This is a genomic window from Streptomyces calvus, assembly GCF_006782915.1.
Lineage (GTDB): Bacteria > Actinomycetota > Actinomycetes > Streptomycetales > Streptomycetaceae > Streptomyces > Streptomyces calvus.
Genome location: NZ_VCNP01000011.1, coordinates 1 through 56,478, shown reverse-complemented (window position 1 = coordinate 56,478; position 56,478 = coordinate 1). Strand labels below are relative to the sequence as shown.

General features: G+C 73.1%; 50 protein-coding genes, 1 tRNA gene and 1 pseudogene (1 of these 52 only partly in view). 24 read left to right on the top strand and 28 right to left on the bottom strand.

Annotated features, from left to right (window positions below):
• The 3 genes in view from FGW31_RS06675 to FGW31_RS06665 are tightly spaced (each overlapping or abutting the next) and all read left to right on the top strand, a layout consistent with a single transcriptional unit that may run on beyond the window.
• Positions 1–371 carry the end of an ABC transporter substrate-binding protein gene (locus FGW31_RS06675; protein WP_142192426.1) on the top strand. It extends 946 nt beyond the left edge of the window, so the window shows 371 of its 1,317 coding nt (coding positions 947–1,317); its start codon lies off the left edge, out of view; its stop codon occupies positions 369–371.
• Positions 371–1,324, top strand: coding sequence for a carbohydrate ABC transporter permease (locus FGW31_RS06670; RefSeq protein WP_142192425.1), 954 nt, complete (start codon positions 371–373; stop codon positions 1,322–1,324). The genes FGW31_RS06675 and FGW31_RS06670 overlap by 1 nt, the downstream gene beginning before the upstream one ends.
• Complete coding sequence (locus FGW31_RS06665; RefSeq protein WP_142192424.1) at positions 1,321–2,151, top strand: carbohydrate ABC transporter permease; 831 nt, start codon at positions 1,321–1,323, stop codon at positions 2,149–2,151. The genes FGW31_RS06670 and FGW31_RS06665 overlap by 4 nt, the downstream gene beginning before the upstream one ends.
• Before the next feature lie 14 nt (positions 2,152–2,165).
• Here the strand turns inward: FGW31_RS06665 and FGW31_RS06660 are convergent, their stop codons facing one another.
• From FGW31_RS06660 to FGW31_RS06650, 3 genes are all read right to left on the bottom strand, one after another.
• Positions 2,166–3,458 (bottom strand): HRDC domain-containing protein, encoded by a 1,293-nt coding sequence (locus FGW31_RS06660; RefSeq protein ID WP_142192423.1) that lies wholly within the window; start codon positions 3,456–3,458, stop codon positions 2,166–2,168.
• 164 nt (positions 3,459–3,622) lie between these two features.
• Positions 3,623–4,285 (bottom strand): helix-turn-helix transcriptional regulator, encoded by a 663-nt coding sequence (locus FGW31_RS06655; RefSeq protein WP_004923664.1) that lies wholly within the window; start codon positions 4,283–4,285, stop codon positions 3,623–3,625.
• Positions 4,286–4,578: 293 nt separating this feature from the next.
• Positions 4,579–5,253 (bottom strand): DUF3000 domain-containing protein, encoded by a 675-nt coding sequence (locus FGW31_RS06650; protein WP_142192422.1) that lies wholly within the window; start codon positions 5,251–5,253, stop codon positions 4,579–4,581.
• Between the two features lie 145 nt (positions 5,254–5,398).
• On the opposite strand from FGW31_RS06650, the gene hemE reads away from it, so the two are divergent.
• Together hemE and FGW31_RS06640 are read left to right on the top strand one after the other, a co-directional pair.
• Positions 5,399–6,493: a uroporphyrinogen decarboxylase gene (hemE, locus tag FGW31_RS06645; RefSeq protein WP_142192421.1), complete on the top strand. Its 1,095-nt coding sequence runs from the start codon at positions 5,399–5,401 to the stop codon at positions 6,491–6,493.
• Positions 6,494–6,595: 102 nt separating this feature from the next.
• Positions 6,596–8,647: a SpoIIE family protein phosphatase gene (locus FGW31_RS06640; protein ID WP_142192420.1), complete on the top strand. Its 2,052-nt coding sequence runs from the start codon at positions 6,596–6,598 to the stop codon at positions 8,645–8,647.
• 68 nt (positions 8,648–8,715) lie between these two features.
• Here FGW31_RS06640 and FGW31_RS06635 read toward each other — a convergent pair whose 3' ends face one another.
• Positions 8,716–9,537, bottom strand: coding sequence for a rhomboid family intramembrane serine protease (locus FGW31_RS06635; protein WP_142192419.1), 822 nt, complete (start codon positions 9,535–9,537; stop codon positions 8,716–8,718).
• 132 nt (positions 9,538–9,669) lie between these two features.
• Here FGW31_RS06635 and FGW31_RS06630 point away from each other — a divergent pair, with 132 nt between their 5' ends.
• A complete protein-coding gene (locus FGW31_RS06630; protein WP_142192418.1) occupies positions 9,670–10,068 on the top strand; it encodes a hypothetical protein in 399 nt (132 codons plus the stop codon).
• Between the two features lie 21 nt (positions 10,069–10,089).
• Here FGW31_RS06630 and FGW31_RS06625 read toward each other — a convergent pair whose 3' ends face one another.
• Entirely contained in the window at positions 10,090–11,502 is a 1,413-nt protein-coding gene (locus tag FGW31_RS06625) for an FAD-dependent oxidoreductase (RefSeq protein WP_233452417.1), read from the bottom strand.
• A 37-nt stretch (positions 11,503–11,539) separates the two neighbouring features.
• A complete protein-coding gene (locus tag FGW31_RS06620; RefSeq protein ID WP_142192417.1) occupies positions 11,540–12,553 on the bottom strand; it encodes a DUF4349 domain-containing protein in 1,014 nt (337 codons plus the stop codon).
• 291 nt (positions 12,554–12,844) lie between these two features.
• On the opposite strand from FGW31_RS06620, the gene hemG reads away from it, so the two are divergent.
• The gene (gene hemG / locus FGW31_RS06615; RefSeq protein WP_142192416.1) at positions 12,845–14,302 is read left to right on the top strand and encodes a protoporphyrinogen oxidase; all 1,458 of its coding nucleotides are present in this window, start codon (positions 12,845–12,847) and stop codon (positions 14,300–14,302) included.
• 5 nt (positions 14,303–14,307) lie between these two features.
• Complete coding sequence (gene hemQ, locus FGW31_RS06610; protein WP_142192415.1) at positions 14,308–15,039, top strand: hydrogen peroxide-dependent heme synthase; 732 nt, start codon at positions 14,308–14,310, stop codon at positions 15,037–15,039.
• On the opposite strand, the gene FGW31_RS06605 is transcribed toward hemQ, so the two are convergent.
• The 4 genes from FGW31_RS06605 to FGW31_RS06590 form a co-directional block, all read right to left on the bottom strand.
• A complete protein-coding gene (locus FGW31_RS06605) occupies positions 15,040–16,665 on the bottom strand; it encodes an alpha/beta hydrolase (RefSeq protein ID WP_142192414.1) in 1,626 nt (541 codons plus the stop codon).
• 88 nt (positions 16,666–16,753) lie between these two features.
• On the bottom strand, positions 16,754–17,533 hold the full coding sequence (locus tag FGW31_RS06600) for a TIGR04222 domain-containing membrane protein (protein ID WP_142192413.1): 780 nt from the start codon (positions 17,531–17,533) through the stop codon (positions 16,754–16,756).
• 109 nt (positions 17,534–17,642) lie between these two features.
• Positions 17,643–19,076 (bottom strand): MbnB/TglH/ChrH family RiPP precursor modification enzyme, encoded by a 1,434-nt coding sequence (locus FGW31_RS06595; protein WP_182674493.1) that lies wholly within the window; start codon positions 19,074–19,076, stop codon positions 17,643–17,645.
• Positions 19,077–19,387: 311 nt separating this feature from the next.
• A complete protein-coding gene (locus FGW31_RS06590; protein ID WP_142192412.1) occupies positions 19,388–21,460 on the bottom strand; it encodes a neutral/alkaline ceramidase in 2,073 nt (690 codons plus the stop codon).
• Positions 21,461–21,777: 317 nt separating this feature from the next.
• Here FGW31_RS06590 and FGW31_RS06585 point away from each other — a divergent pair, with 317 nt between their 5' ends.
• Both FGW31_RS06585 and FGW31_RS06580 read left to right on the top strand, forming a co-directional pair.
• A complete protein-coding gene (locus FGW31_RS06585) occupies positions 21,778–23,274 on the top strand; it encodes a glycoside hydrolase family 76 protein (protein WP_142192411.1) in 1,497 nt (498 codons plus the stop codon).
• 226 nt (positions 23,275–23,500) lie between these two features.
• Positions 23,501–23,611 (top strand): annotated as a pseudogene (locus FGW31_RS06580) (IS5/IS1182 family transposase); the annotation flags it as partial.
• Between the two features lie 37 nt (positions 23,612–23,648).
• On the opposite strand, the gene FGW31_RS06575 reads toward FGW31_RS06580, so the two are convergent.
• Positions 23,649–24,848, bottom strand: a complete 1,200-nt coding sequence (locus FGW31_RS06575; protein ID WP_142192410.1) for an erythromycin esterase family protein — start codon at positions 24,846–24,848, stop codon at positions 23,649–23,651.
• A 69-nt stretch (positions 24,849–24,917) separates the two neighbouring features.
• Between FGW31_RS06575 and FGW31_RS35925 the strand changes: the two genes are divergently transcribed.
• Entirely contained in the window at positions 24,918–25,703 is a 786-nt protein-coding gene (locus tag FGW31_RS35925; protein ID WP_142192409.1) for a MerR family transcriptional regulator, read from the top strand.
• Positions 25,704–26,098: 395 nt separating this feature from the next.
• Positions 26,099–26,159: transfer RNA gene (locus FGW31_RS34935), tRNA-Ser, on the top strand.
• A 141-nt stretch (positions 26,160–26,300) separates the two neighbouring features.
• Here the strand turns inward: FGW31_RS34935 and FGW31_RS06565 are convergent.
• From FGW31_RS06565 to FGW31_RS06550, 4 genes are all read right to left on the bottom strand, one after another.
• The gene (locus tag FGW31_RS06565; RefSeq protein WP_142192408.1) at positions 26,301–27,020 is read right to left on the bottom strand and encodes an aminoacyl-tRNA hydrolase; all 720 of its coding nucleotides are present in this window, start codon (positions 27,018–27,020) and stop codon (positions 26,301–26,303) included.
• Between the two features lie 33 nt (positions 27,021–27,053).
• Positions 27,054–27,239 carry a hypothetical protein gene (locus tag FGW31_RS06560; RefSeq protein WP_142192407.1) on the bottom strand — a complete coding sequence of 62 codons (186 nt, stop codon included), beginning with the start codon at positions 27,237–27,239 and terminating at the stop codon, positions 27,054–27,056.
• 18 nt (positions 27,240–27,257) lie between these two features.
• Positions 27,258–28,103, bottom strand: coding sequence for a polysaccharide deacetylase family protein (locus FGW31_RS06555; protein WP_142192406.1), 846 nt, complete (start codon positions 28,101–28,103; stop codon positions 27,258–27,260).
• Positions 28,104–28,234: 131 nt separating this feature from the next.
• A complete protein-coding gene (locus tag FGW31_RS06550) occupies positions 28,235–29,758 on the bottom strand; it encodes an FAD-dependent oxidoreductase (RefSeq protein WP_142192405.1) in 1,524 nt (507 codons plus the stop codon).
• Positions 29,759–29,857: 99 nt separating this feature from the next.
• On the opposite strand from FGW31_RS06550, the gene FGW31_RS06545 reads away from it, so the two are divergent.
• Positions 29,858–30,289: an ArsR/SmtB family transcription factor gene (locus FGW31_RS06545; protein WP_142192404.1), complete on the top strand. Its 432-nt coding sequence runs from the start codon at positions 29,858–29,860 to the stop codon at positions 30,287–30,289.
• Entirely contained in the window at positions 30,286–30,771 is a 486-nt protein-coding gene (locus FGW31_RS06540) for an SRPBCC family protein (protein ID WP_142192403.1), read from the top strand. Before FGW31_RS06545 ends, FGW31_RS06540 begins: the two co-directional genes overlap by 4 nt.
• Before the next feature lie 137 nt (positions 30,772–30,908).
• Here the strand turns inward: FGW31_RS06540 and FGW31_RS06535 are convergent, their stop codons facing one another.
• The 5 genes from FGW31_RS06535 to zapE form a co-directional block, all read right to left on the bottom strand.
• Positions 30,909–32,309, bottom strand: coding sequence for a PhoX family protein (locus FGW31_RS06535; RefSeq protein WP_142192402.1), 1,401 nt, complete (start codon positions 32,307–32,309; stop codon positions 30,909–30,911).
• Positions 32,310–32,496: 187 nt separating this feature from the next.
• Positions 32,497–33,321 (bottom strand): slipin family protein, encoded by an 825-nt coding sequence (locus FGW31_RS06530; RefSeq protein ID WP_142192401.1) that lies wholly within the window; start codon positions 33,319–33,321, stop codon positions 32,497–32,499.
• Positions 33,322–33,495: 174 nt separating this feature from the next.
• Positions 33,496–34,995, bottom strand: a complete 1,500-nt coding sequence (locus FGW31_RS06525; RefSeq protein WP_233452414.1) for a SulP family inorganic anion transporter — start codon at positions 34,993–34,995, stop codon at positions 33,496–33,498.
• A gap of 8 nt (positions 34,996–35,003) precedes the next feature.
• Positions 35,004–35,585 carry a carbonic anhydrase gene (locus tag FGW31_RS06520; protein WP_142192399.1) on the bottom strand — a complete coding sequence of 194 codons (582 nt, stop codon included), beginning with the start codon at positions 35,583–35,585 and terminating at the stop codon, positions 35,004–35,006.
• Positions 35,586–36,280: 695 nt separating this feature from the next.
• A complete protein-coding gene (gene zapE / locus FGW31_RS06515; RefSeq protein WP_233452413.1) occupies positions 36,281–37,411 on the bottom strand; it encodes a cell division protein ZapE in 1,131 nt (376 codons plus the stop codon).
• Between the two features lie 37 nt (positions 37,412–37,448).
• On the opposite strand from zapE, the gene FGW31_RS06510 reads away from it, so the two are divergent.
• The 4 genes from FGW31_RS06510 (at position 37,449) to msrB (ending at position 40,878) form a co-directional block, all read left to right on the top strand.
• The gene (locus FGW31_RS06510) at positions 37,449–38,246 is read left to right on the top strand and encodes a pyrimidine reductase family protein (protein ID WP_142192398.1); all 798 of its coding nucleotides are present in this window, start codon (positions 37,449–37,451) and stop codon (positions 38,244–38,246) included.
• A 268-nt stretch (positions 38,247–38,514) separates the two neighbouring features.
• Positions 38,515–38,988 (top strand): indole-3-glycerol phosphate synthase, encoded by a 474-nt coding sequence (locus FGW31_RS06505; RefSeq protein ID WP_182674491.1) that lies wholly within the window; start codon positions 38,515–38,517, stop codon positions 38,986–38,988.
• Between the two features lie 79 nt (positions 38,989–39,067).
• Positions 39,068–40,456, top strand: coding sequence for a UDP-N-acetylmuramate--L-alanine ligase (gene murC / locus FGW31_RS06500; protein WP_142192397.1), 1,389 nt, complete (start codon positions 39,068–39,070; stop codon positions 40,454–40,456).
• 14 nt (positions 40,457–40,470) lie between these two features.
• Positions 40,471–40,878, top strand: coding sequence for a peptide-methionine (R)-S-oxide reductase MsrB (gene msrB, locus FGW31_RS06495; RefSeq protein ID WP_142192396.1), 408 nt, complete (start codon positions 40,471–40,473; stop codon positions 40,876–40,878).
• A 50-nt stretch (positions 40,879–40,928) separates the two neighbouring features.
• Here the strand turns inward: msrB and FGW31_RS06490 are convergent, their stop codons facing one another.
• The gene (locus tag FGW31_RS06490; RefSeq protein WP_142192395.1) at positions 40,929–42,332 is read right to left on the bottom strand and encodes a sensor histidine kinase; all 1,404 of its coding nucleotides are present in this window, start codon (positions 42,330–42,332) and stop codon (positions 40,929–40,931) included.
• A gap of 38 nt (positions 42,333–42,370) precedes the next feature.
• Positions 42,371–43,060, bottom strand: a complete 690-nt coding sequence (locus FGW31_RS06485) for a response regulator transcription factor (protein ID WP_142192394.1) — start codon at positions 43,058–43,060, stop codon at positions 42,371–42,373.
• A 118-nt stretch (positions 43,061–43,178) separates the two neighbouring features.
• Here FGW31_RS06485 and FGW31_RS36060 point away from each other — a divergent pair, with 118 nt between their 5' ends.
• On the top strand, positions 43,179–43,445 hold the full coding sequence (locus tag FGW31_RS36060; RefSeq protein WP_325053525.1) for a hypothetical protein: 267 nt from the start codon (positions 43,179–43,181) through the stop codon (positions 43,443–43,445).
• Between the two features lie 466 nt (positions 43,446–43,911).
• On the opposite strand, the gene FGW31_RS35525 is transcribed toward FGW31_RS36060, so the two are convergent.
• Positions 43,912–45,201 (bottom strand): hypothetical protein, encoded by a 1,290-nt coding sequence (locus tag FGW31_RS35525; RefSeq protein WP_202432656.1) that lies wholly within the window; start codon positions 45,199–45,201, stop codon positions 43,912–43,914.
• Positions 45,202–45,562: 361 nt separating this feature from the next.
• On the opposite strand from FGW31_RS35525, the gene FGW31_RS06465 reads away from it, so the two are divergent.
• From FGW31_RS06465 to FGW31_RS06450, 4 genes are all read left to right on the top strand, one after another.
• Complete coding sequence (locus tag FGW31_RS06465) at positions 45,563–46,735, top strand: ABC transporter ATP-binding protein (protein ID WP_182674489.1); 1,173 nt, start codon at positions 45,563–45,565, stop codon at positions 46,733–46,735.
• Positions 46,732–47,430: an ABC transporter permease gene (locus tag FGW31_RS06460; protein ID WP_142192392.1), complete on the top strand. Its 699-nt coding sequence runs from the start codon at positions 46,732–46,734 to the stop codon at positions 47,428–47,430. Before FGW31_RS06465 ends, FGW31_RS06460 begins: the two co-directional genes overlap by 4 nt.
• Positions 47,427–48,092: an ABC transporter permease gene (locus FGW31_RS06455; RefSeq protein WP_142192391.1), complete on the top strand. Its 666-nt coding sequence runs from the start codon at positions 47,427–47,429 to the stop codon at positions 48,090–48,092. The genes FGW31_RS06460 and FGW31_RS06455 overlap by 4 nt, the downstream gene beginning before the upstream one ends.
• Before the next feature lie 76 nt (positions 48,093–48,168).
• On the top strand, positions 48,169–49,125 hold the full coding sequence (locus tag FGW31_RS06450; protein ID WP_142192390.1) for an ABC transporter substrate-binding protein: 957 nt from the start codon (positions 48,169–48,171) through the stop codon (positions 49,123–49,125).
• 42 nt (positions 49,126–49,167) lie between these two features.
• Here FGW31_RS06450 and FGW31_RS06445 read toward each other — a convergent pair whose 3' ends face one another.
• From FGW31_RS06445 to FGW31_RS06425, 5 genes are read right to left on the bottom strand one after another with little or no spacing between them, the layout of a single operon-like run.
• Positions 49,168–49,764: a GTP-binding protein gene (locus FGW31_RS06445; RefSeq protein WP_142192389.1), complete on the bottom strand. Its 597-nt coding sequence runs from the start codon at positions 49,762–49,764 to the stop codon at positions 49,168–49,170.
• Positions 49,751–50,110, bottom strand: coding sequence for a DUF742 domain-containing protein (locus tag FGW31_RS06440; RefSeq protein WP_142192388.1), 360 nt, complete (start codon positions 50,108–50,110; stop codon positions 49,751–49,753). The genes FGW31_RS06445 and FGW31_RS06440 overlap by 14 nt, the downstream gene beginning before the upstream one ends.
• 1 nt (position 50,111) lies before the next feature.
• The gene (locus FGW31_RS06435; protein WP_142192387.1) at positions 50,112–50,543 is read right to left on the bottom strand and encodes a roadblock/LC7 domain-containing protein; all 432 of its coding nucleotides are present in this window, start codon (positions 50,541–50,543) and stop codon (positions 50,112–50,114) included.
• A complete protein-coding gene (locus FGW31_RS06430) occupies positions 50,540–52,945 on the bottom strand; it encodes a sensor histidine kinase (RefSeq protein ID WP_142192386.1) in 2,406 nt (801 codons plus the stop codon). Before FGW31_RS06430 ends, FGW31_RS06435 begins: the two co-directional genes overlap by 4 nt.
• A gap of 51 nt (positions 52,946–52,996) precedes the next feature.
• Positions 52,997–54,013, bottom strand: coding sequence for a substrate-binding domain-containing protein (locus FGW31_RS06425; RefSeq protein WP_142192385.1), 1,017 nt, complete (start codon positions 54,011–54,013; stop codon positions 52,997–52,999).
• A 595-nt stretch (positions 54,014–54,608) separates the two neighbouring features.
• On the opposite strand from FGW31_RS06425, the gene FGW31_RS06420 reads away from it, so the two are divergent.
• Complete coding sequence (locus tag FGW31_RS06420) at positions 54,609–56,426, top strand: S8 family peptidase (protein ID WP_142192384.1); 1,818 nt, start codon at positions 54,609–54,611, stop codon at positions 56,424–56,426.
• The last annotated feature ends 52 nt before the right edge of the window (positions 56,427–56,478 follow it).

The window sequence follows — 56,478 nt, the reverse complement described above, 5'->3', positions numbered from 1 at the left end:
CCCCGGACTACCAGCAGGCCGTCAACGTCCACTCCGACAACAAGGCCGCCGCGCGCGCCTGGATCGACTGGTTCACCGACACGTCCGGCTACGCGGCCGCCAACCTGGCCCTGTCCCCGCTGAAGGACGCCCCGCTGCCCGACGTGCTGAAGCCCTACGAGGAGCGGGGCGTCGAACTCATCGACCTCGACGACACCAAGGGCGGCGAGGTGAAGACCATCGACAACCGATCAGAGGTCGGCATCTACAAGCCCGACTACCGCCAGGAACTCGTCGACCTGGCCCGCGGCGCACGCGAGGGCAGCCTGGACGGCTTCTTCGACGACCTCGGCGAGCGGTGGGCCGAGGCACGCGACTCCCTGGGGTCCTGATGGCGGACACCACCCGCGAGGCGGCGCGGCCGGGCACACCGGCCGCGCCCGCCCGGCCCGGACGCACCGCCCGCGCGCCGCGCCGCGCCCCGCTGCCGCGCCGCCTGACCCCCTGGCTGTTCCTGCTGGCCCCGCTGGCCCTGCTGCTGACGTTCACCTACGCGCCGATCGCCAACATGATCGCGTACAGCTTCACCGACTGGGACGGCGTCAGCCCCGAACTGAACTACACCGGAACCGGGAACTACACCGAACTCCTCACCCGCTCCGAGCTGTTCGAGGTCTTCTTCGTCAGCGGCTACTACCTCGTCGCCTCCGTGGTGCAGATCGTCCTCGCCCTGTACTTCGCCACGGTCCTCAGCTTCGACGTGCGCTTCCGGAACTTCTTCAAGGGCGTGCTGTTCTTCCCGTACCTGATCAACGGGGTGGCGATCGGTTTCGTCTTCCTCTACTTCTTCCAGGACGGCGGCACACTCGACTCCGTGCTGCGCCTCCTCGGCGTCGAGACCGACCACGCCTGGCTGGGCACGCCGTCCTCCGCGAACACCTCGCTCGCCGGCGTCTCCGTCTGGCGCTACCTGGGCCTGAACTTCGTGCTGTTCCTCGGCGCCATCCAGTCCATCCCGGGCGAGCTGTACGAGGCGGCCGAGATCGACGGCGCGAGCCGCTGGCACCAGTTCCGGCACATCATCGCGCCCGGCATCAGGCCCGTACTGAGCCTGAGCGTCATCCTGTCCGTCTCCGGCTCGCTGTCGGTCTTCGAGATCCCGTACATCATGACCGGCGGCGCCACCGGCACCGAGACCTTTGTGATCCAGACGGTGAAGCTGGCCTTCCAGTTCAACAAGACCGGGCTCGCCTCGGCCGCCGCCGTCGTGCTGCTGCTGATCGTGCTGGCGGTCACCTGGGTGCAGCGGCGCATCGTCCCCGACGAGAAGGTGGACCTCGTATGACCCGCCGTACCGTGGCCCGGGCCCTGGTGTACCTGTCGCTGGTGCTGGCGACGCTGGTGGTGCTGCTGCCGCTCGCCGTGGTTCTGCTGACCTCGCTGAAGTCCTCGAAGGAGATGGCCAACGGCAGCGGCGCCCTCGCCCTGCCCGACGACCCGCTGAACCTCGACAACTACGTGACGGCGTTCCGCGACGGCCAGATGCTGTCCGCCTTCGGCAACACGGCGATCGTCCTCGTCGTCGCCGTCGGCGGCACGATCCTCATCGGCTCGATGACCGCGTACGCCGTCGACCGCTTCCACTTCCGGTTCCGGAAGCTGGTCGTGGCGCTGTTCCTGCTGGCCGCGCTGGTTCCCGGCGTGACCACGCAGGTGGCGACGTTCCAGATCGTCAACAGCTTCGGGATGTTCGACAGCCTGTGGGCGCCGATCGCGCTCTACATGGGCACCGACATCGTGTCGATCTACATCTTCCTGCAGTTCATCCGCTCCATCCCCGTCTCGCTGGACGAGGCGGCCCGCCTGGACGGAGCCAACGCCTTCACGGTCTACCGCAAGGTGATCTTCCCGCTGCTCAAGCCGGCGATCGCGACGGTGGTCATCGTGAAGGGGATCACCGTCTACAACGACTTCTACATCCCCTTCCTCTACATGCCCTCCGAAGATCTTGGCGTGATCTCGACGTCGCTGTTCCGCTTCAAGGGCCCGTTCGGAGCGCACTGGGAGACGATCTCGGCGGGCGCGATCCTGGTCATCCTGCCCACCCTGATCGTCTTCCTCTTCCTCCAGCGCTTCATCTACAACGGCTTCATGCGGGGCGCCACGAAGTAGGGCCGGCCGCGGCCCTACGCGGACGGCCGGGCGGTGAGCGCCTCCACCAGGACCGGCGTGACCTGCTCGATCTGCCAGGCCCTGGCCCCGAGGCCGGCCAGCGCCCGCGCGACGGACTCCGCGTCGACGGTCTGCGGCGGCTCCCAGCAGACCCGGCGCACCGTGTCCGGCGTGATCAGGTTCTCCTGCGGCATGTTCAGCCGTTCCGCCAGCGCGCTCACGCCCGCGCGGGCCGCGGACAGCCGGGCCGCGGCCTCCGGGTCCTTGTCGGCCCAGGCGCGCGGGGGCGGGGGACCGGTCACGGGCTGGCCGGGCTGCGGCAGCTGCGACTCGCTCAGCGCCCTGGCCCGGTCGACGGCCGCCTGCCACTGCTCCAGCTGGCGCCGGCCCACCCGCTGCCCGAAGCCGTTCAGCGCGGCCAGCGCGTGCACGTTGGCCGGCAGCGCGAGCGCGGCCTCGACGATCGCGGCGTCCGGGAGCACCTTGCCGGGGGAGACGTCCCGGCGCTGCGCGATCCTGTCGCGGGTCTGCCACAGCTCCCGTACGACCGCCATCTGCCGGCGCCGGCGCACCTTGTGCATGCCGGAGGTGCGCCGCCAGGGGTCCTTGCGGGGCTCCGGCGGCGGTGCCGAGGCGATCGCGTCGAACTCCTGCCGGGCCCACTCCAGCTTGCCCTGCCGGTCCAGCTCCTTCTCCAGCGCGTCCCGCAGGTCGACCAGCAGCTCGACGTCGAGGGCGGCGTAGCGCAGCCAGGGCTCGGGCAGCGGACGGGTGGACCAGTCCACGGCGGAGTGGCCCTTCTCCAGGACGAAGCCGAGCACGTTCTCGACCATCGCGCCGAGGCCGACGCGGGGGAACCCGGCCAGGCGTCCGGCGAGCTCGGTGTCGAACAGGCGGGTGGGCACCATGCCTATCTCGCGCAGGCACGGCAGGTCCTGGGTGGCGGCGTGCAGCACCCACTCGGTGCCGGACAGCGCCTCGCCCAGAGCGGACAGGTCCGGGCAGGCGACGGGGTCGATCAGCGCCGTGCCGGAGCCCTGGCGGCGCAGCTGGACGAGGTAGGCGCGCTGGCCGTAGCGGTAGCCGGAGGCACGCTCGGCGTCCACGGCGACGGGGCCGGTGCCGGCGGCGAAGGCGGCGACCGCCTCGGCGAGGCCGGCCTCGTCCGCGATCACCGGCGGAATGCCCTCGCGGGGCTCGAGCAAGGGGATCGGCGCCTCTGCAGCAGAAGATCCGTCGTCGTCCGGAGGGGCGCCTCCGGTGGTTCGCAGGGGACTGTCTGCTGCGGTGTCGTGGGCGTCGGTCACCTGTCAAGGGTATCCGTGCCGCGAAGGCGCCCGTCGACGGAACGTTCCGTTGACGGGCGCCTGAAGGTCGTATTCCGGTCAGGAGGGTGAAAGAAGCGGTTCGCGTGTCCGTGGCCGGGGCGGAACCGGAGGGGAGGGGGTGGGGGGATCGGTGTCGGGGGAGGTCAGTGGATGATGCCGGTGCGCAGGGCCACCGCCACCATGCCGGCGCGGTCGCCCGTGCCGAGCTTGCGGGCGATGCGGGCGAGGTGGCTCTTGACGGTCAGCGCGGACAGGCCCATGGAGACGCCGATCGCCTTGTTCGACTGGCCCTCCGCCACCAGCCGCAGCACCTCGACCTCACGGCCGGACAGTTCGCGGTAGCCGCCCGGGTGGCTCGGGGCGCCCGGGGGGCGGCGGTGCAGGCGCGCGGCGGCGGCGCCGATGGGAGCCGCACCGGGCCGGGTGGGGAGCCCGAGGTTGGTGCGGGTGCCGGTGACGACGTAGCCCTTCACTCCGCCGGCCAGCGCGTTGCGCACGGCGCCGATGTCGTCGGCGGCGGACAGGGCGAGGCCGTTGGGCCAGCCCGCGGCGCGGGTCTCCGACAGGAGGGTGAGGCCGGAACCGTCCGGCAGGTGGACTTCGGCGACGCAGATGTCGCGGGGGTTGCCGATGCGGGGACGAGCCTCCGCGACGGACGAGGCCTCGATCACGTCACGGACACCGAGCGCCCACAGGTGGCGGGTGACGGTGGAACGGACGCGGGGGTCGGCCACGACCACCATGGCGGTCGGCTTGTTCGGGCGGTAGGCGACCAGGCTTGCGGGCTGCTCGAGGAGAACGGACACCAGGCCTCCTGGGGTGCGGGACGGGGCCGGCTCGTGGGGGGTGAAGCCGGGACGAACCGTGCTTTCAAGGTCACAGTCGTCTTCGGCATCAAACCTGGCGTCCTTTAGGAAGTGATCACGATCTGGTGAGTAACAATCCGTGCAATTCGGACGCGCGATCGATCATTCGAAGATCGAACGGTTTCGCTCTGCGTCATAACGCTTCCGAAAGTGGCCGTATCGACAAAGAGATCGGCGTCGGTGATTACCGGCGCCGAGAAGCGGGAAACCCGCGGCCGACGCGGGCCGGGACCTCAGCGCGACTGCGGTCCCCTGCGCTGCGGCAGCGTCACCACCGACGCGTCCCCGGGAGCGGCCGGCGGCAGCCCGGCGACCTGCGCCAGCAGGTCGCACCACGCGGCCAGGTGCGCGGCCGTGTCCGGCACCCCGCCCAGCCCTTCACGCGGCGTCCACGAGGCCCGGATCTCGATCTGCGAGGCGGCCGGCCGCTCGGCCAGCCCGCCGAAGTAGTGCGAACTCGCCCGCGTCACCGTGCCGCTCGGCTCGCCGCACGCCAGCCCGCGCGCCGCGAGCGCACCGGTCAGCCACGACCAGCACACCTCGGGCAGCAGCGGATCCGCCGCCATCTCCGGCTCCAGCTCCGCGCGCACCAGCGTCACCAGCCGGAAGGCACCCCGCCAGGCCTCGTGCCCGGCCGGGTCGTACAGCAGCACCAGCCGGCCGTCGGCCAGGTCCTGCTCGCCGTCGACGACCGCCGCCTCCAACGCGTACGCGTGCGGAGCGAGCCGCTTCGGCGCGGGCGCCGGATCCACCTCGATCTGCGGCCGCAGCCGCGCGCCGCGCAGCGCGTCGACAGCGGCCTGGAAGGGCAGCGGAGGCGCGCCCCCGTGCCCGAGCCCACCCTCGGTCCCCTTCGGTTCGTCCATATCGCCAGCGCCGTCCGACAGTCGTCCCTGAGCCGCAGCCATGCGGGGAAGATTAAGCGGAACGCGCTCCCGGCGCAGGGAGGGACACCCGCGCCGCCCCGCGCTGGCCGGATCCTGCACCAGGGGTGGCCTGCACCCGGTGCCCTGCGGTCCGGGCCCGTCCGCCGGTCGTGCGAGACTTGCCGACGTGAGTGCCAACGCAACCCCGACGGGCCAGACCCCGACAGCGACCTCCGACGCCGTCAAGGACGACGCGGTCCAGGAATCAGCCTTCCTCAAGGCCTGCCGGCGCGAACCCGTGCCGCACACCCCGGTGTGGTTCATGCGGCAGGCCGGGCGCTCACTGCCGGAGTACCGCAAGGTGCGCGAGGGCATCGGCATGCTCGACTCCTGCATGCGTCCCGACCTCGTCACCGAGATCACGCTCCAGCCGGTGCGCCGCCACCACGTCGACGCGGCGATCTTCTTCAGCGACATCGTCGTCCCGCTCAAGGCCATCGGCATCGACCTCGACATCAAGCCCGGCGTCGGCCCGGTCGTCGAGCAGCCGGTCCGCACCCGCGCCGACCTCGACCGGCTGCGCGACCTCACCCGCGAGGACGTCACCTACGTCACCGAGGCGATCGGGATGCTCACCCGGGAACTCGGCCCCACCCCGCTGATCGGCTTCGCGGGCGCCCCGTTCACCCTGGCGAGCTACCTCGTCGAGGGCGGCCCGTCCCGTACGTACGAGAACGCCAAGGCCATGATGTACGGCGACCCCGAGCTGTGGGCCGACCTGCTCGACCGCCTCGCCGACATCACGGCCGCGTTCCTGAAGGTGCAGATCGAGGCCGGCGCCTCGGCGGTCCAGCTGTTCGACTCCTGGGCCGGCGCGCTCGCCCCGGCCGACTACCGGCGCTCGGTGATGCCGGCCTCGGCGAAGGTGTTCCGCGCGGTGGCCGGCCACGGCGTCCCGCGCATCCACTTCGGTGTCGGCACCGGTGAGCTGCTCGGCCTGCTGGGCGAGGCCGGCGCGGACGTCGTGGGCGTCGACTGGCGTGTCCCGCTGGACGAGGCCGCCCGCCGCGTCGGCCCCGGCAAGGCGCTCCAGGGCAACCTCGACCCGACCGTGCTGTTCGCCGGCCGTGAGGCCGTCGAGACGAAGGCCCAGGAGGTCCTGGACGCGGCGGCCGGCCTGGAGGGCCACGTCTTCAACCTCGGCCACGGCGTCATGCCGTCCACCGACCCGGACGCCCTGACCCGGCTGGTGGAGTACGTGCACACCCGCACCGCGCGCTGACCGCCGCCCGGCCGGCCGGGGACGGGTCGGAACGCGGAGCAGGGGTACTGGGCATACGCTGACCATGAGGTTCACCTTCCGGAACGGGCAGGTGGAGGCCGCATGAGGCTGGAGATGTTCGACCCTGCTCCGATCGGTGTGGTGTTCACCGAAGGACCGGAGCACCGGCTGGCGTACACCAACGAGGTCCACCGCAAGACGTTCGGCGACCGGCCGCTCGGCCGGACCGTGCGCGAGGCCTTCCCGGACCTCGCGCAGTCCGGCTACCTCGACATCCTGGACCGGGTCTTCGCCACGGGCACGGCCGAGGTGCTCATCGACGCGCCCATCGACCTGGACTTCGCCGACGGCCCCGGCGGCGGGACGCGCTACTTCTCGTTCAGCTTCTCGCACGCCACGACGAGCGACGGCCGGCCCGGCGTGCTCGGCGTGCTCGTGGAGACCACCGAGCGGGTGACCAGCGCCGAACGCATCCGCGTGCTGTCCGAGGAACGCCGCCGCGCCCTGCTGCGCTACCGCAGCCTGGTCAGCGCCGGATCGCAGATGGTGTGGGTGACCGGCCCCAAGGGCGGCGTCACCGAGCCGAGCCCCGGCTGGCAGCGCGTGACCGGGCAGAGCTGGGAGGAGTTCCGCGGCGAGGGATACATCGACGCCATCCACCCGGACGACCGCGCCACCGCCGCCGAGGTGTGGCAGCGCGCCCTGGCCGAGCAGGCATCGCACGTGACCTACACGTACCGGCTGCGCACGGCCGCGGGCGACTACCGGCACTTCGCCGTCGAGGCCGCACCCGTCCGCGACGGCGACACGGTCGTGGAATGGGTGGGCACCTGCACGGACATCGAGCAGGAGTGGCAGGAGGCCCGCCGTGCGGAACTCCTGGCCCGCGCGAGCGCCGCGACGGCCGGCATCGTCCGCCTGGACGAGATGCTGGCCGCCCTGGCCGGGGTGATCGTGCCGGAGATCGCCGACAACTGCACGATCTACGTCCTGCCGCAGGCCCTGCACCGCCTGCCGGGCACCGCGCTCACCGCCGACCGCGTCGCCGCCGTCCACCGCGACGGGCTGCCCGACCTGCCCCCGCACCACGAGATGCACCTGGAGTCCGGCAGCCCGCTCGCCCGCGCCGCCGACGGGCGACGCCCGGTCCACGCCGTCTTCCCGCCCGGCTCACCGCCGCCCGACCTCGTCCCGCCCGACAGCGAACCCTGGCTCGCCGACGGCGCCAACAGCGTCGTCCTGTTCCCCGTCGTCGTGGACGGCACCACCGCCGCCCTCGTCACCGCCTCCGTCTGCGGCGACCGCACCCCCCTGGGCCCCACCGACATCAGCCTGCTGCGGATGGTGCTGAAACGCTCCCACACCCCGCTGCGCAACGCCCTGGAGTACCAGCGCACCCGGCAGGTGGCGCTGGCCCTCCAGCGCAGCCTGCTCACCGAACCGCCGCGCGTACCCGACCTCGGCATCGCCGTGCGCTACCGCCCCAGCACCGCCGCCGCCGAGGTGGGCGGCGACTGGTACGACTCCTTCGAGCTGCGCGACGACGCCGTCGCCCTCACCATCGGCGACGTCTCCGGCCACGACCTGCCCGCCGCCGTCACCATGAGCCAGCTGCGCAACATGCTCCGCGGGCTCACCCTGGACCGCCAGGAACCCACCGGCACGATCCTGCGCCGCCTCGACGTCGCCGTGCAGACCCTCTACCTGGAATGCACCGCCACCTGCATCCTGGGCCGGGTCGAACGCCCCGACCCCGGCCACTTCCAGCTCAACTACTCGGTCGCCGGCCACCCTCCGCCCCTGCTGGTCGCGGCGGACGGCGACGCCCGCTTCCTGACCGAGGCCCGCTCCCCGCTGCTCGGACTCGTTCCCGAGCCCGACCACACCAGCGCCACCGAACCGCTGCCGCCCGGCTCGACCCTGCTGCTCTACACGGACGGTCTGGTGGAGCGCCGCGGCGAGGACCTGGCCGTCGGCCTGGAGCGGCTGCGCCGCCACGCGGCGACCGCCGTCCGGCTGCCGCTGGAGGCCTTCTGCGACCGGCTCCTGGACGACCTGCTGACCACCGACGGCGACGACGACGTGGCCATGGTGGCGGTGCGCGTGCCCGTGGCCCCGGCCGACGGCCCGGTCGACCGCGGCGGGAACGGCTGACCGCGGCCGCCCCGGACCGGCCGGCGGACACTCTTCCCGTTCCGTCCGTCCGTGCGCGGGGCCGGCCCCTACCAGGTCCGGCGGGCGCGGCGGCCGAAGAGGACGCCGCGGGGCTCCGGTGGCGGAGGAGTGCCGGGTTTGAGGGGCCAGGCGAGCAGCGCCCCGACGGCGAACCCGACGACGTGCGCCACATAGGCGACCGTGCCGGCGGCGGAGACGCCCTGCCCGGTGGAGTAGACGGCCTGGAGGACGAACCACAGGCCCAGCACGATCCAGGCGGGCAGCCGCAGGGGCAGGAAGACCAGGAAGGGGACGAGGACCCAGACGCGGGCTTTCGGATAGAGCACCAGATAGGCGCCGAGCACTCCGGCGATCGCCCCGGAGGCGCCGATCAGGGGTTCGTGCGAACCGGCGTCGAGGAGGGAGAAGCCGTAGCAGGCCGCGTAGCCGCAGACGAGGTAGAAGAGCAGGTAGCGGACGTGACCCAGGCGGTCCTCGATGTTGTTGCCGAAGATCCACAGGAAGAGCATGTTGCCCAGCAGGTGCAGCCAGCCGCCGTGCAGGAACATCGCCGTGAGGACGCTCAGTTCGGGGGACTTGTCGTAGCCGGGCGGTCCCACCACGCACCCTGGCCCCTGCGGTCCGACGCCGGTCTGGCCGGTCGGGACCAGCCGGGGCATGCGGTGGTGGATCAGCTCCTGCGGCACCACCGCGTACCGCTCCAGGAACGCCTGGAGGTCGCACAGCCGCGCGAGAGAGCTCTCGCCGGTCACCGAACCGACGACGCCGGGCGTGAGGAAGACGAAGACGACGACATTGGCGACGAGCAGGGCGTACGTCACCCAGGGGGTGCGCCGCGCGGGGTTCACGTCATGGACGGGGATGACCACATCCCACAGGTGCCCGGGCGGCGGTCGGTGAATCCGGGACGGCCGCTGAACACATCCGTCCGGCCGTGCGTACCACTGCGCGACCGCCCGCGGCGCGGGGAAGGGGCTGCGGGCCGACGTGAGGGACAGGCGATGGACGACCGAGTGACCTCCGCGCTGCACGCGCTGCCCGACGGAGAGGCCGAGCTGACCCTGGTGGTGCGGCTGCCCTGGGAGGACGTCGCCCGGCTCGGGCAGGAGGCCGGGCGGCTCGCCTCACGGACGGGGCGGCCGGTGACGCTGGACGAGGCGGTCGGCCACCGGCTGCGGTCCGCGCGGCCGACGGCCGCGCACGCCAGGCCGGCGGGGGAGCAGCCGCCGGCGGTGACGTCCGCGGCACCGGTCCCGCCGACGCCGTCCGCGCCGTCCGCACCGCCGCCCGTGTCCTCCGCCGGGTCCGTGCCGTCCACGGCGTCGGTGTCGGCGCTGCCCGCCCGGCCCCCGGCCGAGCAGGCCCGGCAGGTGATCGACCGGATCAACGGGACGGCGTGACCGGGCCGCCCCGTCCGTGTCTCACCCGGCGCCGCGGATCTTCGCCGTCGCCTTGCGGGCCGCCACCAGCACCGGGTCCCACACCGGGGAGAACGGCGGGGCGTAACCGAGGTCCAGCGCCGTCATCTGCTCCACCGTCATCCCGGCGGTGAGGGCGACCGCCGCGATGTCGACGCGCTTGCCCGCGCCCTCCCGACCCACGATCTGCACGCCGAGCAGCCGGCCCGTGCGCAGCTCGGCCAGCATCTTGACGGTCATGGGGGAGGCGTTCGGGTAGTAGCCGGCGCGGCTGGTCGACTCGATGACCACCGACTCGAACCGCAGGCCCACGCGGTGCGCGTCCTTCTCCCGCAGCCCGGTGCGCGCGATCTCCAGGTCGCACACCTTGCTGACCGCCGTGCCCACCACGCCCGGGAAGGTGGCGTAGCCGCCGCCGACGTTGGCGCCGATGACCTGGCCGTGCTTGTTGGCGTGGGTGCCGAGCGGGATGTGCCGCTCCTGCCCGGAGACCAGGTCGAGCACCTCCACGCAGTCGCCGCCCGCCCATACGTTTTCGTGCCCGCGCACCCGCATCGAGCGGTCGGTGAGCAGCCCGCCGTGCTCCCCCACGGGCAGCCCCGCGGCCCGCGCGAGGCCCGTCTCGGGCCGCACCCCGATGCCGAGCACGACGACGTCCGCCGGGAACTCCGCGTCCTCGGTGGCCACCGCCCGCACCCTGCCGTCGGTGCCCGTGGGCAGAGCGGTGACCTCCGCGTCGTTGACCATGGTGATGCCCATGCCCGTCATCGCCTCGTGCACCAGGCGCCCCATGTCGGGGTCGAGGGTGGCCATCGGCTCCCGGCCGCGGTTGACGACCGTCACCTCGTAGCCGCGGCGGATCATCGCCTCGGCCATCTCCACGCCGATGTACCCGGCACCGACCACGACCGCGCGGCGGCCGCGGGTGTGCGCCAGCGTGTCCAGCAGGGCCTGCCCGTCCTCCAGGTTCTGCACGCCGTGCACGCCGGGGGCGTCCATGCCGGGCAGCTCCGGGCGGATCGGCCGCGCCCCGGTCGCGATCACCAGCTTGTCGTACGACGTCCAGGACTCGGTGCCGGAGTCGAGGTCCCGCGCACGGACCCGGCCCCGGGCGGGGTCGATCTCCGTGACCTCGGTGCGCAGCCGCAGGTCGATGTCCCGCGCGCGGTGCTCCTCGGCGGTGCGCGCGATCAACCGGTCCCGGTCGGGGACGTCACCGCCCACCCAGTAGGGGATGCCGCACGCCGAGAACGAGGTGAAGCGGCCCCGTTCGAACGCCACGATCTCCAGCTCGTCCGGCCCCCTCAGCCGGCGGGCCTGCGACGCCGCGGACATCCCCGCGGCGTCGCCGCCGATCACCACCAGGCGTTCCCTCGCGCCGCGCCCACCGCTCGTGCCACCCATGCTCATGCTCATGCGAACACGCTACGTGGGCAGGGCATTTCGGCAGCGGTCAGCTCTCCTCGCGCTCCGGCGCGCCGTCCGCCTCCGGCCGCGGCGCCGGACGGGCCGCCGGCACGGGCGCGGCGACGGGCATCGGGGGCATCGGGGGCACGGTGCGGCGGCGCCGCGGCAGCCGGGGCCGTACGGCCTTCGACCACAGCAGGACCAGCAGCACCGCCGCCGCGGCGAACGGCAGCACCGCGCCGACCGCGACCGCCACCCAGCGCAGCATCGTGACGAACGCCTCCCAGCCCGCCTGCAGCGCGTCCACGAAGCCGGGGTCGTCGTCTTCCCGCACCGGCTTCTCGGGCGTCGTCTCGGACAGCGACAGGGTGACGGTGGCCAGGCTCGTCCGGTTCTTCAGCGACGCCTGCTGGGCGAGCAGCGCCTCCAGGTCGGCCTGACGGGTGCTCAGTTCGCCTTCCAGGGTGACCACGTCGCTGAGCCTGGTGGCCCGGTCCATCAGTTCGCGGATCCGCGCCACGCTGGCGCGCTGCGAGGTGATCCGGCTCTCCACGTCGACCACCTGGTCGGTGACGTCCTCCGCCTCGGCGTTGCGCTCCAGGAGCTTGCCGGTGCCCTCCAGACCGGCGAGGACCTCCTCGTACTCGGCGACCGGCACGCGCAGCACCACCCGCGTCCGCTCGTGGCCCTCCGCGTCCCGGGTGGTGGTCTCGTCGCCGATGTAGCCGCCCGCGTTCTCGGTCACCGTGCGGGCCTGGTCCAGCGCCTTCGGGACGTCCTTGACCCGCACGGTGAGCGAGGCGGTGCGGATGACGTGGGTCGCCGCGGCCTTGGGCGGCGCGCTCGCCCGGGCGCCGTCCGCCGGGCCGCCGGGCGCGCCCTGCTTCGCCCCGTCCGGGGCCGCCTCCTGCCTGTCCGCGGGTGCGGCGGCGGCCTTGTCGTCGGCGGCCGTGGAGCCGGCCGAGCCGCTCCCGCCGCTGCAGCCGGCGACGGCGAGGGCCGCCGCCAGCAGCACCCCCGACAGGGCGTGGACGGACCGTACGGATCGTGGTGCGCGCATATGGGATTCCCCCGGGTTTCTTCGACAACGGACCGACCGGCGACGGACTTTCCGGCGACGGACGGCCCGCCGGCGGGTGCTCCCGCGACGGACCGTCCGACGACGGGCGTTCCGCCGACGGACCGTGCACGACAGGCAGGTCGGTGCGACCGGCACTGCGTCTGACATTCCTTCGACGCCGCAGGGCCCCGGGACGTTGGGACGGAACGGTCCCGATGCGGTCACGGAACGGACTCGGCGGAGCCACACGGCCCTGTCGGGAGGGCCGCCGACGTCTGAGAAGGTGGAGGCATGAGCGGATCACATGCGGGCGACGGCCGTCGGGCCGTCGTCGTCGGAGCCGGAATCGCCGGGCTGGCCGCCGCGCACCGGCTGCTGCGGCACGGGGCACGGGTGACCGTGCTGGAGGCGTCGGACCGGGTCGGCGGCAAGCTGCTGCCCGGCGAGATCGCGGGCGCGCGCGTGGACCTCGGCGCCGAGTCGCTGCTGGCCCGCCGCCCGGAGGCGGTCGGTCTCGCCCGCGAGGTGGGCCTCGCCGACCGTCTTGGGCCGCCGGCCACCGCCACCGCCTCGCTGTGGACCCGCGGCGCCCTGCGCCCCATGCCCAAGGGCCACGTCATGGGCGTGCCGGGCACGGCCGCCGCGCTCGCCGGGGTGCTGTCCGAGGAGGGGCTCGCCCGCATCGAGCGGGACGCCGACCTGCCGCGCACCGAGGTCGGCGACGACATCGCGGTCGGCGAGTTCGTGGCGGCGCGCCTCGGCCGGGAGGTCGTCGACCGGCTGGTGGAGCCCCTGCTGGGCGGGGTGTACGCGGGGGACGCGTACCGCATCTCGATGCGCTCGGCGGTCCCGCAGCTGTTCGAGGCCGCCCGCACCCACACCTCCCTGACCGAGGGCGTCCGCGAGATCCAGGCCAGGGCCGCCGCCGCACCGCAGTCCGGCCCGGTGTTCACGGGCATCGCCGGCGGAGTGGGCACCCTCCCGCTCGCGGTCGCCGACTCGCTGCGGGCGCGCGGCGCGGAGATCCTCACCGGCACGCCCGTCACCGAACTGCGCCGCGCCCCGGAGGACGGCTGGCGGATCACCGCCGGGGACCGGGTGCTCCACGCCGACGTGGTCGTCCTCGCCGTGCCCGCCCCGGCCGCCGCCCGGCTGCTGCGCGCCGAGGCACCCGGCGCCGCCGCCGAGCTCGCCACCGTCGAGTACGCCTCCATGGCGCTGATCACGCTCGCCTACCGCCGTGCGGAGACCGATCTGCCCGACGGCAGCGGCTTCCTGGTGCCGCCCGTCGACGGCCGCACCATCAAGGCGGCCACGTTCGCCTCGCAGAAGTGGGGCTGGATCGCCGAGGAGAACCCGGACCTGCTGGTGCTGCGCACCTCCGTGGGCCGCCACGGCGAGACGGAGATCCTCTGCCACGACGACGCCGACCTGGTGGAGGTCTCCCGGCAGGACCTGAAGGCGGCCACCGGCCTGACCGCCGCCCCGGTCGAGACCCGCGTCACCCGCTGGCAGGACGGCCTGCCCCAGTACCCCGTCGGCCACCACGCGCGCGTGGCCCGCGTCCGCGAGCACCTCGCGGGCCTCGCCGGGCTGGCCGTGTGCGGCGCGGCCTACGACGGTGTCGGCGTTCCCGCCTGCATCGCGAGCGCCTATGCCGCCGTCGACGGGATCCACGGTGACCTGCGCGCCGCCCGGGACCTCACGGCCGACCCGGTGCAGAGCCTGCACGGAGGAGCGGGAGAATAAGGGACATGAGTGACGACGCCACCACCCCCGCACCCGACCGGATCCCGAACAAGGGCAAGCTGGCCAAGGACCTCAACGAGGTCATCCGCTACACCCTCTGGTCCGTCTTCAAGCTGAAGGACGTGCTCCCCGAGGACCGTGCCGGATACGCCGACGAGGTCCAGGAGCTGTTCGACCGGCTCGCCGCCAAGGACGTCACCGTCCGCGGCACCTACGACCTGTCGGGGCTGCGCGCGGACGCCGACCTCATGATCTGGTGGCACGCCGAAACCGCCGACCGGCTGCAGGAGGCGTACAACCTCTTCCGCCGCACCAAGCTGGGCCGCGCGCTGGAGCCGGTGTGGTCGAACATGGCGCTGCACCGCCCCGCCGAGTTCAACCGCTCGCACATCCCCGCGTTCCTCGCCGACGAGACGCCCCGCGCCTACGTGAGCGTCTACCCGTTCGTGCGCTCCTACGACTGGTACCTGCTGCCCGACGAGGACCGCCGCCGGATGCTCGCCGACCACGGCAAGATGGCCCGCGGCTACCCGGACGTGCGCGCCAACACGGTCGCCTCGTTCTCGCTCGGCGACTACGAGTGGATCCTCGCCTTCGAGGCCGACGAGCTGCACCGCATCGTCGACCTCATGCGCCACCTGCGCGGCTCGGAGGCCCGGATGCACGTCCGCGAGGAGGTCCCGTTCTTCACCGGCCGCCGCAAGGACGTCGCGGAACTCGTCGCCGACCTGGCCTGATCAGACGGCCGGCCGGGCCCGCTCGGCCGGCCGGGCCGTCGCCCTCGGCCGCGGTTCCGGGTGCGGTGCGCAGGAGGCGCGCCGCCCCGGGACGCGGCCGGTGAGCAGATACGCCTCCAGGTGCCCGTTCACGCAGGCGTTCGGGCCGCCGGCGATGCCGTGGCTGCCGGCGTCCCGCTCCGTCACCAGCGCCGACCCCGCGAGCCGCCGGTGCAGCTCCAGGGCACCGTCGTAGGGAGTGACCGCGTCCCGCTCCGCCGCCAGGATCAGCGTCGGCGGCAGCTCGCCCTGCCCGGCGCGCACGTCCAGCGGCCGCTGCCGGGGCGCCCGCCAGAACGCGCACGGCAGATTCGTCCACACATGGGCCCAGGTCTCGAAGGGCGCCCGGCGCGCCAGCCGGGTGTTGTCCCGGTCCCACACCGCCCAGTCCGTGGGCCACGGCGCGTCGTTGCACTCCACGGCGAGATGGACGGCCCGCGTGTTCTCCGCCTCCGCCGCCGCCTCCGGATAGGTCTGCGCCTGCTCCACGAGCGGTCCCGGATCGCCCTGCAGATAGGCCGACAGCGCGTGCGCGCGGTGCGGCCAGTGGTCGTCGTAGTACGCGGCCCGCAGGAACGCCGCCTGCAACTCGCCGGGGCCGACCTTCCCGCCCGCCGGTTCCCGCGCCAGCCGCGCGCTCGCCCGGTCGTAACTGACCTGCACCTCGCGTGCGGTGCCGCCCAGTCCGTACACGTCGTCGTGCCGGGCCGCCCACGCCCGGAAGTCCGCCCAGCGGTCCTCGAACGCCGCCGACTGGTCGAGGTTGTTGCGGTACCAGACGCGCTCCGGGGCGGGGTTCACCGCCGAGTCGAACACCATGCGGCGGACGTGGGAGGGGAACATCGTGGCGTACAGCGCGCCGAGGTAGGTGCCGTAGGAGGCGCCGAGGAACGTCAGCCGGTTCTCGCCGAGGGCGGCGCGCAGCACGTCCAGGTCGCGGGCGTTGTTGAGCGAGGTGAAGTGCCGCAGCGCGTCACCGGCCCGCTCGGCGCAGCCGCGCGCGTACGCCCGGGCCTGTTCGACGCGTTCCCGCTTGTACGCCGCCGAGGGCCGGGCCGGTGCCTGCGTGGGGCCCTCGGCGAAGGTCGCCGGGTCGGTGCAGGACAGCGGCGCGGAACGGCCCACGCCGCGCGGCGCGTAGCCGACGAGGTCGTAGGCGGCCGCGATGCGCTTCCACTCGGGGAGCACGCCCGTCATCGGGAAGTACATGCCGCCGACGCCCGGTCCGCCCGGGTTGTGGACCAGGGCGCCCTGCCGGGGCACCTTGCGTTTGCTGTTGGCCGGGTCCTTGCCGGTGGCGCGGGCCCGGCTGACGGTGAGTTCGATCTGCCGCCCGTCCGGGTGGGCGTAGTCGAGCGGTACGCGCACGGTGCCGCACTGGACGGTGCCCGGAAGCTGCTGCGTCTCGGGGCACTCGCCGAAGTCGATGCCCCGGTCCGCGGCGCGTGCGGCGGCCACCGTGGCGCCGCGCACCTCGGCCGCGGCCCGAGCGGCCGACGTGGCGTGCGCGGTACCGCCGGCCGGGGCGGCGGCCAGGGTGGTGAGCAGCAAGGACCCGGCGGCCGCGTGGACGGCGGCAGTTCTCATCGGTGATCCCTTCGATGCACGACGGCGACACAAGGGATGTTTCGTTCGTTGGTGGTCCGAGGCAAGCACCGCCCGCCGGGTGTCGGCGTCAGTGCCGCGGGTGGCGGTCCCGGTGCGCGAACGCCGCGCGCAGTTCCGGCTCGTCCACCGCGCGGATGCCGCGCACCGCCACGGAGGTGAGATACGCCCGCTCGTCCCCGGCGTCGCCGTCACCCGGCCGCAGGCTGCCCAGCAAGCGCTGACCGGCCGGGGAGGCCCAGCGCGAGTACGGGTGGACCTCGAACCGCGCGACGGCCAGGCAGCCCAGCGCGAGGACCAGCGGCAGCGCGAACCACAGCGCGACCAGGTGGCGCGGCACCTCCGACGGGACCGGCAGCCACACGGCGATCGCGCCCAGCCCGGCCACGGCCGGCACGGCGAGCCGCACCTGGCGTACCGCGTCCGCGACCGAGCCCCCGGCGCCGTCGGCCACCGCCAGCCCGGCACCGGCCAGCCGCTCGGCGATGCCGCGCACGGCGTCCGCGGCCGCCGCGGCGGCCCGCACCGGCGCGAGGCGTGACTGCCCCTGCGGCCCTATGGCCCCTATCACCGACCGCTCCAACTCGTCCCGCCCGCACGGATCGACCACCGTCGCCCAGCCGGTGTGCGCGAGCAGCAGCCGCCGCTGACGCGCCATCGCGACGAGGGCGACGTCGGCGACCCGGCCCGGGCCGCCGGACAGGAACGCGGCCTCGTACAGCGTCAGACGGTGTCCGGGGTCCGCGTCGGAGTCGGCCGGCGCGGGGGCGCGGACGGCGGCCAGGCACAGGCGCAGGCAGGCGACACCGGCGACGGCCCAGGCCAGGAGCAGCAGAGGGACCCAGAACATGACGTTTTTGTAAGCGACACGGTCGCGAGAACGCCATGCCTTGTTCACAATCCGGACGGAGTGTTGTCGGTATGTGACGTTCCGTTCGGAGTTCTCCGGTCGGTTCCGGTCAGCGCCGCAGCAGCACCCGCCGGGTGGCCCGCGCCAGCCGCACCGCCGGCCGGTGCGAGCGCGGCGCGGGCCCCGACCGCTCCAGCCACCAGTCGCGCAACGCGCGCCGCGCCCGCGCGTCCCGCGGCTCCCGGACCGACAGCAGGTGTTCGGCGAACTCCAGCGCGTCCCACCGGTAGCCGCCCGTCATCGGCCGCTCCTGCGCGTACGCGAGGAACGCGGGCCGGTACCGCGCGCCGAGGATCACCGGCAGTTCCGGCGCCACCTTTGCGACGACGTCGGCCCGCTTGGCGGCGAGCGCCCGTGCCTGCACACCCATCCGCACCCGGTCGAACCCGTCCGGCACGGGCGTGCCGGCGACCAGCGCGGACAGCACGGCGGTCTGCGCCAGCGCGAGCCGCTGCCGTACTCCCGCGGCACAGCCCGCACCCGCCGCCGCCCCTGCCGTGTCCGCCTCGGCCGCGTCCGTCGTCGTCGCGTCCGTCCTGGTCGTGTCTGTCCTGATCGCGTCCGCTGTCGCTCGGGCCGTGTCCGGCTTCGCCTCTCCCGCCTCCGCCTCTCCCGCCTCCGCCTTCGCGGCGATCCTCCCGGTGTCCGGGCGCCCGCCTCCGCCGCGCGCCACCGCCTCCCGGACGGCGTCCAACTCGCCCTTCAGCTCGCCCGCTTCGGGGAAGTTCTCGTCGCGCTCCAGCAGCACACCGGGCGGCGGGACGCGGGACGCGAGGTCGGCGAGGATGTCGAGCACGGGCCGCGGCACCGGGTGGGCGTGGCTGTCGTGCCACACCCCGTCCCGCTCGAAGCCGCCCGCGACATGCACGTACGCGATCGCCTCCAGTGGCAGTTCGTCGAGCGCCCGGGCCGGGTCCTCGCCCCGGTTGACGTGGTTGGTGTGCAGGTTGGCGACGTCGATGAGCAGCCGTACGCCGGTGCGGTCGGCCAGTTCGTACAGGAACTGGCCCTCGGTCATCTCCTCGCCGGGCCACGAGATCAGCGCGGCGATGTTCTCCACGGCGAGCGGCACGGGCAGCGCGTCCTGCGCGATGCGGACGTTCTCGCACAGCACGTCGAGGGCGTCGCGGGTGCGCGGCACGGGCAGCAGGTGTCCCGCCTCCAGCCGCTCGGAGGCGGTCATCGGCCCGCCGGCCCGCACGAACGCGATGTGCTCGGTGACCAGCGGCGAGCGCAGTGCCTCGGCGCGCTCGGCGAGGGCGGCCAGCCGCTCCTCGTCGGGCCGTTCGGCCCCGCCCAGTCCCAGCGACACGCCGTGCGGGACGACGGTCACGCCGCGCTCGCGCAGCCGTAGCAGCGACTCGGGCAGGTGGCCGGGACAGACGTTCTCGGCCACGGCCTCGACCCAGTCGATGCCCGGCATGTCCTCCACGGCGTCCGCGATCTCCGGCCGCCATCCGATTCCCGTACCCAGTCGCAGCATCGTCCCGTCCCCTCCTCCACCCGGCTGTGCGGGAAGTGAGAGGGGTATGACCCCCCGTCCGGTGCCCGAACCGTGTTCCGGCCGCCTTCAGAGCAACATTTGAGGTTCCGACGAAGCGGACCGGGGCCGTCCCCGGCCCGCCGCGTCGGCGGCCCGGGAAGGCCTCCGTAAGCCGACGGGCCGGCCCGAAGGGCGACCGGGCGCGCCCGTCAGCCGGCCGGGAGGGCCCGTAAGCCGACCGAACGGGCCCGTCGGCGGCCCGGCCGGGCCCCCGTGAGCCGGCCGTACCGGCCCGGACGCGCCGTCGCCCGTCAGCGGACCAGGAAGGCCGGGGTCCTGCCGGTGAACGGGGTGACGGTACCGGTGAGGGACTTCGCGTCGCCGTGGTAGACGATCCGGTGGGCGCCCGGCGCCGTCCCCTGCGGGATGTCCCACGTCACGGTGATCCGGGACGCGGCGATGCCGTCGCGCTCCCAGTGGAAGCGGGTCGACCAGTCGCCGTCGTCGGCGACGGTGCGCCAGGCGCCGTCCGCTTCCTGCCGCTGCACCTCCAGATACGTCCGCCCGCGGTGCAGGTCGTTGCCCGGGTGGGCGCCCGCGAAGACGGCCTCGGCCCGCTCACCGGCCCGGTAGGTCTCCCGGGGCGGCACCAGCACGTCCCCGAACGACCGGAAGGCCGGCGGCGCGTCCATCACCACACCCGGCTGCAACGACAGGACCTTGCCGGACAGGTCGGGCGGCTCCGGGCCGAGCGGCACGTCGGTGCCGTCGCGCAGCGCGGTGGCCAGGTCCGCCGCGGTCTGCTGCAGGGCCGGGAGCTGCCAGCGGCCGAAGAGGGTGCTGCCGCCCTCGTACTGCTGCGCGTCGTACTCCTCCGGCGTGGTCAGGTAGTGGAAGTAGGCGTTGGCGTACCCGGCGACCAGGACGTCGTCGAGGTCCGCGCCGACGATCCCGGCGACCGTGCGCCGCAGCCGCAGCCCCGCGCAGACGGTGACCTCGCCCGGGATGCCGATCAGGTACAGGCCGCCGATGCGGACCAGTATCACGGGCACCCGCTCCTGCACCCACGGGTAGAGGCGGTTCACCTCCCCGATCGGCACGAACACGTCCTTCGGTGCCTGCGCCTGCGCGAGCTCCGGGGAGACCGTGTAGACCAGGGAGTCGGAGACGGCGTCCCAGAACGGGTTCTCGCCCTCCTGGAAGCCGGGGAAGGCCGGCCCGTCCTCCACGCTGCCCGCCGCCATCGAGGCGCCGATGCACGGCTTGGAGGTGCGGTGGGTCCGCCCGTCGCCGGTGAACTCGGGCCGCACGGTGACGTCGGAGAGGTCCACGTACACCAGCCGGGAGTCCACCGGGCCGGACAGCCGGACACCGGGCCGGTCCACCTGGCTCGCGGCGGCCTCGTACTGGCGCAGCCCGTTGGCGCGGGTGCGGTCGAAGTCCTCCGGTGTCGTGGGCGGTCGCAGATCCAGGTTGGGCGACATGTCGCCGCTGTTGGTCTGGGCGAACGCCGACACGAACGCCGGGGAGCCGCCGTCCAGATAGTCGACCTCGTGGACCTCGCGCTCCCAGTGGTAGGCGGCGTAGCCCTTGTTGTCCGCGCTGATCAGCCGGTTGTCCCCGGACATGCTGGTGCTGTGCACCGGGAACCAGTTGACGGCGCCCACCGTCCGGCCCGCCCGCTCCACCCGCAGCAGCGTGGTGAGCGGGTCGACGGCGTCGGGGAAGTGGTCGCGGTCCGCCTTCGGGTTGCGGTCGAAGGCGGCGCGGGAGCGGTTGACGCTGGCCCCGGTCAACGTGCCGTGGCTGAGGACCAGTTCGGACGGCGCGAGGTCGTCGTGGGCGCGCCGGGCCGCCTCGAACAGGCCATCCACCACGGCCTCGAAGGTCTTGCGGTGGAAGCCGAACGTCGTCGTGTTGTACAGCAGGTGGTGCGAGTAGCCGCCGGGACCGGCGTGCGTGTGGGTGGCCGTGATCAGCACGTTCCGCACGGTGTAGAGATCGCTGTACGCCTCGGCGAGCCGCCGCAGCACCGCCCGGTGCACGCTCTCGAAGATCATCGGAGAGTCGGCGACGATCAGCATCACCCGCCGCCCGCTCGCCTCCTCCACCACGACGAACGCGCGGGCCCGCAGCCGGGTGTGCAGCCCGGCCGCCTGCTGGTCGAACCGGCCGTACCCCATCATCCCCACCTCGGCCACCTCACCGGTGGCGTCGGCGAGACCCCGGCCGACCAGGTAGCCGGTGTCACGGGGAGTGTCACGAGCGGTGGCGGCGGTGGCGCGGTCCGGGGCGGCCCACTGCGCGCCGGCCAGGCCGAGGCCGGTGAGGGCGCCCGCGCGCAGGACGGTACGCCGGTGGTGAAGGGGACGTTCCGCGGACATCTGCTGCTCCTCCGGCTCGATCGGCCCGCGGCGGCGCACGCCCGCGTGCCGGTGGGACACCACCGTTCGCCGGGGCCTGACGGTTCGTGAAGGGACTCGCGCGACGGGACGCCCGCGCGAACTTGAACAAGGTTCAGGTTCTGCGCCGCCATTGGTACACCTCGCGCCACAGCCGCCGCAAGAGGTGTGCCACGGCGGTCGCTCCGCCCGCACTCCGGCTCCGTACGGCTACCCCGGGTGCGTTGACGCCCCCCACCGCCGGTACTACGTTGCGAAAGCGCTCTCATCCCCCCACACCCACCGGGAGCAGTAAGGCCATGAGCCCCGTACGAAGACACCCCCGACGCCGGTCCGCCGCGGTCCTCGCCCTCGCCCTGTGCGCGCTGCTGCCACCGCGGACCGCGTCCGCCACGGACACGGCGGCCGCACCGGCCACGGGAGCCGCGGCGAGCGCGGCCGGCATCTGCAACCTCCACTGCGACGGCCGCGACCCGGCCCTGTCCCCGGGCGACCGCGCCCCCGTCACGGCGACCGTCCACGCGCGGTCGGTGGTCCTGCACTTCGACGACGCCGACGCGATGGGCTGGGCCTCGCTCGACAACGGCGGCCCGGGCGACGAGGTGTGGCTCGACCGCTCCTTCGACGGCGGCCGGACCTGGAGCTCGGGGAGCCGCCTCGGCCACACCACCGTGCCCGCAGGGCAACGCGGGTGGCGCACCCTCATGTACAACGTGGACGACTGGGCCGCACACGGCGTCGGCGCGCTGCGGGCCTGCGGCAAGGCCGGCGACCGCCCCGAGATCGCCTGCACCGCCTGGGCGCGCACCACATGGAACGCCGGCGACCGCCGCACCGCGGCGGCCACCGGACTGATGACGTTCTACGACTACTCGACGGGCCTGTTCGGCACCACCGGCTGGTGGAACTCCGCGAACGCCCTCACCGCCGTCATCGACAACATCCGCACCTCCGGCATGGGCAGTTACCGGTACGCCGTCGCCCGCACCTACGACCTGAACGTGAACGCGCGGGACGGCCAGTTCCGCAACGACTACATCGACGACACCGGCTGGTGGGGGCTGGCCTGGGTGGCCGCCTACGACCTGACCGGCGACAGCCGCTACCTCACCACCGCCCGCGCGGACGCCGACCACATGGCCGCGTACTGGGACTCCACCTGCGGCGGCGGCGTGTGGTGGAGCACCGCCCGCACCTACAAGAACGCGATCGCGAACTCGCTGTACATCCAGCTCAACGCGGCCCTGCACAACCGCCTGCCCGGCGACACGGCGTACCTCGAGAGGGCCCGGGCCGGCTGGTCGTGGTTCCAGGGCACCGGCATGGTGAACGGCTCGCACCTGGTCAACGACGGCATCGACCTGAGCACCTGCCGCAACAACGGCGACACGGTGTGGTCGTACAACCAGGGCGTACTCCTCGGCGCCCTCACCGAGTTGCACCGGGCGACCGGTGACGGGGCGCTGCTCACCCACGCCCGGCGGATCGCCGACGCCGCCACCACCTCCGCCGCCCTCCACACCGCGGACGGCATCCTGCGCGACCCGTGCGAGGGCGGCGACTGCGGCGCGGACGGGCCGTCGTTCAAGGGAGCGCACGTGCGCGGGCTGGGACAGCTCGACGCGGTCCTTGCGGACCACCCGTACACGCCCTACCTCCGCAGGCAGGCCGACCGCGCCCACGCGAGCGACCGCAACGCCCTCGACCAGTACGGGTTGCGCTGGTACGGCCCGCTCGACAGGGTGGACGCGGCCCGCCAGCAGAGCGCCGTCGACCTCTTCAACGCCCTGCGCTGACACCGGCCCCGCCCCCGTCCGGGCGGGGCCCACGGGAGCGTCAGGACGGTTCGCCGCGCACCTGGCCGAGGACGTTCGGCCCAGGTGTGCGGCAGCCGCACGACCAGCGAGCGAAGGGCGGACATCCCAGCGCCTTCCCTGAGCATCCGGCCTCCGGGCCCGACCGCCGGCCTCAAAGCTCACCGTTGGCCTCACCGCCACCGCCGGCCAGGCTGGTGACGCACCTGCCTTCGAGACGGTGATGGCCCTCATCCGCGTGCCCCGCACCGGCCCGGGCAGACCCCGGGCCGGGCCCGGCGCTGTTCCGGCCGACCGCGCGTACTCCTCACGCGCCGTCCCTCCTCCGGACGCGACGCCGACCGAAGAGACGGAACCTAGTCCCGCACGGCGTCCCTGACGAACGCGACGCCGTCGATGTGCGGGAGGTGGGCCGGGTCCAGCGGGGCGTAGCCGAACCAGGGGGACTCGCGCGGCGCGGGCGGCGGGTCGCCGAGCGCGGCGGCCAGCCGCGCCGCGCCGACGACGCAGCGGTCCTCGCCGAGCGCGTACAGGAGTCCCTCCACGGTCTCCGGCGGCGGCGCGTCCACTCCCTGGTGCCCGATCGTGCCGAGGGCGCCGGCCACGAAGGCGTAGTCCTCGCCGAGTTCGGCGTTCACCAGGGCGCCGGCGCTCCACCACTCCACCGGTCCCTCCCACATCCGCATCGCGCTCTTCACCCGCTGCAGATGGGAGTTGTGGGCGTGGACGAACACCGGGCCCCGCTCCGCGAGGGCCAGGAGGTTGTGCGCCATCATCTGGTCCCGCACGGTCACCAGCCGGGTCATGCGCGCCGGTGAGGTGTCGGCCATCGCATGGTGGTAGCGCAGCAGACCGGTCGCGGTACGCCCGTACAGGCGCGCCCGTTCCCGCTCCTCCCGCGAGGCCGCCGCGGCCAGGTGGGGCGCCTGGGTGTCGAGCAGCGCCACCAGGTCGTCGGCGACCAGCCGCAACCGGGCGGCCTCGGCCGACCGTCCCACGGACCGGGCCGGGTCCGTCATCGCGGCGGGATCGGTCCACCGGTCGTCGGGGCCGAGCAGGTCGTCGAGCGCGTCCGCGGTACAGGGAAGCAGGCCGGCGTCCACCCGGGCCGCGAGGTGGTCGTGGAGTGCGGTGAGGGCCTGCCGGGGGCTCGCGGCGGCGGTGATCTCCAGCGGGCCGTCGAAACCGGCGAAGCGGAGCCGCTGCGACGCCGGCCGGTCCTCGTTGTGGGCGCGCATCCAGCGCACCAGCTCGCGGTTGGCCGGGAAGGCGCCCCACGCGTGACTGAAGCCGACCTCCATGGCCCGGTCGAGCGTGCCCGGGCCCCCGGTGACGTACTCGTCCACCAGCAGGCCCTTCAGGCAGTCGCTCTCGACCGCGATCGTGCGGTAGCCCTCCTCGACGAGCTGCCGGAAGAGCGCGTTGCGCAGGCCGAGCAGTGCGTCCTCGCCGTGGGTGGGCTCGCCCAGGGCGAGCAGCCGGGGCCGCCTCGGAAGCAGCTCCAGGACGGCGGAGGCATCGACGGCACGGACCGATTCCTTGATGTCAGCAACCATGACCTCAACGGTATCGTTGAACCCTCGGTGTAAAGCTGGGCGCGAAACGGCCGCGGTAGGGTCGTGGTCATGGGGCGAAACCTTCAAAGCGGTGGGCGGCTCCGGCCGGTCGATCTGGCGCGCGGCCACGGACTGTCCACCCAGGCGGTCAGGAACTACGAGGAGGCCGGCATCCTCCCGGCCGCCGGCCGTACGGCGCACGGCTACCGCACCTACACACCGCTGCACGCGGCGGCCCTGCGCGCGTTCCTCGCGCTGGTGCCCGGCCACGGCCACCGGCAGGCGACCGCGATCATGCAGGCGGTCAACCGGGACGCGCTCGACGAGGCGTTCCGCCTCGTGGACGAGAGCCACGCCCAGCTCCTCGACGACCGGCGGACCCTCCAGGCCGTGGAGCGCGCCCTGCGCGACCTGGACCACGCACCGGCACCCGGAGCCGGTGCCGCACCCGAAGCCGGTCGTGGTGCCGGTCGCGGTGCCGGTCGGAGCGCGGACGCGCCGTCCGGGCCCGGCGGTACCTTCATCGGGCCGCTGGCCGGCGGGCTCGGCATCCGGCCCGCGACACTGCGCAAGTGGGAGCGGGCAGGGCTGGTGCGTCCGCACCGGGACCCGCTCACCGGCTACCGCGTCTACGACGAGGCCGACGTGCGCGACGCCCGGCTGGTCCACCAGCTCAGGCGGGGCGGCTACCTGCTGGAGCAGATCGCGCCGCTGATCCATCAGGTGCGGGCGGCCGGCGGCCTGGAACCGCTGGAGTCCACGCTGTCCGACTGGCACGGCCGGCTCGCCGCCCGCGCGCGGGCGATGCTGGCCGGCGCCGCGGAGCTGGAGGCGTATCTGCGCGAGCGCGACTGAGCCACCGGCCGCCGTGCTCGCTCGCGCGCCCGCGTGGCACGCACGGGTTGCGGTCGCTCCCGTGTGCTCGCGGTGAGGCAGGGGTGCGCTTGTCGGCGCGTGCGGTGGTGTCGTGCCGCCCGCCGTTGTTCGCGTGCTCGCGGTGAGGCTCTGCCACGGGGAACGAGTTGCCCGCAGCCACGGGCGGGACCGCACCGCGGGTGTGCACAGGCCCGTTGGTGGGCAGCCCGCGGTCGTTCACAGGCCCGCGGGTGAGGCACCGGTCGCCACGGTGCTTCACGCGCCCGCGGGTGAAGCACCGCCGCGCGTGCCCACGCCCCCGCCGGTGCGCCGCCGGCGCGGATATTCGCGTGCCCGCGCCCACGCCCGCGGCTACGGTGGACGCGTTCAGGTGCGCAGGCAGCGGCTAATTCTCCTCTCCAGAGGGAGACGCGGGTTCGAATCCCGCCGCCGGCTCCGGCCGGTGTCGTCCAGCGGCCCAGGACACCAACGGTGCCGCCGCCGCTTCGATCTCTGAACGCCCGGGCAGCGGGCCGCCCGCCCATGGGGGATGCGGGCGGCCCGCCACCATCCGGGTCGGAGCCGCCCCGGATCGTGTCAGCGCAGCGCCGGATGGTCCGCCACGACCGTGCAGGAACCCGGTGCGATCTCCGTGTAACCCGCGTCGCGGACCGTGGGCAGGCCGCCGGCCACCAGGCCGGGCCAGTCGGCGGGGCCGGCGGTGCGGACCGCGAGGGGGAAGCCGGCGGCGTGCCAGGCCGCGCGGGCCTCGTCCGGCAGTCCCCACCAGGCCAGTTGGGCGCCGTGGCCGGCCTGCGCCATCGCCTTGCCGGCCGACATCCCGAGGTCCGGGTTGAGCCAGAGGACGGGGGTGGCCGGATCGGCCGGGGGCACGGGGTCGGGGTCGTCGAGGTCGGTGCCGGACACCTGGAGGCGGGCCAGGTCCTTGGGCCAGCCGTCCAGCGGGACCGGCGGGAAGACACGCACCTCCGCGGACTTGCCGGTCACCGTGATGCCGGGCAGCGCCTCCGCCCGCCGCCACTCCGCGCCGCGCGCCCGGCGGACCACCTTGCGGATGCGGGCGTCCTGCCAGTCCCGCATCGCCCGCGCCCACTCGCCCTCGCCGACCGAGCGCTCGTCGGTCAGCATCACCAGGACCGCGCGGGCGGCCGTCTCCAGCGCGTCCGTACGGGCCGGCGGAGCCGCCCGCTCGATGCGGACCACCAGGGGCAGCACGAACTGGGGTGCCTCGTCGCGGGCGCCGGGGTCGGGGCGGAAAGGGCTGTCGGTGGCGGGGGTCGTCTGATCGTTGCTCACCGCTTCAGTGTGCCAACCCGCCCGGCACCGCCGTCAGCCCGAGCAGGACGTGCGCTCCGCCTCCCGCCACTCGCAGACCGGGCACAGCGTGATGCCCTTGTACGACTCCGGGTACTCGGTCGGCTCCTGGCACAGCACGCACCGCGCGTACGGCGGCCCCTCGGCCCTGGGCGGCCGCGAGGCGTCGATCAGGCAGTAGTCGCTGTCGCTCTCGCTCATGCCTCCAGCGTAGGACGCTCAGCCCCGGCCGTGCCCCGCCGCGATCAGCTCGGACACCTTCACGAAGCGGTAGCCCCGGCTGCGCAGCTCCGGGACGATCGTGCGCACGGCCCGTTCCGTCGTCGGGGCCGCGCTGCGGGTGCAGTGCAGGACGACCACGGAGCCCGGGCGCACGCCGTCCACCACCTGCCGGGCCACCGCGGCCGCGTCGGTGGCGAACGCGTCCCCGCCGACCACGTCCCACTGCACGGCCGTGACACCGGCCGGCGCCAGCGCCCTGAGCGCCCGGCGGTCGTAACAGCCGCCCGGGAAACGGAAGTACGGCATCGCCTCCGGCACCCCGACCCTGCGGAACGCGGCGTACGCACGTTCCACGTCCGCCCGCATCAAGTCCGCGGAGACGGTCGGCAGGCCGTAGCAGTCACCGGTGAACGCGTAGTGGCTGTACGAGTGGTTGGCGACCTCGAACAGCGGGTCCCGGCCGATGGAACGGGCCTGGTCCGGATACTCCTCGGCCCAGCGGCCCGTCATGAACACCGTGGCCGGCACGCCCAGTTCGCGCAGGGCGGCGATGAGCCGCGGGTGGTCGAAGCGCTCACCGGACCGCGCCCTCGGCCCCTGGTCGGCGGTCATGTCGGCGTCGAAGGTGAGGGCCACCGTACGGCCCGCGGTGCGCGGACCGTTGCGGAACACCGGGGTCAGGCCCGAGGGGCCCGGGGCGAGGGTGGGCGGTGAGGACGGGACGGCGGGGGAGAGCGAGGGCGCGGGGCGGGGCGGCTGCTGCGCGGGCCGGGACGTGGCGCAGGAGGCGAGCGCGGCGCCCAGGGCGCACACGGCGACTGCTCGACGTACAAGAGTGATCACCGTATGACGATATGGGCGGGTTTGTTGCCGTCCGGTCGTCGCGGGTCCGGGTGGGGTCCGGTGTCACCCGGGTGGCGCCGGGCGGGGCGGCCGGCCCGGCGTCAGGCGGGCGGCGCCGGGCGGGCGGCCGGTCAGATGTGGCGGCGCTCCAGCGGCCGGGTCGCCGGACCCTGGAGCACCGTGCCGTCGGTGCCGAAGCGGGAGCCGTGGCAGGGGCACTCCCAGGCGCGCTCGGCGGCGTTGAAGTCGACCAGGCAGCCCATGTGGGTGCAGCGGGCGGAGACGGCGTGCAGACTGCCGTCGTCGTCGCGGTACACCGCGACCCGGCCACCGCCGGCGCGGACCACGGCGCCCTCGCCCGGCGGCAGGGCCTCGACCGGCGGAGAGGGGCGCAGCCGGTCGCCGACGAAGTGCCCCGCGACCTGCGCCTGGTGCTTCAGGAACGTCCCCGCCTCCCGGACCGCGGGCGCCAGCCGGCGCGGGTCGTACAGCCCGCTCCACGCGCACTCCTCGCCGGTGATCTGCGCCGTGAGCAGCCGTCCCGCCATCATGCCGCCGCTCATGCCCCAGCCGCCGAAGCCGGTGGCGACGTAGGCGTGCCGGGCGCCGGGGTGCAGCGGCCCGACCAGCGGCACGGTGTCGGTGGGGTCGTTGTCCTGGGTGGCCCAGAAGTGGGTGAGCTCCACCTCCGGGAAGTGCCGCCGAGCCCAGTCGGAGAGGCGGTCGAAGCGGGCCCGGGTGTCGCCGGTGCCCGGCGTGAAGTGCTCACCGGTGATCACCAGCAGGCGCCGGGTGCCGTCCTCGCCGTACGGCGCGGTGCGCACCGAGCGGGTGTTCTCGTCGGGAGTGATGTACATGCCGTGCGGGTCGCGGTCCGCGGGAAGGGGGCCGGCGACGACCAGTTCGCGGCGCGGGGAGAGGCGGGTGAACAGCAGGGCCCGGTCGAAGACCGGGTAGTGGGTGGCGACCACGACGTCCCGGGCCGTCACCGTCGCGCCGGTCGCCGTCGACAGGCGGCACGGCGTGCCCTCCTCCAGCCCGAGCACCGTCGTGTCCTCGTGGATCCGGCCGCCGCGCGCGATCAGGTCGCCGGCCAGGGCCAGCAGGTACTTGCGCGGATGGAACTGCGCCTGGTCCGCCACCTCCACCGCGCCCGCCACGGGAAACGGCAGCCCGGTCTCCGTCACGAAGGAGGCCGGCAGGCCCGCCTCCCGCGCGGCCCGCGCCTCCGCCCGCAGCTCCTCCACCCGGCCCTCGTCACGCACGTACGTGTACGCGCTGCGGCGCTCCCACTCGCAGTCGATGCCGAGTTCCGCCACGACGTCCGCGGTGTGCTCGATCGCCTCGGACTGCGAACGGGCGTACAGCCGCGCGCCCTCGGCGCCCCGGGTGCGGCGCAGTTTGTCGTAGACCAGGCTGTGCAGGGCGGTGACCTTCGCCGTGGTGTGCCCGGTGACGCCGGCCGCGATCCGTCCGGCCTCCAGCACCGCGACACTCCTCCCGGCCCGGGTCAGCTCCCACGCCGTGCACAGTCCGGCGATGCCGCCGCCGATCACCGCCACGTCGACGTCCAGATCGTCGGTCAGTGCGGCATGCCGGCCGTCCGGTGCGGTCTGGAGCCAGTACGAGCCGCTGACCTGCTGCTTCTCCGTCATGCGAAGCCGAGTACCCCGGTGCGGTGAGTTCAGTGGCCGAGCGGGAGCGTTCCGGCGTGCTGTTGCGGCAGGGACGGCGCAGGGCTAACGTACAACCAAATGGTTGTAGATGGATCGACCGACGACACCGTGGACCGGCTGTTCCACGCCCTGGCCGACGCGACGCGTCGCGACATACTCCGTCGCTGTGTACGGGGTGAGCTGTCCGTGTCACGTCTGGCCGCGGCGTACCCGATGAGCTTCGCCGCGGTGCAGAAACACGTCACGGTGCTGGAGCGGGCCGGCCTGGTCGCCAAGGAACGACGCGGACGGGAGCAGCTCGTGCGCACCGACCCCGACGCGGTGGGCCGCGCGCGGCAGGCGCTCGACGAACTCGAGTCGGCCTGGCGGGCCCGGGTGGACCGGATGTCCGGCCTGCTCGAGGACGACACCGACCGGGATCCCGACGGCGGCAACACGACCGGCAGGAATGGCAGGACCAGTAGGACCAATGGGACCAGCAGGACCAATGGGAAAGGACCGGAGAGATGACCGTCACCAGTGTCGACAAGGACGTCGACCGTCTCATCCTCACCGTCGTCGCCGACTTCACCGCCCCCGTGGAGCGGGTGTGGAAGCTGTGGGCCGACCCGCGGCTGCTGGAGCGCTGGTGGGGCCCGCCGAACTACCCGGCGACCTTCGAGGAGCACGACCTGACGCCCGGCGGCGGCGTGACGTACTACATGACCGGCCCGGAGGGCGAGAAGTACGGCGGCTGGTGGCGCGTCTCCTCGGTGACGCCGCCGACCGGCCTGGAGTTCACCGACGGCTTCTCCGGCCCGGACGGCAAGCCGAACCCGGAGATGCCGACCACGTCGGTGCGCCTGACGCTCACCCGGCACGACGGCGGCACCCGCATGGAGCTGCGCTCCGCCTTCGACACCCGGGAACAGATGGAGCAGCTGGCCGAGATGGGCATGGTGGAGGGCATGACCCAGGCCATCGGGCAGATGGACGCCCTCCTGGCGGGCTGAACCGCACCGGACGCGGACCGGGACGGAGGGCGGCGCCGCCCGGCGCACCCTTCCGTCCCGGCCGCCTCTCCGTCCCGGCCGCCTCTCCGTCCCGGCCGCCTCTCCGTCCCGGCCGGCCTCTCCGGTCCGCCGGAGGGTTACGGCTCCCTGCGCCAGGGGCCCGTCACGGCGAACGTGGTGCCGGGCGTGTAGCAGTTGACGTACATCGTCCGGCCGTCCGGGGAGAAGGTGACGCCGGCGAACTCGCCGTACTCCGGCTCGTCCGCGGAACCGATGTTCTGACGGTTGCGGGCCATCGCGTACACCTCGCCGCGCCGGGTGACGCCGAAGACGTGCTGGGCGCCGCCGCCGTCCTCGCAGACCATCAGGCCGCCGCTGGGCGCCAGGCAGATGTTGTCCGGCGACTCACCGGGCAGCTGGACATCGGTGTCCGGGCCGAACACGATCACCAGGGTGAGGCAGCGGCGGTCCGGGTCGTACCGCCAGATCTGCCCGTAGTGGTCTCCGGCCGAGCCCTCGGTGCTGCGCGCGTACGACGACACGAAGTACACCGAGTTGCCGCCCCAGTAGCAGCCCTCCAGCTTCTGCGCGTGGGTGATGCCCTTCGGGCCGAAGTCCTGGTGGCGGATGGGGGTTTCGACGGCCTGCGGGTCCGGTACGTCCACCCACTCGATGCCGTCGAAACGGGCGCCGGTCTCCTGGATCGACGACAGGTCGGGGACGCCGGGCACCCGCATCGCCTGGAGCCGGCCGCCGGCGCGCAGCGAGCCGGTGCCGCCCAGCGGCTTCTGCGGCAGGAAGCGGTAGAACAGGCCGAAGGGCCGCTCGAAGGCGTCCTCGGTCTCGTAGACGACGCCCCGCTTCGGGTCGATGGCGACCGCCTCGTGCTGGAAGCGGCCCATCGCGGTCAGCGGTACGGCGCCGGTGCGGCGCGGGTCGGCGCCGTCGACCTCGAAGATGTAGCCGTGGTCCTTGGTGTAGCCGCTGGTGCCCGCCTTGTCCTCGGTCTCCTCGCAGGTCAGCCAGGTGCCCCAGGGGGTCGGCCCGCCCGCGCAGTTCACGGCCGTACCGGCGATCGCGACCCGCTCCGACAGCACACGGCCGTGGGGGTCGAGGGTCAGCGCCGTGCAGCCGCCCTTGCCCGCCGGGTCGTAGGTCAGGCCGTCGATCACCGGGACGGGAACCCTGCCGTTGGCGCGGTTCTCGTGGTTGCGGACCAGGTGCACGCGGCCCGCTCTGCCCGCGAAGGCGGCCATGCCGTCGTGGTTGGAGGGGACCGGGCCCTCGCCGGAGCGCAGCGGGTCGCCCTCGCGGGAGAGCACCCGGTAGCGGAAACCTTCCGGCAGGTCGAGCAGTCCGTCGGGGTCGGGAACCAGCGGGCCGTAGCCGCTGTGTCCGAGGTTCTGGGCGGCGGCGGTGCCGGTGAACAGTTCGGCGAGGGCGCCGGAGAAGGCGATCCCGATGCCCACGGCACCGGATCGGGCGAGCAGTTGACGTCGTGTCGTCGGGGATCCGGCGCTGGACTCGGTTGCTGACATGGGGAACCTTCCTGCTGGCGGACAGGAGCTGTGACCAGGCGTGTCTATCACCTGGGACGGATCCCGGGAACCACGCGTGTCGCTCGTGTCACGCGCGTGGACCGCCGCGCGGCCGTCGCCGACGCCGTCGCGGACGCGCGCGGGCTGCGGCTGGTCGGGGTCGCGGGCAGGTCTTCCCTCGCGCGGGTCAGGTGCGTGGACCGCCGTCGTCGGACTCCCCGTGGGCCGTGACCGCGTGGTCCGGCGCGGGCTGCTGGGCCGCCCGCTCCAGGAAGCGCAGCAGCTCCACCGGGAAGGGCAGGACGAGGGTGGAGTTCTTCTCGGCGGCGACCGCGACGATGGTCTGTAGCAGGCGCAGTTGCAGGGCGGAAGGAGTATCGGCCATCTGCTGGGCCGCCTCGGCCAGCTTCTTCGACGCCTGGAGTTCGGCGTCGGCGTTGATGACGCGGGCCCGGCGTTCGCGGTCGGCCTCGGCCTGGCGGGCCATGGACCGCTTCATCGTGTCGGGCAGCGAGACGTCCTTGATCTCCACCCGGTCGATCTGCACGCCCCAGCCGATCGCCGGACTGTCGATCATCAGCTCCAGGCCCTGGTTCAGCTTCTCCCGGTTGGACAGCAGGTCGTCGAGGTCGCTCTTGCCGATGATCGACCGCAGTGAGGTCTGCGCCATCTGGGAGACCGCGAACCGGTAGTCCTCGACGTTGACGACCGCGGCCGCCGCGTCGACGACCTTGAAGTAGACCACCGCGTCGACCCGCACCGTCACGTTGTCCCGGGTGATGCCCTCCTGGGCCGGCACCGGCATGGTGACGATCTGCAGGTTGACCTTGTGCATGCGGTCCACTCCGGGCACCACGAGGGTGAACCCGGGCGGGCGGGCGTCGCCGTGCAGCCGGCCGAGGCGGAAGACGACCCCGCGCTCGTACTGCTTGACGACCCGCGCAGCCGCGACCACGTAAGCGGTGCCGGCGGCGCCGACCGAGACCGCGGCGGTGAGCAGTTCCTCCAGCATGACGGCCTCCCGTCCAGAGGTCCGCTGCGTGCGCTTTCGCCCGCTCCTGCCACGATAGGCCCGGTGTGCCCCGCTGGGCCATGCCCCGGCGCCGGACGGCACGCGCGAACCCGCCCCCGCCCAGGTGAGGGGCGGGAGCGGGGAGAGGGCGGGAACGGGGGAGTGGGCCGGCGGTCAGCCGGTCCGGAGCGGGGCGTCCTCCTCCTGCGGTGCCGGCGTGGTGCCCTGGGTGACTCTCACCGGCTCCGTGCCCGGGGTGCTGTGGCGTTCGGCCCAGTTGGTCAGGGCCGTGTGGCACGCGTGGTCCAGGTGGTGGACGCCGGAGAGGTCCAGGACGAGCGGACGGTCCTGGGGCAGCGCCTCCAGGGTGTCGAGGATCTTCGGCAGGCGCAGGAACGTCGCGTTGCCCGACAGGTACACCTGTATCGGGCCCGCGCCCTTGTCTATGACCTCCAGCTTCGACTGCGAGGCCTCCCAGGCGGTCTTGACGATCGACAGGGCCAGACCGATCAGCACGCCCTCGAACATGTTCACCACGACGATCGACACGGCGGTGACGACCAGGATCAGCGCCTCACCCCGGTGTCCGCGCCACAGGCCCACCAGGCCGCGGAACGGGATCAGCTTCCAGCCCGCGTGGACCAGGATGCCGGCCAGCGCGGGCAGCGGGATCAGCGCCAGCGCGGACGGCAGCAGCGCGGCGAACAGCAGCAGCCACACGCCGTGCAGCACCCGGGACGCCTTGGTCCTGGCGCCCGCCTGGACGTTGGCGGAGCTGCGCACGATGACCGCGGTCATCGGCAGCGCGCCGAGGACACCGCAGACCGTGTTGCCCGCGCCCTGCGCCATGAGCTCCTTGTTGTACTGGGTGCGCGGGCCGTCGTGCAGCCGGTCCACCGCGGCGGCGCTGAACAGGCTCTCCGCCGAGGCGATCAGGGTGAAGGCGACGATCGTGCCGAGCAGGCCTATGCTCGCCAGCCCGCCGAAGGCGTCCGCGCCCGGCGGCTGGATGGCGTCGAACAGGCCCTGCACCTCGACGGTGGCCACCGGCACGCCGAAGGCCAGAGTGATCGCCGTCGCCAGCAGCACCGCCGCGAGGGCGCCCGGTACGGCCCCGGCCGGGCCTGGCATCCGCCGCCACAGCACCATCACCAGGACGGTGCCCGCGCCGACCGCGAGCGAGGCGAGCGCCTCGGTGTTGCCGACCACGTCCACGGCCGCGCCGGGCAGTCCGAGGAGCTTGTCGACACCGGAGGCGGGTGCCTCCAGTCCGGCCGCCGCATACAGCTGACCGGCGATCAGCACGAGTCCGATTCCGGCCAGCATGCCCTCGACGACCGAGAGGGATATGGCCCGGAACCAGCGTCCGAGCCGCAGCGCGCCCATGGCCAGCTGGAGCAGCCCGGTGGCCAGCACGATCACGCCGAGCGCGGGCAGCCCGTAGGTGTCCACCGCCGCGAAGACCAGGACGGTCAGTCCGGCGGCGGGACCGGACACCTGGAGGCTGCTGCCCGGCATCAGGCCGGTGACGATCCCGCCCACGATGCCGGTGACCAGGCCGAGTTCGGCCGGGACGCCGGAGGCGACGGCGACGCCCACGCACAGCGGGAGGGCGACCAGGAACACGACGAGTGAGGCGGCGAAGTCCTGCCGCAGGTAGGGGAACTTGGACACGGCCGTGCTCACAGCGCTTCGAACGCGTCGGTGTCGGCACGGTGCTCACGCACGGCCCCGGTGTGCACCTCGTAGTACCAGCCGTGCAGCCGGAGCCGGCCCGAGGCCAGCCGCTGCTCGACGCACGGGTAGGAGCGCAGGCGCAGCAGCTGGGCCAGGACGTGGTGCTGCACCGCCGCGGCGCACTCCGGGTCCGCCGCGTCGGCCGAGGCGGGCCGGTCGGCGGCGTGCGCCAGCCAGTCGCGCACGGCCGGTACGGCGTCGAGGTCGTCGCCGCGCACCAGCGCGCCGATGGCCCCGCAGTGGGAGTGGCCGCAGACCACGATGTCGGAGACGCCGAGCACCTCGACGGCGTACTCGACGGTGGCCGCCTCGGCGGTGGGCCGCTCCGAGGTGTACGGGGGGACGATGTTGCCGGCGGTGCGCAGCTCGAAGAGCTGGCCGGGCCGCGCTCCGGTGATCAGGGCCGGTACGACCCTGGAGTCGGAGCAGGTGATGAACAGGACGTCGGGGGACTGGCCCTCGGCGAGGCGGGCGAACTCCTCAGGGCGCTGTCCGAACGTGCGGGCGTTGTCGATGAGGGGTTGCATGTGGCGTTTCCTCCTGGCGCGCGTGGGGGCGCGTCGGACGGGCATGACGGGGGTTTGGGTCCACAGACCCATGGCCCTTGCATCACACGCCGTAAGCGCGGATGCGAAAGGCAAAGGAAATGCGGGAAAGGTGAAGCGAAGGTAAAGCGACAGAGAGGGCCCGGTGTGTGGCCCCGGCCGCTCGACCTCGGAACATGCGTCTTTCAAAAGGCGGTTCACACCTCTTCCGCAGGCCAACGGTTGGTCAACGGTTGGTCAAGAAACACGTTAACCCGGCAAAGTCCTTTGCCGGGTTAACTCGATGTTTCGTGGCGCAGAGAGCCCGAAAAGAAAGGGTGCGTTGGCGCGAATCCGCCCTTGATCAGCGGGGATCGGTTCGGGTATTGGTGACCCGGTTCAGCGGTGCTCGGCGTGCCGCTCGTGTCGGGCGGGCCGGTTCAGCGGTGCTCGGCGTGCCGCTTGCGTTGCGCGGGCCGGTTCAGTGGTGCTTGGCGTGCCGCTCGTGTCGCGCGGGTCGGTTCGGCGGTGCTCGGCGTGCCGTCCCGCGTCGCGCGGGCCGGTTCAGTGGTGCTCGGCGTGCCGCTTGCGTTGCGTGGGCCGGTTCGGCGGTGTTCGGCGTGCCGTCCCGCGTTGCGCGGGGCCGGTTCAGCGGTGCTCGGCGTGCCGCTCGTGCCGCTTGCGTCGCGCGGGTCGGTTCAGCGGTCCTCGGCGAGCCGTCCCGCGTCGCGGGCCAGCGCGGTGAGCCGCGAAATCGCGCGGAAGTACTTCTTGCGGTACCCGCCCTTCAGCATCTCCTCGCTGAACAGCTGGTCGAACGGCAGTCCCGAGGCGAGGACGGGCACCTCGCGGTCGTAGAGCCGGTCGGCGAGGACGACCAGCCGCAGCGCGGTCGACTGGTCCGGCACCGGGCGCACCCCGGTGAGGCACACCGCGCGGATGCCGTCGGTCAGGGCGCCGTACCGGCTGGGGTGGACCTTCGCCAGGTGTTCCAGCAGGTCGGGGAAGGCGTCCAGCGAGGCGCCCTCGGTGGCGTGCGCCGTCTTGGCCACGACGTCCTCGGAGTACGGCGGCGGCGCTTCGGGCAGGCCGCGGTGGCGGTAGTCCTCGCCGTCGATGCGCAGGGCGCGGAAGTGCGCGGACAGGCCCTGGATCTCGCGCAGGAAGTCGGCGGCCGCGAACCGGCCCTCGCCGAGCCTGCCCGGCAGCGTGTTGGAGGTGGCGGCGAGCGCGACGCCCGCCTCGACCAGCTTGCCGAGCAGGGTGGAGACGAGCACGGTGTCGCCCGGGTCGTCCAGTTCGAACTCGTCGATGCACAGCAGCCGGTGCCCGGAGAGGGTCTGCACGGTCTGCTGGAAGCCGAGGGCGCCGACCAGGTTGGTCAGCTCCACGAAGGTGCCGAACGCCTTGAGTGCGGGCTCGGCCGGAGTGGCGTGCCACAGGGAGGCCAGCAGGTGGGTCTTGCCGACGCCGTAGCCGCCGTCGAGGTAGACGCCGCGCGGCCCGGACGGTGTCTTCTTCGCCGGCCTGCCGAAGCCGAACAGCCGGCGCCTGCCGGAGTCGCCGGCCGTGCCGAGGCCCGCGGCGAAGCCCTCGAGGACGCGCACCGCCTCGGTCTGGCTGGGCTGGTTCGGGTCCGGTATGTAGGTGCCGAAGCGGACCGCGTCGAAGCGCGGCGGCGGCACCATCTCGGCCACGAGCCGGTCCGCGGGCACATGGGGCTCGCGGGCGCACAGGGACAGCGGGGCCGCGTCGGACGGGGAACCGGAGGAGCCGGGGGAGCCGGGGGAGCCGGGGGAGCCGGGGGAGCCGGGGAAGGAGGACGACACGGTCCCCCATGCTACGGCGCGTGGAACACTGCCCTCCATGCGACGCCTCTTCCCTGTGACCGACGAAACAGCAGCTCCCGGCGGTGCGACCGGGACGCCGGGCGGTGGCCCGCGCGAGTGGACCCCGGCCGAACTGGCCGCCGTCTACGCCTACCCGGAGCGGGCGGCCGGGGAGCCGTGGCTGCGCGCCAACATGGTCTCCACGCTCGACGGGGCCGCGCAGCACGACGGCCGCTCCCAGCCCATCTCGTGTGCGGCCGACATGCGGATCTTCGGGGTGCTGCGGGCGCTGGCGGACGTGGTGGTCGTGGGCGCCGAGACGGTACGGCGCGAGGGGTACCGCCCGGCCCGCGCGCGGGCGGAGTTCGCCGCCGCGCGGGAGGCGGCCGGGCAGGCGCCGGCGCCCGCGATCGCCGTGGTGACGGCGAGCCTGGACCTGGACTTCTCGCTGCCGCTGTTCACCTCGCCGGTGGTGCCCACCCTGGTCCTGACCGGGGCCGGTGCCGCTCCGGAGCGCGTGGCCGCCGCGGAGGAGGCCGGAGCCCGGGTGGTGACCGCCGGCGAGGGGGCCGCGGTGGAGCCCGCGCGGGCGGTGCGCGCCCTCGCGGACCTCGGGCACACCCGGCTGCTGACCGAGGGCGGCCCGCGGCTGCTGGGCGGGATGGTGGCGGCCGACGTGCTGGACGAGCTCTGCCTCACGGTCGCTCCGATGCTCACCGCCGGTGACGCCCAGCGCATCGCGGGCGGACCCTCGGTAACACTTCCGAACCGTTTCACGCTGACATCGATGTTGGAGGAAGACGGCTTTTTGTTCACGCGCTACCGGCGAACCTGATCGGACCGGATCAGGAGTGACGGAGAGTCTCCGAAGATGTCAACTGATGTCGGGGGATGTCATAAATTGTCGCGGAACGCCCGGGGATGTACCCATGGTGGCTCCGGTCCGGCGATCGGCGGAACTCATCCGTCCGCTCAGTACGGCGACAGGCAAGACTGAATCCGGCCGTACCCGTGCGAACACGGGGCAGGATGGTTTCCGCAGGGCCTGGCTCGGCCCACGGAGCTCAGGGCCCGAGGGCCCTCAGAGGAGAGAGGGGCGCCTGGTGTTCACAAGCGTACTGATGATCGAGAAGGCCCTGACGTCCGCCGACGTGGAGTTCGTCACCACCTTGCACGGCGACGAGCCGGTCTCCTTCCACGTGCTGCTCCAGCCACGCGGCGAACAGGCCGACCGGCTGCTGCGGGCGATCGACGACGTCGCGCTCGGCGAGCTGGACGAGGCCGTCCGCGAGGGCGAGACGCCGGAGGGCGAGGAGGCCAGAAGCATGGGCGAGCGGGCCCTCGAGGTGTCCCTGAAAGCCCTGCGCGCGACCGGCGACGAGGCCGACGGCCGGCTCATCGAGGACCACCCGCTGGACGCGCTGAAGTCCATGGTCGAGGAGGTCGGCGCGGACGAGGTGATCGTCCTGACCGATCCGCACTACGTGGAGGAGTTCTTCCACCGCGACTGGGCATCCCGGGCCCGGCACAAGGTCGGGGTGCCGGTGCTGAAGCTCTTCTCCCACAGCAAGGCATAGGCTGGGGCGGCGCTCTCCCGGCTCTCCCGCGAGGGCGCGAAAGACCGTTCCCGCTCGTCGCACCACTGGGAGAACACGCATGGCACCCGGCCTTCCTACCGCCATGGACCGACCGCACTTCATCGGCATCGGCGGCGCCGGGATGTCGGGCATCGCCAAGATCCTCGCGCAGCGCGGCGCCCAGGTGGCCGGCAGCGACGCCAAGGACTCCGCGACCGCCGACGCCCTGCGCGCGCTCGGCGCCACCGTGCACATCGGCCACGCGGCCGGGCACCTCGCCGACGACGCCAGCTGCGTGGTCGTCTCCTCCGCGATCCGCGAGGACAACCCCGAACTGGTCCGGGCGGCCGAACTGGGCATCCCGGTGGTGCACCGCTCCGACGCCCTCGCCGCCCTGATGGACGGCCTGCGCCCGATCGCCGTGGCCGGAACCCACGGCAAGACCACCACCACCTCCATGCTGGCCGTCTCCCTGACCGAGCTGGGCCGCGAGCCGTCGTACGCGATCGGCGGCGACCTGGACGCCCCCGGCTCCAACGCGCTGCACGGCGAGGGCGACATCTTCGTCGCCGAGGCGGACGAGTCCGACCGAAGCTTCCACAAGTACGCGCCCGAGGTCGCGATCATCCTCAACGTGGAGCTGGACCACCACGCCAACTACGCCTCGATGGAGGAGATCCACGAGTCGTTCGAGACGTTCGTCGGCCGGATCGTGCCCGGCGGCACCCTGGTGATCTCCGCGGACCACGAGGGCGCCCGGGAGCTGACCCGACGGCTGGACGGCTCGGTGCGGACGGTGACGTACGGCGAGGCGGAGGACGCCGACGTGCGGGTGCTGTCGGTCGTCCCGCAGGGCCTGAAGAGCGAGGTGACCGTCGAGCTGGACGGCAACCCGCTCACCTTCACGGTGTCGGTCCCCGGCAAGCACTACGCGCTCAACGCGGTGGCCGCGCTCGCCGCGGGCGCGGCGCTCGGCGTCCCGGCCGCCGAGCTGGCCCCGGCGCTGGCCGCGTACACCGGGGTGAAGCGGCGCCTCCAGCTCAAGGGCGAGGCGTCCGGCGTCCAGGTGATCGACTCCTACGCGCACCACCCGACCGAGATGACCGCCGACCTGGAGGCGATGCGTGCCGCCGCCGGGGACGGACGCATCCTCGTCCTCTTCCAGCCGCACCTGTTCTCCCGCACCCGGGAGCTGGGCACGGAGATGGGCCGGGCACTGGCCCTGGCCGACGCCTCCGTGGTGCTGGACATCTACCCGGCCCGCGAGGACCCGATCCCCGGCGTCACCAGCGAGCTGATCATCGACGCGGCCCGGGCGGCCGGCGCGGACGTGACGGCCGTCCACGACAAGGCGGAGGCCCCCGAGGTGATCGCGGGAATGGCGAAGCCCGGTGATCTCGTTCTGACCATGGGAGCGGGCGACGTCACCGACCTCGGCCCGCACATCCTGGACCGTCTGTCGAAGTGAAGGGCTGAAAGCTCATGCCGTACGACGTGGAGAAGCCGGACGAGCAGTGGCGTGCGGAACTGTCGCCGTCCGAGTACGCGGTCCTGCGCCAGGCGGCCACGGAACCCGCCTTCACCGGTGAGTACACCGACACCAGGACCGAGGGCGTCTACTCGTGCCGCGCCTGCGGCGCCGAACTGTTCACCTCCGGCACCAAGTTCGAGTCGCACTGCGGCTGGCCGTCCTTCTACGACCCGAAGGACACCGACGCCGTGGAGCTGGTGGAGGACCGCTCGCACGGCATGGTGCGCACCGAGGTCCGCTGCGCCCGCTGCGGCTCCCACCTCGGGCACGTCTTCGAGGGCGAGGGCTATCCGACGCCCACGGACCAGCGGTACTGCATCAACAGCATCTCGCTGCGGCTGCAGCCCACCGACGGCTGACCCGCGGCACGTGACCGGCCCGTCGGGCCCTCCCGGCCCGTGCGGGACGGTCAGGAGCCGCCGGGCGTCGGCAGTCGGAGCGTGAAGACCGTCGATCCGGGCGCGCTGCTCACGTCGATGCCGCCGCCGTGCGCCCGGGCCAGTGACCGGGCGACCGACAGGCCGAGCCCGCTGCCGCCCCGGTCGCGGCTGCGGGCCTTGTCGACGCGGTAGAAGCGGTCGAAGACCCGCTCCCGGTCCTCCGCCGGGATGCCGGGGCCCGCGTCGGCGACCCGCACCAGCGCCGTGTCGCCGTCGGCCGTGACCTCCACCGACACCGGAGTGCCGGCCGGGGTGTGCACGGCGGCGTTGGTGAGGAGGTTGTCCAGCACCTGCCGGATGCGCTGCGGGTCCACGCGCAGCCGCAGCGGCCCGGCCCCGGTCGTCACCGCCAGCGGATGCCCCGGGTGGCTCGCCCGGAACGCGTCGGCGGCCTGCTGCACCAGCTCCACCAGGTCCGTGTCCGTCGTCCGCAGCGGTGTCTCCACCTCCGCCGCGTCCAGCCGGGCGAGCAGCAGCAGGTCGTCCAGCAGCACGCCCATGCGTGCGGCCTCCGCACGCAGCCGGGCCAGGTGCCGGTCGCGTTCGGCGGGCTCGTTGGCGGCCGCGTACTGGAAGAGGTCCGCGTAGCCGCGTACCGACATCAGCGGGGTGCGCAGCTCGTGCGAGGCGTCCGCGACGAAGCGGCGCAGCCGCAGTTCGGCCTCCGCGCGCACCGCGAGCGAGTCGTCGATGTGCTCCAGCATCGTGTTGAAGGCGGTGCGCAGCTCGGCCACCTCCGGTCCGCCGTCCCGGCCGTCCGCGCGCAGCGGCAACCGCGCCGCCGACTCGCTCAGGTCGTGCGAGGCGATGCCGTGCGCGGTGCGCGCCATGTCGCTCAGCGGTTCCAGCCCGCGCCGCAGCATCCGCCGCCCGAACAGCACCAGCGCGGCCAGCGCGAGCGCGAACACCACGACCTGCACCGTGATCAGCTGGTCGACGGTCTCCTCGACGTCCTCCACCGGTGCGGCGCTCACCAGCACCACGCCCGGCCGGACCTCGCACCCGCGCAGCCGGTAGACGCCCTCGCCGTCGATCCGCGCGGTGCGCATCAGCTCGGTGTCGGAGTGCGCCATCGCCCGCGCCAGGTCGGCCAGCGCCCGGGTGTCGTCGGGCACGTCGGCGGGCCTGCGCAGGGTGACCGCGTCGTCGGAGACGTCGTACACCGCCGTGTACCAGCCGTAGTACGGCTTGCGCTTCACCGTGCCGTGCGCGGCCGCGTCCTTGGCCTGCACGGTCTGGATCAGCTTCAGCTGGTCACCCAACTGCCGTTCCAGATAGTCGCGCATGTACGCGGTGAGGGCCGTGCCGACGACCGCGAACACCGCGAGCGACAGCACTCCGAGCCCCAGCGCCAGCCGGGTGCCCAGACGCATCCGCCGGTAGGTCTCCCGCAACCGCCGTACCGGCGCCCTCACTCGGACGCCTGCCGTATCGCGTACCCGAAGCCCCGCACGGTCCGGATCAGCGGCTCACCGGTGTCGTCCAGCTTGCGCCGCAGCCGGCTGACCACCAGCTCCACCACGTTGGAGCGGCCGCCGAAGCCGTACTCCCACACGTGGTCCAGGATCTGCGCCTTGGTCAGCACCGCCGGCGACCGGCGCATCAGATAGCGCAGCACCTCGTACTCGGTCGGGGTCAGCGACAGCAGCCGCTCACCGCGCCGCACCTGGCGGGTGTCCTCGTCCATCGTCAGGTCCGCCACCCGCAGCACCGACCGCTGGAAGCCGGGACCCGCACTGCGCCGCAGCACGGTCCGCAGCCGCGCCATCAGCTCCTCCACGGCGAACGGCTTCACCAGGTAGTCGTCGCCGCCGCGGGTCAGCCCCGCCACCCGGTCGGCGACGCCGTCCCGGGCGGTGAGGAACACCACCGGCACCATCGTGCCCGAGCGCCGCAGCCGGTCCAGGACGCCGAAGCCGTCCACGTCCGGCAGCATCAGGTCCAGCACCACGATGTCCGGGCGGAACTCGGCGGCACGGCGCAGCGCCTCCTCACCCGAGTTGGCGGTGACCGCGTCCCAGCCCTCGTAACCGGCGACCGTCGCCACCAGGTCGGCGATGGGCGGGTCGTCGTCCACGACGAGGAGTCGTACTTTTTCCACCCGCCCATACTGCGGCACCCGGCTCCGGGCGCCGGAGGCGGTGTGCCCTCCCGTCCCGATCGACAGCAACGTGAAAGTCGGCCGACAGCGGATCGACAGCGTCCCGCGACGAAGCTCGGTGTCCCAGGAGGCGATCAAGGAGACTCCGGCGTGTCAGCTGTCCCATCGCCTCCCGCGCCCTCGCACCGCGAGGCGACGCCCGAAGGCGGCAGCGAGCCTCGGCCTGAGCGCGCTGCTCGCCTCCCGCCCGGTGCCCGACCTGACCGCCCGGGACGTCTACGTCTGCGGCCTGCCCGGCATGACCACCGCGGTCCTGCGCACCGTGCGCGAACCGGGCGTACGGAAGCGGCAGATCCACCACGAACGCTTCAGCCTGGCCGGCTGACGGCGTGAGTCGAGGCGGGCGAGGCACTTGAGGCCAGTGAGGCGCGCTTCAGGAAGCGGCGTCCCGCGGCTCGATGGCGTCGGCCACCGCGGATATGTGCCGGTTCAAGCGGAGGCTGACGGCGCCCGTCGTGAAGAGCGCTGCGCCCGCCACGGACGTGGGAATCGAGGCGCCCAGCACCGCAAGCAGTTCGGGCCAGTCGCGTTCGGCGGCACACCGGCTGCCGTCCGCCGCGAGGGCGTTGGCCTCCCGACGGTCGGTGAAGAACGGGGACTCACAGTCCGCTGAGCCTCCCTCGCCTTGATCGACGGTGTGGGGCGTGAACAGCAGGACGGCGAACCAGAGCGAAGTACTCGAGGGTGAAGTTCAAAAGCATGACGCAGCAACCTACCGCTCCCACAAGGAGAAGATCGATGCACCGGTCCCGGCCGGCACCCGGCTCCTGCCGGGTGCCGCGCCGAGGCCGTTACGCGGCGGCGGGGCCGGCGTCGTCGTCCGAGTCCGTGTTCTCCTCCGCGGCAGTCGGTGGGGTGCTGGTGTTCTCCGGCTCGCCGTCGGCCTCGGTGGGGCTCTCGACGGCGGGGGTGTCCGGGACGGGGGTGGTGCGGTCGTCGAGGGTGATGGTGACCGGCGTGCCGCTGGGGCTGAGGCGGGTCAGGCTCTGTTCGATCCGCTCGTACAGGGTGGCGGCGAGCTCCTGGTCGCCGTCGCCATGGCCCGGGGTGCGCCTGATGGAGTGCAGGCTGATCAGCAGGGCGATCAGGGAGCGGCCGGACAGTGCGGCGCGGATGCGCTCGTCGCCCTCGTCGGCGACCTGCGGCGGCACTCGGAAGTGCGGGTGCCGTCCGGCGTGGGCGGTGATGAACTCCCAGAGGTCCCGGTGGCACAGCAGGCTCGCGGAGGAGACGCGGGCAGCCGTCCTGAGCAGGGTGCTGTGCTCCTCGCTCACTTCGGCGGCCGCGGTGCCGTCCGGGGCGTCGGCCTGCGATCGCAGCCCGTCCACGGCGGTGCTCAGGGCTGCGACCTCCCGATGCAGGGAGGCGAGCACGGACCGGGCTTCCTCCAGGGCGGTGCTGAGCTCCTGCTTGATCTCACCGGCTGTTTCCTGCAACAGGGCCAAGGCATCCCGCCGGTCGCCGGCCCGGCTGTTGCCGTCGCTGTCCGACGCGGTGGTGAGCACGGGAGCGAGTTCTTCGGTGAGAACGTCGCGGAGGGCCTGGCGGACCGCGTCGACCGGCAGTGCCAGGCCGGGCGGGGAGTCCTGATCGGTGCCGCGCTGCGCCGGGACGGCGGCGTGAGGGGTTGCCTCTTCCGAGGGGCCGTCGGGCTCGGTGATCGTGGTGACCGCTGCAGGCGCGAGGTCAGTGCGGTGGTCCTCGGCGGCGGATGCCTCCGGCGGGGCCGAGACGGCGGAGGGCGGGGTCGTGACCGAGCGCGGTACGGGCAGGGTGAGGTCCGCGAGTGCCACTCGAACCTCTCGCAGTTCGCCGCGTAGTTGGGCTACGACATCGTGGACGGCGGTGTTGAGCGCTTCGCCGCTGGAGTTCAGTTTGTTGTGGACGTCGCGGAAGTTCGCGCGCATACGGCCGAGTTCGTCGACGACTTCCTTGGTTGTTCGGTCGTGTGCGGCCGCACCGGCCGTCTCCAGCTTTTCGACGCTCTTGTCGAGCGCGTCCCGGATGTTCTTGTCCGTGTGCATGACGGCCGTGTGGAGCATCGTCAAGGTGCTGGTGAGGTCCGGCTTCGGACGGATCATCGTCCCCCATTTCATTGCGGTGGGTAGTTGGTCGACTTCGCTGCGTATGCTGCCTCGGTGTGCGTCTCGCGCGAAGGGAAATCGGGTCAACTGGCGCAATACAGGGGGTTTTTGAGGCCGAAATCACGTGGAATGGCCTGGTGTGGATGACAGTGGAGCGCTTTGTCTCATCATCGCAATTTCAGTGACGTGACTACGTCAGTCGGTGTTGCCTCCACCCGCTCCTCGACAGGGACGTTCAGGTCCGACACGCCTCGGCGCTCGTCGCCGGGTGCGTGTCGGAGGTGGCGTTTAGACTCGACCGGCACCTGCCCGCGCGACCTGGGCCAAAAGATTCCGCCACCGAAGGGCAATCGGCGTCTTGATACGGATCGACTCTGTCACGAAGCGGTACCCGGACGGCACGGTGGCGGTCGACCGGCTGTCGCTGGAGATCCCCGACCGCTCGATCACCGTCCTCGTCGGGCCCTCGGGCTGCGGCAAGACGACCACCCTGCGCATGATCAACCGGATGGTCGAACCCACCGAGGGCAGCATCCTCCTCGACGGCGAGGACATCCAGCGCCGTCCGGTCACCGCCCTGCGCCGGTCCATGGGCTACGTCATCCAGAACGCCGGGCTGTTCCAGCACCGCACCATCGTCGACAACATCGCCACCGTGCCCCGCATGCTCGGCTGGGGCAAGCAGCGCGCCCGGGAGCGGGCGGCGGAGCTGATGCAGCGGGTCGGCCTGGACACCTCACTGGCCCGGCGGTACCCGTACCAGCTCTCCGGCGGCCAGCAGCAGCGCGTCGGCGTGGCGCGGGCGCTCGCCGCGGACCCGCCGGTCCTCCTGATGGACGAGCCGTTCTCGGCCGTCGACCCGGTGGTGCGCAAGGGACTGCAGGACGAACTCCTGCGCATCCAGGAGGAACTCGGCAAGACCATCGTCTTCGTCACCCACGACATCGACGAGGCGATCAAGCTGGGCACCATGGTCGCCGTGCTGCGCGAGGGCGGCCGGCTCGCCCAGTACGCGCCGCCCGCCGAACTGCTGTCCGCTCCCGCGGACGGATTCGTCGAGGACTTCCTCGGTGCCGACCGCGGCATCCGCCGGCTGTCCTTCTTCGACTCCGCCGCACTGGAGCTGACCACCGACTCCGTGGTCCCGGCCGACGCCACCGCCGACCGTATCGCCGCCGCACCGGACCCGTACCTGCTGGTGACCGACGCCGACGGCCGACCTCTCGGCTGGGCCGAACGCGACGGGCAGGCCGGCGGGGACCTCGCCGCGGAGCGGCTGCTGCCGTACGGGCGTCCCTTCGTCCCCGGCGCCGACTCCCTGCGCGTCGCCCTGGACTGCGCCGTCCTGTCGCCCACCGGCTGGGCGGTCGCCGTGGACGACGGCGGCCGGGTGACCGGCGTCGTCTCCCAGCAGACCATCGGCGAGGCGATCCGCGCCGCCCACACCGAGCGCGCCGCCCACACCGAGCGCTCCGCCCACACCGGGAGCCGGACGCACCCGCGCAAGGACGAGGCCGGGGTCGCCGAGTGAACGGCTTCTTCGACATCCCGAGCGACCTCCAGCACAGCTGGGCCGGCCTGATCGGCCTGCACCTGCGGGAGTCCCTGCTGCCGGTGGCCGCCGGGCTGCTGCTCGCCCTGCCGCTGGCCCAGCTGTGCGTGCGCTTCCGCTGGCTGTACCCGCCCGTGCTCGGCCTGACGACCGTGCTGTACGCCATCCCCTCACTGGCGTTCTTCGTCGTCCTCATCGACTACACCGGCCAGACCGAGCTCACCGTGATGATCCCGCTGGCCGTCTACAGCCTGGTGGTGCTCGTCCCGGCCATCGTCGACGGCGTGCGCTCGGTCCCGCAGGAGACCCTGGCCGCCGCCACCGCCATGGGGTTCGGCCCCGTACGCCGCTACCTCCAGGTGCAGTTGCCGATCGCCACGCCCGCCATCGTCGCCGGCCTCAGGGTGGCGGTCGTCTCCAGCATCTCCCTGGTCAGCGTCGGCGCCCTGATCGGCAACCAGGGCGCCCTCGGCAACCTCCTCGCGGCCGCGCAGAAGTACGACCGGCCCGAACTCGCCGTGAACGCCGTGCTCACGATGGCCGCCCTGGCGATCGTGTGCGACGCCCTGCTGGTCGGACTGCGGGTGCTGCTGACGCCGTGGATGCCGCGCGGCGCCCGCCCGAAGGCCGCCGCACGGCCGGAACCGCTCACGGCGAAGGGAGCGGCCCGGTGAACGTCCTGAACTTCGTCAACGCCTTCTTCAGCGACAGCGCCCACTGGCACGGCTACGACGGCATCCCGCAGCGCTTCTGGGAACACGTCCAGTACTCGCTGCTGGCCCTCGCCGTCGCCGCCGCGATCGGCCTGCCCGTCGGTCTGCTCACCGGCCACACCGGACGCGGCGGCAACGCGCTCGCCCTCATCGCCAACGCCGCCCGCGCCCTGCCCAGCTTCGGCCTGCTGGTGCTGGCCGTCCTGCTGATCGGCTTCGGCCTGCTGCCCGTGATGATCCCGCTGGTCGTCCTCGCCGTCCCGCCGATCCTCGTCACCACCTACGAGGCGGTCCGCTCCGTCGACCCCTCACCGGTCGACGCCGCCCGGGGCATGGGCATGCGCGAGTCGCGGATCCTGTTCCAGGTGGAACTGCCGGTGGCGCTGCCGCTGGTGCTCAGCGGCCTGCGCTCGGCGGCCATCCAGATCGTCTCCACGGCCACCATCGCCGCCTACGTCAGTCTCGGCGGCCTCGGCCGCTACATCGTCGACGGCCTCTACCAGCGCGACTACGAGAAGGTGGTCGGCGGCGCCACCCTGGTCGCCGTCCTGGCGCTGCTCACCCTCGCCGTGTTCTGGGCGGCGGGACGGCTCGCGGTGTCGCCCGGGGTGCGCAGGCGCTGACGGCCCGTCACCCCGGTGACAAAACGTGACCATGATGTTCTTGACTGACCGCGAAGCGGCTGGATTGGATCGGTGGATGACTTCCACTGCGAAGAGCAGCAGGTCCAGGACGAGGCACACCGGCGCGGTGGCCGTCGCGCTCACCGCCGCCGCGGCGCTCCTCGCGGGCTGTTCCTCCGACGACACCTCCGACAACCCCCTCGACGGCGAGAAGGCCGAGGCCGGCACCGTCGTCGTCGGCTCGAACAACTTCGCCGAGAGCACCCTGCTCGCCGACATCTACGGCGAGGCGCTGCGGGCCAAGGGCCTCAAGGTCGGCTACAAGCACAACATCGGCAGCCGCGAGACGACGTACGGGCTGATGAAGAACGGCTCCATCACCGTCCTGCCGGAGTACAACGGCTCGCTGCTCGCCTACCTCGACCCCGAGGCCGAGCAGACGTCGGCGGACGCCGTCAACGAGGCCGTCAAGGCCAAGCTGGACAAGAAGCTGACCCTGCTGGAGTCGTCGCCGGCCGAGGACAAGGACTCCGTCAGCGTCAACGCCGAGACCGCGAAGAAGTACGGCCTCACCGCCTCCTCCACCCTCGCCGACCTCAAGGACGCCGCGCCGGAACTGGTGATCGGCGGCTCGCCCGAGTTCCAGACCCGGCAGCAGGGACTCAAGGGCCTGGAGACCGTCTACGGCCTGAAGTTCAAGTCGTTCAAGGCGCTCGACGCGGGCGGCCCGCTGACCCAGGCGGCCCTCACCAGGAACGAGGTGCAGGCGGCGGACATCTTCACCACGGACCCGACCATCGTGAAGGAGAAGTTCGTCGTCCTGAAGGACCCGGAGAACCTCTTCGGGTTCGCCAACGTCACCCCGCTGGTCCACAAGGACGGGCTCCCGAAGGAGGGCGTGGACGCGCTCAACGCAGTCTCCGCCGCACTGGACACCGAGACCCTCCTCGACCTGGACGCCCAGGTGCAGCTGGAGAAGAAGGACCCGCTGGACGTCGCCAAGGCCTGGCTGAAGTCGGCCGGCCTGGCCTGACCCCCGCCGGGGTGCGGCCCGCCGGCCGCACCCCGCGGGCACTCACCGTGCCGGGGCCGCGTCGTCGATCAGACGGTCGATCAGCGCGATCAGCACGTCCCGGCACGACTCCCGCTCCCGCGCGTCGCACAGCAGCACGGGCACGCCCTCCGGCAGCGCCAGCGACTCCCGGATGTCCTCGACCGGGTACGGGTGCTCCCCGTAGAAGCCGTTCACGGCGATCACGAAGGGGATGCCCCGGCGTTCGAAGAAGTCGATCGCGGCGAAACTCGTCTCCGGTCGGCGCACGTCCACCAGCACCACCGCACCGAGCGCGCCGACGGCCAGGTCGTTCCACATGAACCAGAACCGCTGCTGCCCCGGCGTGCCGAAGAGGTACAGCACGAGATCGTCCGACACGGAGATCCGGCCGAAGTCCAGCGCCACCGTGGTGGCACGTTTCTCCTCGACGCCCCGCAGGTCGTCGACGTCGAGGCCCGCCATGGTCAGCGGTTCCTCGGTGCGCAGCGGGACGATCTCGCTGACCGAGCCGACCATGGTGGTCTTGCCCACGCCGAAGCCACCGGCGATCAGGATCTTGACCGTGTCGGGTGCCGAACGGTCGGCGGAATCCTGAGCGATGGTGTCAGAGCCGGCCAAGGCCCTCCCTCACTTTCTGCAGCAGGTCCAGATCCGGGGTGGTCCGGGTGACGGGGTGCGGCGGGTGGGCGGTGATCCGGCCCGCCTCCAGCAGGTCGCACAGCATGATGACGACCACGCTCACCGGCAGGTCGAGACGCGCGGCCAGCTCGGCCACCGCGACCGGCCGCTCGCACAGGCGCAGGATCCGCAGGTGCTCCGGCTGCGGCCGGCCGGCCGTCTGCGGCTGCGGATCCACCGCCGTCACCGTCGTGATGAGCGTGAAGTCGGCGCGGCTGGGCCGGGTCCGGCCACCGGTCAGGGTGAACGGCCGTACGAGCCGGCCCGCCGAGTCGCTTCCGCCCACCTCACACGCCGGGGTCGGCGGCGGGCCCGGCGGTGCCCCGCGGGGCCGCGCTCAGATGCTCACCGATCTTCTTCACCAGCATGTTCATCTGGTACGCCACCACACCGACGTCCGCGCCCGGCCCGGTCAGCACGACCAGATGGGCGCCGGGGCCCGCCGAGGTGAGGATCAGGTAGCTGTGGGCCATCTCGATCAGCGCCTGGCGCACCGGGCCGCCGCGGAAGTCCATGCTGACGCCCTTGCTGAGGCTCATCAGACCGGACGCGGTCGCCGCCAGGCGCTCGGCGTCGTCGCGCAGGAAGCCCGTGGACTTGCTGACGACCAGCCCGTCCTCGGAGAGCACCACGGCCTGGTTCACGTCGGCGACCCGTTCCACGAGTCCGGTCAGCAGCTGGTCGAGCTGGGTGTGGGTGGCGGGGATGGGGGGTGTCATGAGGGTGATCCTTCGTGTGCGGTCGGCGATCGGCGGTCGGCGGGCGGAGCCGGGAACTGCGCTGCGGCGGCGGGCGCGTGCGCGGCCGCATCGTACGGCGGTACGGCCGCGCCGTCGCCGTCGCCGTCGTCGTCCCGGGCCTGGAGCGTGCCGCGCAGGAAGCCGGCGAGGGACGAGGCGGCGCGCTCCGCGGAGAAGTCCTCGCCGGGGTCGTCGGCGGTCTCCGGCACGGCCTCCTCGCGCAGTTCGGCGGCCAGGCTGGTCTGCGGCACCCGGCGGGGCAGCGGGGTGAGTCCGTCACGGCGGGGTGCGGGCGCCGGCGCGGCGGCGGACCGTACGGGGGCCGCCGGGCGGGCCGTGGACTGCGGCTCGCTCGCGACGGTGCGCAGCGGCTCGCGCTCCGCCGGGGCCGCGACGGCCGGACGGTCCTTCGCGGCCCCGGTGTCGTCGGGCGTCTCCTGCTCGGTGCCGGAGGAGTCGTCGCACACCACGATCTCGTGCGGGATCAGCACGATCGCCGTCGTCCCGCCGTACGGCGACGGGCGCAGCGTGACCACGATGCCGTGCCGGTGCGCGAGCTGCGAGATCACGAACATGCCGAGCCGGAGGTCGTCGGCGAGCGCCACCACGTCGAACTGCGGGGGCTTGGCCAACTGGGCGTTGAGGGAGGCGTAGTCCTCCTCCGACATGCCGAGGCCCCGGTCCTCGACCTCGATGGCGAGGCCCTTGGCGACCATCGCCGCGCGCACGCCGACGGGGCTGGGCGCCGGCGAGTACACCGTCGCGTTGTCGATCAGCTCCGCCAGCAGATGGATGACGTCGGCCACCGCCGGCGGCGCGACGGCCACCTCCTCGTCGGTGTGCACCTCCACCCGCTGGTACTCGGCGACCTCGCCGACGGCGCTGCGCACGATGTCGATCAGCGCGACCGGCCGGCTCCAGGTACGGCCCGGGCGCTCACCGCTGACGATGACCAGGTTCTCCTCGTAGCGGCGCAACTGGCTGGCCGTGGAGTCGAGTTCGTACAGGCCCTTGAGGACCTCGGGGTCGGTGTGCCGGCGTTCCAGCGCGTCGAGCTTGCTCAGCTGGAGGTTGACCAGGTTCTGGCTCTGCCGGGCGATGCCGAGGATGACCTTCTGGAACCCGCGCCGGGTGTCGGCGAGTTCGACCGCGGTGTGCACGGCGGTGCGCTGGGCGGTGTTGAACGCCTGCGCCACCTGGCCCAGTTCGTCGTGGCCGTAGTCCAGCGGCGTCGTCGCCGACTCCGCGTCGACCTTCTCGCCGCGCTCCAGGCGGGCCACCACCTCGGGCAGCCGCTCCTGCGCCAGGCCCAGCGTCGCCATCCGCAGACCGCGCAGGCGGCGCGACAGCGAGCGGGTGATGCGCCACGACATGCCCACGCACACCAGCAGCGCGAGCAGCCCGCCGGCGCTCAGCGAGGCGGCCTTCAGCAGCAGCCCGCGGGCCTCGTCGGCACTGCGGGTGAGCAGCGCGTCCGTCTGCTGCTGGATCAGGGCCGTGTACTGCGTGGAGACCTTGTCGAAGGCGGCCTGCCACTTCTGCCGCGCCTGCGGCAGGTCGATCGCGGCGCCGCCGTTCGTCGCGCGCGCGGCGAGCACCTTGTCCTCGGTCTCCTCCAGGGTGCGCCACTCGGCACTCCGCAGGATCCGCTCGGCCTGCACCTTCGTGTCGCCCCGCAGCGACGGCACGATCTGGTCCTTGACCAGCCAGCGGCGGGTGTGCACGAGCTCCGCGAACTGGGTCCAGCCCTGTTCGTCGAAGCGCCCGGACGGCCAGGCCAGGGTGAGCCGGGCGTCCTCCTGGGAGATCAGCTCCGCCGCGTGCTCCAGCGCCACCAACGGCCCGGCCTGCGAGGTCAGATCGCCGTCGTCGACCTGGGACAGCTCCTGGAAGGCGTGGATCTGGTCGTCGATGATCGAGGTGAACTGGTCGAGGACCTGGTCGGCGGCGATGTCGCTGGGATTGTCCACCTGGTCGCGGTAGTACTCCAGGCTGCCCACCGAGCCGAGCACCGAGTACAGGCGGTCGGAGACGCGCGGCGGCGCGTCGGCGATCGCGTCGGCCTGCCGGACCAGTTTCGCCACCGCCTTGTCGGTGGTGGCGCGCTGCGCCTCCAGGGCGCTGCGGGAGCCCTGCGGCGAGGCCAGCCAGGCGGCGGACAGGCTCCGCTCCCGTTGCAGCGCGAGCGCCGCGTCCGTGCCCATCGCGCCGGTGGACCGGCTCAGTCCGGTCTGGGCGCGCAGTTGCAGACCCTCCGAGAACATCTGGATCGTCGTCACGCCCCACATGCCGGCGAGGGTGACGCTGGGCACCAGCGCCAGGAGGAACAGCGAGAGGCGTATGGAGCCGAGACGGCGCCGGGCACCTGTCCGTGGAGACATCGTGGTCCTAGAGCGGTCGGATGTGTGGGGGAGTGCGCACGGGACGTCCCGTCAGCGGGTTCCGTTGGCGGCGAACCCGGCGACCGAGGCCGCGTTGGTCTTGGTGACGAACGCCGGTCCGGTCAGGACGGGCGCGACCCCGCCACCGCTGACGTTGCCGTTGTTCCGGTGCAGCCACAGCGCGTCCACGGCGAGGTAGCCCTGAAGATACGGCTGCTGGTCGACGGCGAACTGGACGTCGCCCGCGCGCACCGCGTCGACCAGGTCCTTGTTGAGGTCGAAGGTGGCGACCCGGGCCCTGCTGCCCGCCTCCTTCACCGCGTCGACCGCGGTGAGGGCGTAGGCGGCCCCGTTGGTGACGACCTCGTCGATCGTCGAGTCCTGCCGCAGCCGGGCGGTGAGGATGCCGGAGACGGCGCGCATGTCGGTGCCGTCCACGTACAGGTTCTCGGTCGTCCCGCCGAACGTCTTCTTCACTCCGGCGCAGCGGGCCTCCACGGCAACGTTGCCACGCTCGTGGACGACGCACAGGGCGTTCTTGGCCTTGAGGTCGTTCAGCTTCTCGCCGACGGCCCGGCCCGCCACGTTCTCGTCCTGCCCGAAGTACCCGAGCAGTCCGGCCGGCTTCCAGGCGTCGATACCGGAGTTGAGACCGACGACGGGGATGCCCGCCTTGCGCGCCTCGGCGACCGGGCCCTTCATGGCCTGCGGCTTGGCCAGCGTCAGCGCGATGCCGTCGACGCCGTCACGGATCGCGTTGCGCACCAGCTCCGCCTGCTCCGCCTCTTCCGGGTCGCTGACGTACGTCAGCTCGATGCCGTCCTTCTTCGCCGCCGCCTCGGCGCCCCGCTTCACCCGGTCCCAGAAGGCGTCGCCCTCGCTGCCGTGGGTGACCAGCGCGACCCGCATGCCCGAGGCGCCCGTCGCGCCCGCGCCGTCCGACCCCGGGGAGTCGTCGTCCGTGCCGAGCGCCGAGCAGCCGGTCATCAGCAGGCCCACGGCGGCTGCCAGGGCCGACAGACGGACGGAGCGTTCCGGTAGGCGGTGGGACGGGGGACGATTCTTCATGAGGAGTGCGGACCTCGCTGTACGGCCGAGCCAGAGCAGGGACGGGAGCACCGGACGGAACCGCGGGGGCGTGCGCCGACCGGGTGACTCTCGCTGGCCGGAGCCAACCGTGTGGAACCACTGGTCGTCAAGTGAACAGCGACGTGAAGTGAGGCGCCGCTGCCGCATTGTGATGAACCGAGGGGTGCCGGTGAGGTGTCCCGCACCGTCACGGGATCCGGACCGAATGGACGGTACGGCGGAGCGCGGGCGCACGCGGGCACGTCGTGCGCGGTACTCGGCACGAGCGGCGGCCCGGTCGGTGCGGACACCGGGGCCGGCGATGCGGGCATAGCGGTCCGTTCCTGGTCAACCGCCTTTCGGCGAGGGTGGCTTCGGGGCCGGATCGAGGGTTTCCCCCGTATCCCGGCGGACTCCGCGCTGCCTATCGTTCGAGCTCAGCCGGCCCGCGGGCGATCCCCGCCCGGCCCGCTGCCCGCTCCCGGCCGGCCGATCTGCCGCACGTGGACGCACCCCACCGCTTCGACGCCGAAGCGAAGCGGCCCCCACTCCCCAACTCCGTGTCACCCGGAGTCCCGGTACGAAAGGCACACCCTTGCGCACCTCACCGAGCTCTCCCCGAAGCTCCGCGCCCGGACGGAAGCTGATATCCGTCGCCGCGCTCTCCGTCGCCCTGCTGACGGCCGCCTCCGCCCAGGTCGCCGTCGCCCAGGACGCCCCCACGGACCCGGGGGCCGCCGTCCCCGCCGCCGCCACCGAGGCCGCGCCCGGCACCCCCGCCGAGCGGCTCATCGTCGGTTACCGGTCCGGTGCCGCCGAGGCCGCGTCCGACAAGGCCGCCGCCGCCGACGCCGCCGCCAAGGGCGAGAAGGCCGGCGAGGACGTCGGCTTCCAGCGCCGTCTCGGCACCGGTGCCGCCCTCGTCGAGCTGGGCGAGCGGCCGACCAGGTCCGAAGTCGCCGACGTCGTCGCCGAGTACAGCGCCGACCCGCAGGTCGCCTACGTCGTGCCGGACCGTCTCAACAAGCCGCTGGCCACCCCGAACGACACCGAGTACAGCAAGCAGTGGGACCTGTTCGAGGCCACCGCCGGCATGCGCGTGCCCGGTGCCTGGGACCTCGCCACCGGCAGCGGTGTCACGGTCGCCGTCATCGACACCGGGTACGTCGCCCACTCCGACCTCGCCGCGAACGTCGTCGCCGGCTACGACTTCATCTCCGACACCGCCGTCGCCGTCGACGGCAACGGCCGCGACAGCAACCCGGCCGACCCCGGCGACTGGTACGCCGCCGGCGAGTGCGGCCAGGCCACCGGCAGCAACTCCTCCTGGCACGGCACCCATGTGGCGGGCACCATCGCCGCGGCCACCAACAACGGCAAGGGCATCGCCGGCATCGCGTACAACGCGAAGATCTCCCCGGTGCGCGTGCTCGGCAAGTGCGGCGGCTACGACTCCGACATCATCGACGCCATCACCTGGGCCTCCGGCGGCACCGTTTCCGGCGTGCCCGCCAACGCCAACGTCGCCAAGGTCATCAACATGAGCCTCGGCGGGGGCGGCGCCTGCTCCACCGCCACCCAGAGCGCCATCAACGGCGCCGTGAACCGCGGCACCACCGTCGTCGTCGCGGCCGGCAACGAGAACCAGAACGCCGCCAACTCCTCCCCGGCGAACTGCGGCAACGTCATCACCGTCGCCGCCACCAACCGCGCCGGCAGCCGCGCCTCCTACTCCAACTACGGCAGCATCGTGGACATCTCCGCCCCCGGCGGCGAGACCCGGACCGGCACCGCCAACGGCATCCTGTCCACGCTGAACTCCGGCACCCGGACCCCGTCGACCGAGAACTACGCCTACTACCAGGGCACCAGCATGGCCACGCCGCACGTCGCGGGCCTCGCCGCGCTGATGAAGTCGGCCAACTCCGCGCTCACCCCGGCGCAGATCGAGTCGGCGATCAAGTCCAACGCCCGCCCGCTGCCCGGCACCTGCTCCGGCGGCTGCGGCGCGGGCCTCGCGGACGCCACCGCGACCGTCCAGGCCGTCAAGGGCGGTACGTCCACGGGCTCCACCTACTCCAGCACCACCGCCGTCTCCATTCCGGACAACGGCTCGGCGATCGAGTCGCCGATCACCGTCGGCGGCCGCAGTGGCAACGCCCCGGCGGCGCTCCGGGTGGGCGTGGACATCACCCACACCTGGCGCGGTGACCTGGTCATCGACCTGGTGGCGCCGGACGGTTCGGCGTACCGCCTGAAGTCCGCGAACTCCTCGGACTCCGCGGACGACGTCGTCACCACCTACACGGTGGACGCCTCCGCCGAGACCGCGAACGGCACCTGGAAGCTGCGGGTGCAGGACACGGCGTCGCAGGACACGGGCCGACTCAACGGCTGGCAGCTGACCTTCTGATCCACCTCCCCGACAGGCGGGTGGACCCGGGGGGGGGGGGGCCCGGCGGGCC

What these genes read in the sequence shown, in the direction of transcription:
- FGW31_RS06670 (WP_142192425.1), top strand. Translation starts at nt 371, where the DNA reads ATGGCGGACACCACCCGCGAGGCGGCGCGGCCGGGCACACCGGCCGCG.
- FGW31_RS06665 (WP_142192424.1), top strand. Translation starts at nt 1,321, where the DNA reads ATGACCCGCCGTACCGTGGCCCGGGCCCTGGTGTACCTGTCGCTGGTG.
- FGW31_RS06650 (WP_142192422.1), bottom strand. Translation starts at nt 5,253, where the DNA reads ATGGCTGCGGCTCAGGGACGACTGTCGGACGGCGCTGGCGATATGGAC.
- FGW31_RS06640 (WP_142192420.1), top strand. Translation starts at nt 6,596, where the DNA reads ATGAGGCTGGAGATGTTCGACCCTGCTCCGATCGGTGTGGTGTTCACC.
- FGW31_RS06630 (WP_142192418.1), top strand. Translation starts at nt 9,670, where the DNA reads ATGGACGACCGAGTGACCTCCGCGCTGCACGCGCTGCCCGACGGAGAG.
- FGW31_RS06625 (WP_233452417.1), bottom strand. Translation starts at nt 11,502, where the DNA reads ATGAGCATGAGCATGGGTGGCACGAGCGGTGGGCGCGGCGCGAGGGAA.
- FGW31_RS06620 (WP_142192417.1), bottom strand. Translation starts at nt 12,553, where the DNA reads ATGCGCGCACCACGATCCGTACGGTCCGTCCACGCCCTGTCGGGGGTG.
- hemG (WP_142192416.1), top strand. Translation starts at nt 12,845, where the DNA reads ATGAGCGGATCACATGCGGGCGACGGCCGTCGGGCCGTCGTCGTCGGA.
- hemQ (WP_142192415.1), top strand. Translation starts at nt 14,308, where the DNA reads ATGAGTGACGACGCCACCACCCCCGCACCCGACCGGATCCCGAACAAG.
- FGW31_RS06605 (WP_142192414.1), bottom strand. Translation starts at nt 16,665, where the DNA reads ATGAGAACTGCCGCCGTCCACGCGGCCGCCGGGTCCTTGCTGCTCACC.
- FGW31_RS06600 (WP_142192413.1), bottom strand. Translation starts at nt 17,533, where the DNA reads ATGTTCTGGGTCCCTCTGCTGCTCCTGGCCTGGGCCGTCGCCGGTGTC.
- FGW31_RS06595 (WP_182674493.1), bottom strand. Translation starts at nt 19,076, where the DNA reads ATGCTGCGACTGGGTACGGGAATCGGATGGCGGCCGGAGATCGCGGAC.
- FGW31_RS06590 (WP_142192412.1), bottom strand. Translation starts at nt 21,460, where the DNA reads ATGTCCGCGGAACGTCCCCTTCACCACCGGCGTACCGTCCTGCGCGCG.
- FGW31_RS06585 (WP_142192411.1), top strand. Translation starts at nt 21,778, where the DNA reads ATGAGCCCCGTACGAAGACACCCCCGACGCCGGTCCGCCGCGGTCCTC.
- FGW31_RS06575 (WP_142192410.1), bottom strand. Translation starts at nt 24,848, where the DNA reads ATGGTTGCTGACATCAAGGAATCGGTCCGTGCCGTCGATGCCTCCGCC.
- FGW31_RS35925 (WP_142192409.1), top strand. Translation starts at nt 24,918, where the DNA reads ATGGGGCGAAACCTTCAAAGCGGTGGGCGGCTCCGGCCGGTCGATCTG.
- FGW31_RS06560 (WP_142192407.1), bottom strand. Translation starts at nt 27,239, where the DNA reads ATGAGCGAGAGCGACAGCGACTACTGCCTGATCGACGCCTCGCGGCCG.
- FGW31_RS06550 (WP_142192405.1), bottom strand. Translation starts at nt 29,758, where the DNA reads ATGACGGAGAAGCAGCAGGTCAGCGGCTCGTACTGGCTCCAGACCGCA.
- FGW31_RS06545 (WP_142192404.1), top strand. Translation starts at nt 29,858, where the DNA reads ATGGTTGTAGATGGATCGACCGACGACACCGTGGACCGGCTGTTCCAC.
- FGW31_RS06540 (WP_142192403.1), top strand. Translation starts at nt 30,286, where the DNA reads ATGACCGTCACCAGTGTCGACAAGGACGTCGACCGTCTCATCCTCACC.
- FGW31_RS06535 (WP_142192402.1), bottom strand. Translation starts at nt 32,309, where the DNA reads ATGTCAGCAACCGAGTCCAGCGCCGGATCCCCGACGACACGACGTCAA.
- FGW31_RS06530 (WP_142192401.1), bottom strand. Translation starts at nt 33,321, where the DNA reads ATGCTGGAGGAACTGCTCACCGCCGCGGTCTCGGTCGGCGCCGCCGGC.
- FGW31_RS06520 (WP_142192399.1), bottom strand. Translation starts at nt 35,585, where the DNA reads ATGCAACCCCTCATCGACAACGCCCGCACGTTCGGACAGCGCCCTGAG.
- FGW31_RS06510 (WP_142192398.1), top strand. Translation starts at nt 37,449, where the DNA reads ATGCGACGCCTCTTCCCTGTGACCGACGAAACAGCAGCTCCCGGCGGT.
- murC (WP_142192397.1), top strand. Translation starts at nt 39,068, where the DNA reads ATGGCACCCGGCCTTCCTACCGCCATGGACCGACCGCACTTCATCGGC.
- msrB (WP_142192396.1), top strand. Translation starts at nt 40,471, where the DNA reads ATGCCGTACGACGTGGAGAAGCCGGACGAGCAGTGGCGTGCGGAACTG.
- FGW31_RS06490 (WP_142192395.1), bottom strand. Translation starts at nt 42,332, where the DNA reads ATGCGTCTGGGCACCCGGCTGGCGCTGGGGCTCGGAGTGCTGTCGCTC.
- FGW31_RS35525 (WP_202432656.1), bottom strand. Translation starts at nt 45,201, where the DNA reads ATGATCCGTCCGAAGCCGGACCTCACCAGCACCTTGACGATGCTCCAC.
- FGW31_RS06450 (WP_142192390.1), top strand. Translation starts at nt 48,169, where the DNA reads ATGACTTCCACTGCGAAGAGCAGCAGGTCCAGGACGAGGCACACCGGC.
- FGW31_RS06435 (WP_142192387.1), bottom strand. Translation starts at nt 50,543, where the DNA reads ATGACACCCCCCATCCCCGCCACCCACACCCAGCTCGACCAGCTGCTG.
- FGW31_RS06430 (WP_142192386.1), bottom strand. Translation starts at nt 52,945, where the DNA reads ATGTCTCCACGGACAGGTGCCCGGCGCCGTCTCGGCTCCATACGCCTC.
- FGW31_RS06425 (WP_142192385.1), bottom strand. Translation starts at nt 54,013, where the DNA reads ATGAAGAATCGTCCCCCGTCCCACCGCCTACCGGAACGCTCCGTCCGT.